Source organism: Klebsiella sp. BIGb0132 (genome assembly GCF_024810075.1).
Lineage (GTDB): Bacteria > Pseudomonadota > Gammaproteobacteria > Enterobacterales > Enterobacteriaceae > Klebsiella > Klebsiella terrigena.
Map to the genome: position 1 here is coordinate 57672 of NZ_JANUDW010000009.1, position 57671 is coordinate 115342.

The window sequence follows — 57671 nt, forward strand, 5'->3', positions numbered from 1 at the left end:
GTTTTATATACCGTTTGGCGATTTGGAAGTAGAAAAGAGAATAAGGGGTTTGAAAATCGCGGCCGGCGGCAGAGTTAGAGAGGGGCGAGTGAGGATAGCAGCCCTCCCCGCCGGGGAGAGGGCGATGGCGCAGGAAGACCTACAGCGCCAGAATACGCTCTACGGACGGCGCGAAGTAATAGCCGCCGGTTACCGGTTTGGTAAAGCGCAGCATGGCGTCGCGCTTGCCGTCGGTATCACCAAACATGCTCAGCAGCTGCTGTTCAATGTTGTAGATACGGGCGCAGTAGGCGCAGAAATAGAGGCCGTGCGTGCCGCTGGCGGTACCGTACGGCAGGCTCTGGCGCACAATCTTCAGCCCTTTGCCGTCCTCTTTCAGGTCAACGCGGCTGAGATGCGAGGTCTCCGGGCGATCGTCGCCGTCAATCTCTTCATTGGCCTCTTTGGTCCGGCCAATCATCATCTCCTGATCCGGAACGCTCATGCGGTTTAGCTGCTTGAGGTTGTGCTCCCAGCGCTGAACAAAGACGTAGCTCCCGCCCGCATCGACGCCATCTTTGATAATGGCGACATCACGACGCGTCTCTTCGCCGGCCGGGTTTTCGGTACCGTCGACAAAGCCGCTGAGGTCACGCTCTTCGATCCAGCGGAAGCCGTGGACTTCCTCTTTGACCTCAACTATGCCGCCAAACGCTGCCATCGCCGCCTGGGCGACGGAGAAGTTCACTTCATGACGAGCGGACAGGATATGAATCAGCAGATCGTACTGAGTCGATGGCGCCAGGCCTTTTCCGTAAACGGGAAACTCTTTTAGCTCTTCGGCACCCACGCCGCCGCTCAGCTCGCACCAGACGTTATTGCCAAAGGCAATGGCCGCCCCCAGCTGCGCGTCCGGGTATTTAGCCTGAAAGGTGGCTAACTTATCGATAAAGTTTTTGCTGGCTTCACGCAGGGCGTTAACGTCCCCTTTTACATTGGCTTCAATCCAAATCGCCGCACGGCAATGTTCCGGCAAAATGCCGCTCTGAACCTGAGACATCGCTCCTCCTGAAATGAGACAACCACAACGCTGTGGCGCTTAAACGCGACTATTGTACGCGTTTTTTGCCGCCGTCGTGTCTCTCCAGATCAAATTAGCGGCGCCAGGTGATTTTACCGATTTTCCAGTTTTTCAGCGTATCGTCTGAAGGCATCAGCTCTTCCGGGCCGCTCCAGTGGCCGGTGAAGGCGTAGCTGATATGCTGGCTGCCCTGCGCCTGACACTCGACCACCGCGCCGTTGTCGCTGCTGGCCTTCTGACAGTTGCCGAACGCTTTGCTGTACAGCTCGCTGAACGGAGTCCCTACCTGCACGCCGCTCTCGGTTTTGATTTCGCTGTCGCGCACGTCGATGCGGCTGATGGTGCCGTTCTCGCCGTTAATCGTCATCACCACCTTGTCGTCCTTCAGCGCCTCAAAGTAGCGCACGATATTGCCGTTGGCGGTTTTCATGCCGCTGCGCAGGCGGTAGCCGCCGCCGAGCGCGTCGCTGATGGCCTGTTCATTTAGCGGCGTGGCGGCCGTCAGATTACCCACCCCCTGCTCGGTGACCTCCATGGAGGAACCAAACCAGTTCCACGGCAGCACCCCGGACCAGTTGACCGCGCTCATCGTCGAGCAGCCGGTTAACGCCAGCGGGAGCGCGCAAAGAAGTAAACGTAGCGATTTCATGAGATCGTCCTTTCCTGTTAATTTGACGCCTGTTGGAGTGCGAGATCGGCAAAAAGTGCCGTTAAACCTGCTCTTCCTGGAAACAGGCTCTCAGCCGACGGCTGCTCAGCAGCCACCACAGCGCATAAATATCCGCCACCAGCAGGCCGATGGTCAGGGCCGAAGGCGACTCGCCGCCCAGCCACAGCAGCGGCTGCCAGATAAGCAGCAGCGTCTGAGAGAGCACCAGCAGCCAGCGTATCAGCGGCCAGAAGCGGGGAAAGCGCTGCCGCTGGCCGCTGACGATAAACGCCAGCACCGCCGGTATTCCGGGCAGCAGCCCAAGCCAGAAGTTGTCATGATCGGGGTAGAACAGATTCAGCAGAACATCGCCCTGCTGCCGCGACGCCCCGGCCATAATAAACAGCACCCAGGTTCGCGCCTGCAGCAGCAGGACGCACCAGAAGAGGAACGGCAGCCTTAGCCGGCCGTGCGCATCAAAATCGGCGGGGATGAGCTCAGTATTCTTCATCTTCAATCAAACGCTTACCCAGGCTGAGCACGTCCGCATATTCGTAGCCAAGCCGTTCATACATGCCCTGCACGACCTCGTTGTCTTCGCGGATCATGATGTTAATTTTTGGGCAGCCGCGGGCGGTGAGCTTTTTTTCCAGCCGGTTAAGCAGCGCGTTGGCGATGCCGCGTCCGCGATACTCCGGATGAACGCCGAGATAGTAGGCCGAACCGCGATGACCGTCGTAGCCGCCCATCACCGTGCCAACGACCTCACCGTTAACCTCGGCAACCAGAAACAGGCTGACATCGTGATTAACCTTACGCTCGATATCCATTTCCGGGTCATTCCACGGGCGCAGAAGCTCGCAGCGCTCCCAGAGAGTTATCACCTCTTCAAAATCCTGCTGGCGAAAAACGCGTATCTCCATGGTATTCCCCATCTTTTAGGCATAAAAAAAGTGATTATGGCGTGATTATGCCCGATAGCCAATATCAGGCGAAATTAACCTCAAAAAATGACATAATATGACCTTGTCACGTATTGAAATGAAAAGTAAAACAATTCTTATTACGAAAGGTCGTAACGGAAAACACGATACGATATAACATTGGGTACCACTTGTTTGTAATTCAGGCCGAATGAGCACTTTTAAACCATTAAAAATACTTGCTTCGCGCCGCCAGGTGCTGAAAGCCGGGCTGGCTGCCGTCACCCTTAGCGGGATTGCCTCGCAGGCCAGCGCAAAAGAACAGCCGTTGACGACTTCCAATGGGCACAGTAAGCCGGCCGCCAAAAAAGCGGGCGCGAAGCGCGTCGTGATGCTCGACCCGGGACACGGCGGTATTGATACCGGCGCTATCGGCCATAACGGCTCCAAAGAGAAACACGTCGTGCTGGCGATTGCCAAAACCGTGCGCAGCATTCTGCGCAGTAACGGCATCGACGCGCGCCTGACGCGCACCAGCGATACCTTTATTCCGCTGTACGACCGCGTGGAAATCGCCCATCAGCACGGCGCCGATCTGTTTATGTCGATTCACGCCGACGGCTTCACTAACCCCAGCGCCGCCGGGGCGTCCGTGTTTGCCCTCTCCAACCGTGGCGCCAGTAGCGCGATGGCGAAATACCTCTCCGATCGCGAAAACCGCGCCGATGAGGTGGCGGGCAAAAAAACCACCGCGAAAGACCATCTGTTACAGCAGGTGCTGTTCGATCTGGTCCAGACGGACACCATCAAAAACAGCCTGACGCTGGGCTCGCATATTCTGAAAAATATTAAGCCGGTGCATAAGCTGCACAGCCGCAACACCGAACAGGCGGCCTTCGTCGTGCTGAAGTCGCCGTCGATTCCATCGGTGCTGGTTGAAACCTCATTTATTACCAACCCGGGCGAGGAAAAGCTGTTAGGTACCACCGCGTTTCGGCAGAAAATCGCCAGCGCCATTGCCTCCGGCATCATCAGCTACTTCCACTGGTTCGATAATCAAAAAGCCCACTCAAAGAGACGTAAATGAAGCCCGACGTGCAACAGGTTAAACGCTATCTCCTCCAGCTGCAGGACGCTATCTGCCAGCAGCTTAGCGCCCTCGACGGTCAGCCGTTTATCGAAGATAGCTGGCAGCGCGAAGGCGGAGGCGGCGGGCGAAGCCGGGTGCTGCGTGAAGGCGCTATCTTTGAGCAGGCCGGGGTCAACTTTTCTCACGTTCACGGCGACGCCATGCCGGCTTCGGCCACGGCGCATCGCCCGGAGCTGGCCGGCCGTAGCTTTGAAGCGCTGGGCGTTTCGCTGGTGGTTCACCCGCGCAGTCCCTACGTGCCGACCAGCCACGCCAACGTGCGCTTTTTCATCGCCGAAAAGCCCGGCGCGGAGCCGGTGTGGTGGTTTGGCGGCGGGTTTGACCTGACCCCCTTTTACGGCTTTGACGAGGATGCCGTGCACTGGCACCGCACCGCGCGCGACCTGTGCCAGCCGTTTGGCGAAGCGATCTATCCGCGCTACAAAAAGTGGTGCGATGACTACTTCTTCCTCAGGCACCGCAACGAGCAGCGCGGCATTGGCGGCCTGTTCTTTGACGATTTAAATACTCCGGACTTTGACCATTGCTTCAGCTTTATGCAGGCGGTGGGCAACGGCTACACCGACGCCTATCTGCCGATCGTTGAGCGGCGCAAAGCGATGCCGTACGGCGAGCGGGAGCGTCAGTTTCAGCTCTATCGCCGCGGGCGCTACGTTGAGTTCAACCTGGTATGGGATCGCGGGACGCTGTTTGGCCTGCAGACCGGCGGACGCACGGAGTCGATTCTGATGTCGATGCCGCCGCTGGTGCGTTGGGAGTATGACTACCAGCCGCAGGAAGGCAGCCCGGAGGCTGCCCTGAGCGACTTTATCAAAGTCAAAGAGTGGATTTAAACCCAGCCCCGGTCATCCGGGGCTGCGTTCATTACAGCGGCTGAGTCTGCGCTTCCACTACCGCCAGCGCCACCATATTGACAATGCGGCGAACGGAGGCAATCGGCGTCAGAATATGCACCGGTTTTGCCACCCCCATCAGCACCGGCCCAACGGTCACCCCTTCCGAGCTTGAGACCCGCAGCAGGTTGTAGCTAATGCGCGCGGCTTCCATATTCGGCATCACCAGAATGTTGGCCGCCCCTTTCAGCGGGCTGTCCGGCATCCGATCGTGACGAATACTTTCGACCAGCGCGGCATCGCCGTGCATTTCGCCGTCGATCATCAGATCCGGCGCGCTCGCCTTCACCAGCTCCAGAGTCTTGCGCATTTTGCTCGCTGACGGGCAGTTCGCGGAGCCGAAGTTAGAGTGCGACAGCAGCGCAACGCGCGGCTCGATACCGAAGCGGCGCACGCTCTCCGCCGCCATCAGGGCGATTTCGGCCAGCTGCTCCGGCGTCGGGTCATGGTTGACGTAGGTATCGGCAATGAAGGTGTTACCGCTCGGCAGCAGCAGCGCGTTCATCGCCCCCGCCGTGTTCACGCCGTCACGATAGCCAAACAGCGGCTGAACCACGGCGTAGTGCTCATGGTAATCACCGATGGTGCCGCAGATCATCGCATCCGCCTCGCCGCGATGGACCATGATCGCGCCAATCACCGTGGTATTACTGATAACCGCCCGCTGCGCCTGCTCCTGGGTAATGCCGCTGCGTTTCATCAGCTGGTAGTATTCACTCCAGTACTCTTTAAAACGCGGATCGGATTCATTGTTGACGATCTCAAAATCAACCCCGGCTTTAATCTGCAGGCCCAGTTTCTGAATGCGCATTTCGATAACGCTCGGGCGCCCCACCAGAATCGGCTTCGCCAGCCCCAGAGAGACCAGCTCCTGAGTCGCGTGCAGGACCCGCGTCTCCTCCCCTTCTGCCAGCACCACGCGCTTCGGCTCTTTGCGCGCCTGGGAGAAAATCGGCTTCATAAACAGGTTGGTTTTGTAAACGAACTCGCTGAGTTTCTCGATGTAGGCATCAAAGTCTTCAATCGGGCGCGTCGCCACGCCGGAGTCCATCGCCGCCTTCGCCACCGCCGGCGCGATCTTCACGATCAGTCGCGGATCGAACGGTTTCGGAATAATGTATTCCGGCCCGAAGCTCAGATCCTGATCGCCGTAGGCGGAGGCCACCACTTCGCTCTGCTCGGCGTGCGCCAGTTCAGCAATCGCGTGCACTGCCGCCAGCTTCATCTCTTCGTTAATCGCCGTGGCGCCAACGTCCAGCGCCCCGCGGAAGATAAACGGGAAGCACAGTACGTTGTTAACCTGGTTCGGATAGTCAGAGCGGCCGGTGCAGATAATCGCGTCTTCGCGGACCTGCTTCGCCAGCGGTGGCAGGATTTCCGGTTCCGGGTTAGCCAGCGCGAGGATCAGCGGCGCGCGGGCCATTTTTTTCACCATCTCCGGTGTCAGCACTTTCGGGCCGGAGCAGCCGAGGAAAATATCCGCCCCGTCGATCACGTCGTCGAGGGTGCGCTTGCCGTCGTCGTCCACCGCGTAGGCCGCTTTGGTCTCCGCCATGTTTGGCTCACGCTCTTTATAAATCACGCCCTTGGAGTCGCAGACCACAATGTTGTGTTTCTGCATGCCCAGCACCACCAGCAGGTTCATACAGGCGATAGCCGCGGCGCCCGCTCCGGAAACCACCATCCGCACGTCGGAGAGGTTTTTCTCAACCACCCGCAGGCCGTTGAGAATGGCGGCGGTGCTGATAATGGCCGTACCGTGCTGATCGTCATGGAATACCGGGATATTCATGCGCTCGCGCAGCTTCTGCTCGATGTAGAAACACTCGGGCGCCTTGATATCTTCCAGGTTGATGCCGCCAAAGGTTGGCTCCAGCGCGGCCACCACGTTGATAAACTTATCCGGGTCCAGCTCGTCAACTTCAATATCAAACACGTCAATGCCGGCGAACTTCTTAAATAAAACGCCCTTACCTTCCATCACCGGCTTACCGGCGAGCGCGCCGATATTGCCGAGACCGAGCACCGCGGTACCGTTGGAGACGACCGCAACCAGGTTGCCGCGCGCTGTGTATTTATAGGCGGCCAGCGGGTCTTTTTCGATCTCCAGGCAAGGCGCTGCTACGCCCGGCGAGTAGGCCAGCGCGAGGTCGCGCTGCGTCGCGAGGGGTTTGGTCGGCACGACCTGAATTTTTCCAGGGACTGGAAATTCATGGAAGTCGAGGGCGCTTTGTTTCAACTGCTCATCCATTTTATTGTTCCTTTCACGTATCGATCGTAGGGGGTGACGGGCAATGTCTATCCTGATGTCCACCCAAGGTGGGGCATAGTATCTCGCCTGACGGCTTTCCAAACTTTGAACACCGCCAAACTCTCGCCATCACAAAGGTATATTTGTTATCGATTTATAACATTTTTGTAACCTAGTTTCGCAGGCAATGATAGCCCTGTCTGCTATGCTTTTTAGTTATTCACCCTAAAACTTCCGCTACCATTCATCACAAAAAACTCATGCAACATATTGTTTCAGGAGTACATTATGTCCCGAAGAGAACTTGCCAACGCGATTCGCGCCCTCAGCATGGACGCAGTTCAGAAAGCCAATTCCGGCCATCCCGGCGCCCCGATGGGCATGGCGGATATCGCCGAAGTCCTGTGGAATGATTTCCTCCAGCACAACCCGGAGAACCCGCACTGGTACGATCGCGACCGCTTTGTGCTGTCCAACGGCCACGCCTCGATGCTGCTCTATAGCCTGCTGCATCTGACCGGCTACGACCTGCCGATGGAAGAGCTCAAAAACTTCCGCCAGCTGCACTCTAAAACCCCCGGCCACCCGGAGCACGGCTACACCCCAGGCGTAGAGACCACCACCGGCCCGCTCGGTCAGGGGCTGGCGAACGCGGTCGGGATGGCGATTGCGGAACGCACGCTGGCGGCGCAGTTCAACCGCCCGGGACATGAGATAGTCGATCACCACACCTGGGTTTTTATGGGCGACGGCTGCCTGATGGAGGGGGTTTCGCACGAGGCCAGCTCGCTGGCGGGCACCCTCGGGCTGGGTAAGCTTATCGGCTTCTATGACCATAACGGTATCTCTATCGACGGTCACGTTGAGGGCTGGTTCACCGACGATACCGCCGCACGCTTCAGGGCCTATCGCTGGCACGTGATCGGCGATATCGACGGCCACGACCCGCAGGCGATTGAGCAGGCAATTCGCGAGGCGCAAAGCGTCAAAGATAAGCCGTCGCTGATTATCTGCCGCACCGTCATCGGCTTCGGTTCCCCCAATAAAGCCGGCTCCGAAGAGGCGCACGGCGCGGCGCTCGGGGAAAAAGAGGTCGCCTTAGCCCGCGAGAAGCTGGGCTGGAAATATCCGCCGTTCGAGATCCCAAAAGAGATCTATCAAAAGTGGGATGCCCGGCCGCGCGGTGAAAAAGCCGAACACGCGTGGAACGACAAATTCGCCGCCTATCGTCAGTCGTACCCAGAGCTGGCGGACGAACTTACGCGGCGGATGAGCGGCGATCTGCCTGAAAGCTGGAGCGAGATCGTCCGCGGCTATATCGCGAAGCTGCAGGCCAGCCCGGAAAAAATCGCCAGCCGCAAGGCCTCACAGAATGCGCTTAACGCCTACGGGCCCGCGCTGCCGGAGCTGCTCGGCGGCTCGGCGGATCTGGCGCCCAGCAACCTGACCATCTGGTCGGGCTCGACCTCTATTAAAGACGATCCTGCCGGCAACTATATCCACTACGGCGTCCGCGAGTTTGGCATGACCGCCATCGCCAACGGCATTGCCCTGCACGGCGGATTCATTCCCTACACCTCAACCTTCCTGATGTTCGTGGAATACGCCCGCAACGCGGCGCGCATGGCCGCGCTGATGAAGGCCAGGCAGATCATGGTTTACACCCATGACTCCATTGGTCTGGGGGAGGATGGCCCCACTCACCAGGCGGTTGAGCAGCTGGCCAGCCTGCGGCTGACGCCCAACTTCAGCACCTGGCGCCCCTGCGATCAGGTAGAAACCGCGGTCGCCTGGCGGGCGGCCATCGAGCGGCAGACCGGCCCAACCGCGCTGATCCTGTCGCGGCAGAATCTGGCGCAGATGGCGCGCACGCCGCAGCAGGTGGACGATATTGCGCGCGGCGGCTACGTGCTGAAAGATGCCGGAGGCAAGCCGGATCTGATCCTGATCGCCACCGGCTCGGAGATAGAAATCACCGCCCTGGCGGCGGAGAAGCTGCTGGCGAAAGGGGTCAATGTGCGGGTGGTGTCGCTGCCGTCAACCGACGTGTTTGATGCCCAGGATGAGGCATACCGGGAATCCGTGCTGCCGTCTGACGTCAGCGCCCGCATTGCCGTTGAGGCCGGGATTGCCGACTACTGGTATAAATACGTCGGCCTGAAGGGGGCCATTGTCGGCATGAGAAGCTACGGCGAATCGGCGCCGGCGGAAAAGCTGTTCCCGTTCTTTGGCTTTACCGTCGAAAATATCGTCAGCACCGCCGAAGGGCTGCTTAACGGGTGATCCACAGCGTAGGCCAGGCATCTGGCCTCTGCCAGTTATCGCACTGCGGCTGCTGAGCAAAGCGCACCAGGCTAAACCGCTGGCCGTCATACCGCCAGCGGGTCTGGGTGCCGCAATCCCCCGGGGCGCGCCCCTTCTCAAGGGTTACCAGCTCGTGGCGCTGTTCATCGATGCTGGCATTCATCAGCTCAATTTCGCGTCCTGCGCCGCCGGGCGGCTGGAAAGGCAGGGTCAGGCGCAGCGGACGCGCGACGTACGGCTGCTGGCGCGAAACCAGCCACGCCAGCCATACGGTGTTGTAGGCCCCCGCTTCACAGCTGAACATCAGCAATACCTTCTCATCGGTCAGCGCGGTAACCCGCACTTCCCGCAGGGAGGGATCCAGCGAGCATGCGCTGTTGCTCATGCGCTCGTTGCCATAGTCCATCAGGTCATTCAGCTCATCGCGGCTCAGCGGCGATTGCGATACGTCGACTTTCGCCACCGTGCGCAGCGCCGGCGCCGGCGGAACGCTGAGCGGCGGCTCTTCGCCTTTGCCAATCCACGCCGTTTCGCTGCCGACCCGCTTCTGGCGGCTGTCGATAAACAGCAGCGCCGCCTTCAGGCCCTGCAGCGAAATGGTCTGCAGGCCGTCCACCAGGCTTATCGCCTGCCCTTCCTGCACCTGCTGGAGAAAAGCATCGATGGTGGCGCTATCGCCGGTTTTGAGCAGCTTGTCGGCAACCTGCCAGCGCTTGTCCACCAGCGCCAGAGGTTTACCGTCAAGCAGCAGACGAGGGCCGATCGGCGCCAGCGCCGCGACCGGGTTGCCGACCCCGCCCAGCTCAATGCGCAGGCTGGCATCGGTTGCCGCGCCGGCGCTGCGGCTGAGGGTCATCACCAGACCATAGTGCAGCCCAACGTTGCGGGTTACGCAAAAGTTTTGATTATTACAGGTCACCAGCCAGTCGCTGAACGTCTGCTGCACCGGCGCCGCCCACGCCAGCGAGGCGGGGAACAGACCGAAAAGCAGAACCAAGATAAGCCGATAAAACATGCGTGGTACAACCCCGGAAGCTAGCGCGAAAAACAGCCGCTATCTTCGCCAGCACCGGGGGTTTACTCAATCGGATTTATCAGATATCCCCGGCCATCAGCCCCGAAGCGTGGAGATACTGCAGGAGGATAACCGCTTTCCCGTCGCGGATCTCGCCGCCGGCCACCATCGCAAGCGCCTGGCTGAATGGCAGCTCCAGGACCTCAATCTCCTCATCATCCACCCCGCCGCCGCCGTTTTTGCGCTGGGCATCGCTGTATTCGGCGATAAAGAAGTGGATAAGCTCGGTGACGCCGCCGGGAGACATATACAGTTCGAACAGCTTGCGAACCTCGCCCACCTCGTAGCCGGTCTCCTCGATCGCCTCTTTGCGAATGCAGGCTTCCGGCTCGTCGTTATCCAGCAGCCCGGCGCAGGTCTCGATGAGCATGCCGTCTTCGTTACCGTTCACCCAGGTGGCGACGCGGAACTGGCGCACCAGCACCACGCTCTGCTTACGCCGGTTGTAGAGCAGAACCGTTGCGCCGTTGCCGCGATCGTAAACCTCGCGCTTGTGGCGCACCACGCTGCCGTCGCCGCGCGTCAGCTCGTAGGTCATGTTGCGCAAAACGAACCAGTTTTCAGAGAGGATTTTATCTTTAATGACGTTGATATTGAGTGGCATACGGCCCCGCAGCAGAGAATGACGCAGTCATACTACGCCGCGGAGCGCGCTTTGTCGTTAGCAGGGCGGAATCGATTTTAGGCCGAGGAAATCGACGATCCCCCGCGCGGCATGGCGGCCTTCCGCCATCGCCGTCACCACCAGGTCGGCTCCGCGAACCGCATCCCCGCCGGCGAAAATCTGCGGATGGCTGGTCTGATAGCGGTAGCGGCTTTCAACGTGCGCGCGGATCCGCCCGCGGCCGTCCAGCTGCACGCCGACGGACTCCAGCCACGGCATGCCGTGCGGGTGAAAGCCAAAGGCCATAATCACCGCATCCGCCGGCATCACGAATTCGCTGCCCGCAATCGGCGACGGCGCGCGGCGCCCCTGGGCGTCCGGTTCACCGAGCCGGGTTCGCAGGAAGCGAACCCCGTTGACCCGGCCGTTAGCATCCAGCTCCAGGGTCACCGGCTGAACGTTGAATTCAAATATCGCCCCCTCTTCGCGGGCATTTTTGACCTCTTTTTTCGACCCCGGCATATTGGCCTCGTCCCGACGATAGGCGCAGGTGACCCGCTTCGCACCGTGACGCAGCGCGGTACGCACGCAGTCCATCGCCGTATCGCCGCCGCCCAGCACCACCACCTCCAGCCCGTGGGTATCGATATAGGGCTCCGTCGCCAGCTCGCTCAGCCCCATCACCTGCTTAGTGTTGGCAATCAGAAACGGCAGCGCGTCGTACACCCCGGGAGCCTCCTCATTCGGCAAATCCGCCTTCATCGAGCGATAGGTCCCGGCGCCGATAAACACCGCGTCGTAGTCGTCCAGCAGCGCGTTGAGGGGAATATCTTTGCCCACCTCGCAGTTCAGCTCAAAGCGCACGCCCATTGCGCTAAAGATCTCCCGCCGCCGGGAGAGCAGCGATTTATCCAGCTTAAAGGCGGGAATACCGAAGGTGAGCAGGCCGCCGATTTCCGGGTGCCGGTCAAACACCACCGGCTGCACGCCGTTGCGTACCAGCAGGTCCGCACAGGCGAGTCCGGCCGGGCCGGCGCCGACAATCGCCACCTTTTTGCCGCTGGCAACCACCTGTGATAGATCCGGCCGCCAGCCGCCCGCCAGCGCCTGGTCCGAAATATAGCGTTCGATATTGCCGATGGTGACCGCGCCATGTTCATCATGCAGCGTGCAGGCCCCCTCGCACAGGCGATCCTGCGGACAGACGCGGCCGGTGATTTCCGGCAGGCAGTTGGTCTGGTGAGAAAGCTCAACGGCGGCGGCGATATCCCCGACCTTCACCTTTTCAATCAACTGCGGGATGTGGTTGTGCAGCGGGCAGGTCCATTCGCAGATGCTGTGCTCACCGCACTTCAGGCAGCGCTGAGCCTCCTGCTGCGCGTGGGCCGCAGCAAGCGGAAGGTAAATTTCAGAAAAATGCGTTTTACGCAGCGCCGGCGCGAGCCTCTCGGCCTCCGCGCGCGGCGGCGTTGCCGCCATCTGCTCGACCTTATCGTTACGCTCTGTTGGCATGAGGTCTGCAGGATGGCTATGCCACGGCTGCGCCTCCATGCGGGCCGCCCGCAGGCGTCGTCGTTTCGCCAGGCCGAGCAGCGTCTCTTCGTCGGCCAGCTGCAGCGCCTGCGCCGGGCAGTTTTGCACGCAGGCCGGACCCGCTTCGCGCTCGCGACACAGATCGCACTTGTGCGCGGTGGCCTTTACTTTTCCCGCCGCCAGCGGCGTAAGCACGATTTGCATTACCCCAAACGGGCAGGCCACCATGCAGGATTTACAGCCGATACATTTTTCCTGGCGCACCTGTACGCTGCCGTCAACCCGGCTTATCGCGCCGTTCGGACAGCTGCGGGCACAGGGCGCGTCTTCACAATGGTGACACGTTATGGGGTTACATTTTTGCTCGCCTTTGATGAGCACAATCCGCGGCAAAAAACGCCGTTCGGTCAGGACGTGCTGCTCATCGTTATGCGCCATGACGCAGGCCACTTCGCAGGCCCGGCATCCGATGCATTGGTGACTATCGCTCAAAATAAAATGGTTCATGGCATCCTTCCGTCTTCCCGGTAAATAACCATGCGGTTAGCATAGCTATTAATTACCCGACAAGATGGGGCGGAAACAATGTTCATTTGCCCAGGATAGCGCTTATCTGGCGATAATCCGTTTTGGATCAAATTCTTTGACTTAAATGAAATGACGTTTTACTTATTAAGGCGATAATCAGGCCCGGCACATAAGCGATAAAACGTGTTTACTTCCGGCAGCAATTGAGAAAGGGTAACGCAATGAAGCGAGCTTCGGTAAAGGGGCAGGACACTTCTTTACCGTGCCGTAAAAGGCACACGATAAATTACACTATCTCCTTAATTTCTCCACGATTGCCTGCGGGCTTACCGCTAGAGTGTCACAGGCTGTGCAATAACAAAAAATGTACAAAATGAGGTCCTAATTCTGATGGCGAATTTCTTTATCGATCGCCCCATTTTTGCGTGGGTACTGGCTATTCTTTTATGCCTGACCGGAACGCTCGCGATTTTATCGCTTCCCGTTGAGCAATATCCCGAGCTGGCGCCGCCGAACGTGCGGATCACCGCCAACTACCCCGGCGCCTCCGCGCAAACGCTGGAGAATACCGTCACCCAGGTTATCGAGCAGAATATGACCGGCCTCGATAACCTGATGTACATGTCATCGCAGAGCAGCGCCACTGGCCAGGCGACGGTCACCCTGAGCTTTACCGCCGGAACCGACCCCGATGAAGCGGTGCAGCAGGTGCAAAACCAGCTGCAGTCGGCGATGCGTAAGCTGCCGCAGGCGGTGCAAAATCAGGGCGTCACGGTGCGTAAAACCGGTGATACCAATATTCTGACCCTCGCTTTTGTCTCCACCGACGGCAGCATGGACAAGCAGGATATTGCCGACTATGTCGCCAGTAACGTCCAGGATCCCTTAAGCCGGGTTAACGGCGTCGGTGATATCGATGCCTATGGCTCTCAGTACTCGATGCGTATCTGGCTCGACCCGACGAAGCTCAACAGCTATCAGATGACGGCGAAAGACGTGACCGACGCCATCGAATCGCAGAACGCCCAGATTGCCGTGGGCCAACTGGGCGGCACCCCGTCGGTTGATAAGCAGGCGCTTAACGCCACCATCAACGCCCAGTCGCTGCTGCAGACGCCGGATCAGTTCCGCGATATTACGCTGCGCGTTAATCAGGATGGCTCGGAAGTGACGCTCGGCGACGTTGCCAGCGTTGAGATGGGAGCCGAAAAGTACGATTACCTCAGCCGCTATAACCGCCAGGCGGCATCAGGGCTGGGTATTAAGCTCGCCTCCGGCGCCAACGAAATGGCCACCGCCGAGCGGGTCATCACCCGCCTGAACGAGCTTTCGCAATATTTCCCCCACGGCCTGGAGTATAAAATCGCCTACGAGACCACCTCCTTCGTTAAGGCGTCGATTACCGACGTGGTGAAAACGCTGATTGAAGCGATCGCCCTGGTGTTCCTGGTGATGTACCTGTTCCTGCAAAACTTCCGCGCCACGCTGATCCCGACCATTGCCGTCCCGGTGGTCTTAATGGGCACCTTCGCGGTGCTCTATACCTGCGGCTACAGCATTAACACCCTGACGATGTTTGCCATGGTGCTGGCGATCGGCCTGCTGGTGGATGACGCCATCGTGGTGGTGGAGAACGTCGAACGTATCATGAGCGAGGAGGGACTTTCGCCCCGGGAGGCGACCCGCAAATCGATGGGTCAAATCCAGGGCGCGCTGGTGGGTATCGCCATGGTGCTGTCGGCGGTGTTTATCCCGATGGCCTTCTTCGGTGGCACCACCGGCGCCATTTACCGTCAGTTCTCAATCACTATTGTGTCCGCGATGGTGCTGTCGGTGCTGGTGGCGATGATCCTCACTCCGGCGCTGTGCGCCACCCTGCTCAAACCGATTCAGAAAGGCGAGCTGCACGGTCAGAAAGGCTTCTTTGGCTGGTTTAACCGCATGTTTGACCGTAACGCCAGCCGCTACGAATCTTCGGTTGGCAAAATTCTGCACCGTTCGCTGCGCTGGATAGCGATCTACGTCCTGCTGCTGGGCGGGATGGTGTTCCTGTTTATGCACCTGCCGACCTCGTTCCTGCCGCAGGAAGATCGCGGGATGTTCACCACCTCGGTGCAGCTGCCCGCCGGCTCTACGCAGCAGCAGACGCTGAAGGTGGTGCAGGAGGCCGAAGACTACTTCCTTAAGAACGAGAAGACCAACGTCGAATCGGTGTTCGCCACCATCGGCTCCGGCCCGGGCGGCAACGGCCAGAACGTGGCGCGAATGTTCGTGCGCCTGAAGGACTGGGACCAGCGGGACCCCACCAGCGGCTCCGCCTTTGCCATTATCGAACGGGCGACCAAAGCCTTTAACAAGATTAAAGAGGCGCGCGTCTTCGCCAGCAGCCCGCCGGCTATCAGCGGGCTGGGCAGCTCCGCCGGCTTCGATATGGAGCTTGAGGACCACGCCGGCAACGGCCATGACGCGCTGATGGCCGCCCGCGACTCCCTGCTGGAGCTGGCCGCCAACAATCCTCAGTTGACCCGCGTGCGCCACAACGGCCTTGACGATAGCCCGCAGCTGCAGGTGGATATCGATCAGCGCAAGGCGCAGGCGCTGGGGATATCGATTGATGACATCAACGATACGCTGCAAACCGCCTGGGGCTCGAGCTACGTGAACGACTTTATGGATCGCGGCCGCGTGAAAAAAGTCTACGTCCAGGCGGCGGCAAAATATCGTATGCTGCCGGACGATATTAATCAGTGGTACGTGCGCAACAGCAGCGGCACGATGGTTCCCTTCTCGGCCTTTGCCAGCTCGCGCTGGGAAACCGGCTCGCCGCGCCTGGAACGCTATAACGGCTACTCGGCGGTCGAAATCGTCGGCGAAGCCGCGCCGGGCGTCAGTACCGGTACGGCGATGACGATTATGGAAGAGCTGGCGCAGCAGCTGCCGAACGGCTTCGGCCTCGAATGGACGGCGATGTCCTATCAGGAGCGCTTATCCGGCGCCCAGGCCCCGGCGCTGTACGCGATCTCCCTGCTGGTGGTCTTCCTGTGCCTGGCGGCGCTGTATGAGAGCTGGTCGGTTCCGTTCTCCGTGATGCTGGTGGTGCCTCTGGGGGTCATCGGCGCCCTGCTGGCAACCTGGATGCGCGGTCTTGAGAACGATGTTTACTTCCAGGTCGGGCTGCTGACGGTTATCGGCCTGTCGGCAAAGAACGCCATCCTGATCGTCGAATTTGCCAACGAGCTCAATGAAAAAGGCGAGGATCTGCTGGTTGCGACGCTTTCGGCCTGCCGTCAGCGCCTGCGGCCGATTTTGATGACCTCGCTGGCCTTTATTTTCGGCGTGCTGCCGATGGCGACCAGCACCGGCGCGGGTTCGGGCAGCCAACACGCGGTCGGCACCGGGGTGATGGGCGGCATGATCTCCGCCACCGTGCTGGCCATCTTCTTCGTGCCGCTGTTCTTTGTGCTGGTACGCCGCCGCTTCCCGCTGAAAGAGCGGCCGCAATAAACCGCGGCCAGCGCGAAGGGTTATCGTCGCGCGGGAATAACAAAAAGGCGACCACAAGGGTCGCCTTTTTTATGTGTTCAGATCCACTGCAGCATTATTTTCGCCGTCAGATTACCCTGCTCACATTGCGGAATTTATTTACGAAGCATGCCTTCGATAAAATCTTTCCAGTTCCCTAGTTCATGATCAATCATAATAGCCTCTCTTATTATTATGGGTGATTTTATGTAAATTCATCGGTGATGGGAAGTTGCCTGCCCCTATTGTTTTGATAACCTGATGGCCACTGTCAGGATAGCTATCGCTGATTTACCGCTACTATGGCCCTGCCACCGTCAATTTAATGTGATAGACAGCAACATTTTGCAACATTAGGGTCGTTCTTATGGGTTGACCGTCTATGGCAGAAAGGGCCAGGATTTCAGCACGCGAGCGCCGTCACAATCCTGTGGCGAAAGATGAATATTTAACCAACATATAAGCATGGTTATATATTCCCGGCAAAAAATTACATTTATTAAACCGATTAACGTATTATTCCCTATCGGCTTATATATCCCCGAAATAACTCAAGTTTCAGGATGCTCACGGACAGGCCGCCGGGCGCGTCGCGAGTATATTCGGAAAAATCTGCGTTCCGCGCTTAATTCAATGAAAAAGGTTTCATTATGCTGACCATGTACGGGATAAAAAACTGCGACACCGTTAAAAAGGCCCGCCGCTGGCTGGAAGCTAACCAGATTGAATACCGCTTCCATGATTATCGCGTCGATGGGCTGGAGCGTGAATTATTAGATACGTTTATTGCTGAGCTGGGCTGGGAAGCCCTGCTCAACACCCGCGGCACCACCTGGCGTAAGCTGGATGAAGCGGTCCGCGCCCGCATCGATAACGCCGATGCCGCCGCCGGGCTGATGCTCGAAATGCCGGCAATCATCAAACGCCCATTGCTCTGCGCGCCCGGTCAGCCTATGCTGCTGGGCTTCAGTGAACTCACTTATAAGAAGCTTGTTAACGAGGTATAGTCTATGTCTTGCCCGGTCATTGAGCTGGCTCAGCAGCTTATTCGCCGCCCTTCCCTCAGCCCCGATGATGCGGGATGTCAGGCGTTAATGATTGAACGTCTGCGGGCGATTGGTTTTACCGTTGAACCGATGGATTTCGGCGATACCCAAAATTTCTGGGCCTGGCGCGGACGCGGTGAAACCCTGGCCTTCGCCGGTCATACCGACGTTGTCCCGGCGGGCGACGCGGACCGGTGGATTAACCCACCGTTTGAACCCACTATTCGCGACGGCATGCTGTTTGGCCGCGGCGCGGCAGACATGAAAGGCTCGCTGGCGGCGATGGTCGTGGCCGCCGAGCGCTTCGTCGCCCAGTATCCGAACCATAAAGGTCGCCTGGCCTTTTTGATCACCTCCGATGAAGAAGCCAGCGCCCACAACGGCACGGTGAAAGTCGTCGAAGCCCTGATGGCCCGCAAGGAGCGTCTCGACTACTGCCTGGTGGGCGAGCCCTCCAGCACCGAAGTTGTCGGGGACGTGGTGAAGAACGGCCGCCGCGGCTCGTTAACCTGCAATTTAACCATCCACGGCGTGCAGGGCCACGTCGCCTATCCTCATCTGGCGGATAACCCGGTACACCGCGCCGCGCCGATGCTCACCGAACTGGTGGGAATCGAATGGGACAAAGGCAACGAATTCTTCCCGCCGACCAGCATGCAGATTGCCAACGTTAAGGCGGGCACCGGCAGCAATAACGTCATTCCGGGCGACATGTTCGTGCAGTTCAATTTCCGCTTCAGCACCGAGCTGACCGACGAGATGATCAAAGCCCGGGTTGTCGCGCTGCTGGAGAAATATCAGCTGCGCTACTCCCTTGACTGGTGGCTCTCCGGCCAGCCGTTCCTGACCGGCCGCGGTAAGCTGGTTGAAGCGGTGGTGAATGCCATTGAGCACTATAATGAGATCAAACCGCAGCTGTTGACCAACGGCGGTACCTCCGACGGGCGGTTTATCGCTCGCATGGGAGCACAGGTGGTTGAGCTGGGACCGGTGAATGCCACGATCCACAAAATTAACGAGTGCGTGAACGCCGCCGACCTGCAGCTGCTGGCGCGGATGTATCAACGGATCATGGAACAACTGGTCGCCTGACAACATCGACAGATACCCTGAACGATGACGGGTATGAAAGAGGAAGCAGCATGGAATGGCTAAGTAAATACTGGTGGATTCTGGTGTTAGTCTTTTTAGTGGGCGTCATGATTAACGTGATTAAGGACCTTAATCGCGTCGACCACAAAAAATTTCTCGCCAATAAGCCGGACCTTCCCCCTCATCGTGATTGCAACGATAAGTGGGATGATGAAGACGACTGGCCGAAGAACGACCAGTCGAAGAAGTAGGATTTATGCCCCCTCTCCCCGGTGAACATCACGTCGCCGGGGGATCTCCCGGATAACGCCTGATTACAGCAGTTCGATAATATCGTCATCTTTCGGCGTGCTGCCGCTTAGCGCTTCATCAAAATAGTGCTTCGGCACGGTATAGCGCAGGCGTTCGAGCGCAAACTGCATGCTGCGATCGTCAATCGCGTGCCCCAACCCCTCAACGATATCCAGCGTCACGTCGCCGCCGGCCTGCACCAGCGCCTCCTGGGCGGAGACGGCCCACGCCAGATCGATAACCCGATCGTCGCCGCCATGGATCAGGTGCACGGTGGTCGCCGTGGTCGCCGACTGCGGCAGCGTGGCGTATCGTCCGTTAAAGGCGATAACCCGCGAGGCCAGTCCCGGCTCGGCCTTGATGCTTTCCAGCGACATAATAGCCCCCTGCGAGAAGCCAATCAGCGCCGTTGCCAGTGCGGACACGCCGCTGCGCTTCTGCCAGTAGCGCACCGTCTCAATAAAGGTCGGCATAATGGCGTCAATGCGCGCCTGCCGGTTCTCCTCGGTCACTCCCTGCACGGAGAACCACTGACGGCCGGGTGCCGGTCCGCACGGTTCGACGCCGCCGATGCTGACGATTAGCGCATCCGGAAACTGCGGCGCGAACAGGCTGCCGATTTGCCCCATTGAAACCGGATTATCACCGACGCCATGAAACAGCAACAGCAGCTGTTGGGCAGGTGTCACGGGGCTTTGAACAATAAAGTGATCGTGTTTCATGGCTTTCTCCTTAGTCTACGCGGGCAGTGTACGCCGCAGATAAAATATGACCATGACATTTAACTGAATGAGTTAGTTAAAAAAATTGCAGTTGCTCAACCTGCTGGCGCAGCGCATCGGCACGGGCCGCATCCAGGCTGAGCAGCGCCTGTCCCGCCTCCTCGCGTAACCTTGCCAGCAGCGCTTTGCGCCCGGCCAGCCGCAGCGAAGCGCAAAGCTCGGCCTCATCCTGCTGATGAAGGCGGGCGCGCAGGGCCGGAAGCGCCAGCTCAACCCGCAGCAGCAGGCGGTTCAGGCAGCCAATCGTTGCCAGCAGCGGGCGGTGGGCAAAGGCGAATCCGGCGGCCTCGAGCCAGTCCTCTTCCGTCAGCATAGCAGCCTCGACAGCCGGCAGCGGCAGCGCCTCTTCCCGCCATTCGCGCAGCCAATACTCGTCGCGCTGCAGCCGCGCCAGCTCCTGCTGGCGTAAGCGGTCGCCCGCGGGCGTTAACGGATAGAGCGCCATCGCCGTATAGCAGCCGCTGCTCGCTTCACGGTGGGTACCAAGGCGCACCAGCGTAAAGCCGCAGCGCTGCCAGAAGCGCCAGAGCTCGGCGGTATAGCCGAAGCTCACGGAGAGGTAATCAAGCCCCTCCGCCTCGGCCACGGCCTTCGCCACCAGCGCCTGGCCGGCCCCCTCACGCTGGCACGACGGATGCACGGCAATGCGGCCAATCCGTCGGGCCACCAGCGTAGCGGCCAGCGGAGTGCCGCCGTGCGCCGCCAGCGACTGGGCCACCAGATTGCCGCGCGGGCGGCGGTATCCCGCCCACACCGCCTGACTGAGGGCGGGGGCAAGACCGCCCTCCTCCACCAGCCACAGCGCTCCGGCAACGTGGCTCCCGGCGCGCGCGCAGATAAACCGCTGCCCGGGAGCGTCCATCATTCGGCGGAGATCCAGCGGGGAGGTGCGATAGTGGGCGCCCGAGAGGAGCTGATACATCGCCTCCGGCAGGGCCGGCTGCCGCTGCCAGCTGGACTGATGTACCGTTTCCAGCGTCACCTGACCCAGCGGTGGATGCCTGAAGGCCTCATCCCCAAACAGCAGCAGCTCGCTCACCAGCGCCTCCAGCGGGCAGCCCGGCGCCCAGCGAACGGGCGCAGAGAGGCTAAACTGGCGCAGCTGTGCGAAGCCTGAGCAAAACTTAAGCAGAAAGCCGCGGCCGGTTCCTTCATATCCCTGCACGGTCGTGGTCAGCAGCGTGCGCGGGAAGCGCGCCACCAGCCGACGCAGCAGCGGCCCGGGAATGGCGGCCGCTTCGTCAACGATCAGCCACGAGGCGTTGACCCCGGACGCCAGCAGCGCGTCGGGGGCCATAAAGCGAAAATCTTCCCCGGCAAACGCGGCGATAACGTCCGTGGCGCCGCGGGCGGGGGCGGTAACGATCGCCTCGCCCCTTAGCTCTCGGATCAGCATCCCCGCCAGCGCCGATTTCCCCCGCCCGCGCTCGGCGGTTACCGCGGCAATACCGGGAGGGAAAGCGGTCAGCTCGGCAAGGATAGCCGCCTGTTCCGCCTGCGGGCGGCCGTCAGCGGGATACCACAGGGGCCGGGGCGCGGCATCCGGCAGGCGCGGCGCCTCACCCTGCTGCCAGACCAGCGCCTCTTTAGCCGCTGCGATCCGCTGGCAAAAGTGCTGCACAAAGTTGGGGGTAGGGATAGGGTCCGGGGCATCGCTCCAGCGCAGCGAATCCGCGTCCGGCTGCGTCGGCCAGCGTGCAAAAGGAGGGGTCAGCAGCACCAGCCAGCTTCCGGCGCGCAGCGTGCCGCAGAGGGCGGCAAACGCCGCCACGTCGAAGCCGCTGCGGGCGTCAAAAAAGGCGTGCTGGTATTCGCGCCCGAGCAGAGACTTCAGGGCGCCGGGAGAGCCAGAGGGCGCCGGCATCGGCTGGGGAGAGATCCACAGACCATCCCCGGCCAGCCGTTCACGCAGCGCCAGCGCCTGCTGCAGGCACCACGCCTCATCGCCGCTGAGCACCAGCAGGCGACGAATGCCCTGCTGCGCCATCCGGGCCGTCAGGTTAAGGATTTCATCCATCTACAATAGCGGTCAGAGCGCATTACCAAACGTATTGCACTGCGCCGGATCTCCGCTGTCAAAACCGCGTTTAAACCAGGTATAGCGCTGCTGGGAGGTGCCGTGGGTAAAGCTGTCCGGGACAACGCGCCCCTGGCTTTGCTGCTGGAGGCGGTCGTCGCCAATGGCCTCTGCGGCATTCAGCGCTTCCTGCAGATCCCCGGTTTCCATCACGTCCTGATTCTGCATGCTGTGACCCCAGACGCCGGCAAAACAGTCGGCCTGGAGCTCCATTTTCACCGACAGGCGGTTAACTTCAGCCTGCGACGCGTTCTGCTGCAGCTGGCGCACTTTGGATTCAATGCCCAGCAGCTTCTGTATGTGATGCCCAACCTCGTGCGCAATCACGTAGGCCTGAGCAAAATCGCCGTCCGCGCCGAGCTTGCTTTTCATCTCATCGTAAAACGAGAGGTCGATGTAGACTGTACTATCGGCCGGGCAGTAGAACGGCCCCATCACGGACTGGCCGGTACCGCAGCCGGTCCGCGTCGCGCCACGATAGAGCACCAGCTTCGGCTGCGGGTATTGACGGCCCATCTTTTGGAAGATGGCGCCCCAGGTGTCTTCGGTATCCGCAAGGATCACCTTAGTGAACTTCGCGGCCTGCTCTTCCTGCGGGCTGATGGAGCGTTGGGTGGTGGTTTGCTGCTGTGAAACCGGCTCTCCGGTCAGCATGCCGGTCAAATCCACGCCGTAATAGCCGGCAACCAGCACGATAATTAGCAGAACGATACCGCCTTTCCCGCTGGGAAGACGGAAACCGCCACCGCCGCCGAGGGGGGAACCGGAATCATTACGTCGATCTTCTACATTGTCGCTTTCGCGACGCCCTTGCCAGCGCATAGGCACCTCAATTGATCAAGTTCTCGAATATGAGAGATCGTAGGCGGTTCGGCGCAGGATTACCACTGGAAACAACAAGAAGAGCGCCAGAAGATAGAGCTACCTTCTGGCGAAAGGAGGATTAGTCGAGCTTAACGCCAAGACGATGGGCCACTTCTTCGTAGGCCTCGATCAGGCCGCCGAGGCTCTGACGGAAGCGGTCTTTGTCCATTTTGTCGAGGGTATTTTTATCCCACAGGCGGCTGCCGTCCGGCGAGAACTCATCGCCCAGCACCACTTCGCCGTTAAACAGACCAAACTCCAGCTTGAAGTCGACGAGGATCAGGCCCGCGTCGTCAAACAGCTTTTTCAGCACGTCGTTCGCTTTGAAGGTCAGCTCCTGCATGCGGGCCAGATTCTTTTTATTCACCCAGCCGAAGGTTTCGCAGTAGGACTCGTTGACCATCGGGTCATGCATCGCATCATTTTTCAGGAACAGGTCAAACAGCGGCGGATTCAGCTCAATACCTTCTTCGATGCCCAGACGCTTAACCAGAGAGCCGGCCGCACGGTTGCGGACTACGCACTCAACCGGAACCATCTCCAGCTTTTTCACCAGACACTCGGTGTCAGAAAGTAGCGCTTCCATCTGGGTCGGAATGCCGGCTTCTTCCAGCTTGCTCATAATGAAATGGTTGAACTTGTTATTCACCATCCCCTTACGGTCGAACTGTTCGATGCGCGCGCCATCCCCTGCTGAAGTATCGTTACGGAACTCGAGTATCAGCAGGTCCGGGTTCTCGGTGCTGTAAACGGTTTTCGCTTTACCACGATACAACTCAGCTTGCTTGTTCATCTTTGTCACTCCAGTGAAGATATAGACGATAAAAAAGGCGTTTCTGTGCCGACGCACACGTTTGCGTCACTATACAGAAAAAAGGGCTGGATTGCTCCAGCCCTGTTTATTACTTACCGAATGCGGCCTGGAATACGGCAACCAGCGCGTCGTTCTGCGACTGGGTCAGCGTATGACCTTTCGGGTCAATGAACTGCAGGCTGCTGCGGTTATCAAGGTCGCCGACCTGCAGCTTGTAGTCACCTGAGACCAGCTGCGGATCGTGGGCACCCAGCGCCTGCCAGCTGCTGTCAGACAGCGGCTTGTAGGTCAGCGCCATGCTGCCCTGAGAACGCGTGCTGTCGGTCACCTTCATGCCCGCTTTTTCCAGCGCGCCAGGCAGACGTTGCCACACGAGGTTAAACGGCGCGCGAACAACCAGCATCGGCAGACCGGTATCGTCGGCGGCGCTCTGCACGTCGAAGGTCGCGCCGGCGTTTTTCTGCGCCGCGTTCTGCGCGCTGGTGGCGTTCATATCCAGACCTTCGGAAATGACGTTCAGCATAGAGGTGCTGTAGCGCTGCAGCGATGCCGGATCGGATACCGGTTTCCCGGCCTGCTCGAGGTTAACCAGCTTCACCACAACCGCCTGCTGATAGCCCTGCGGTTTAACTGAGATTTGATAGCGACCACGGTACTGCTGGTCTTCATCGAGGCGATTCCACTCCACCCAGTCGGTGCTCAGCGTCTGGCTGGCATCGTCACGTTTGGTGATGACGTAGTTTTTTGACTGCAGAATGGTGGTGACCTGCGCCCACAGCGAACCGCTGCGGCCGTTCTCCACCATCAGCGTCGAAGTGTCACCATTAAACTGAGTGCGTGCGCCGTTTACCAGGGCCAAAGGCTGGGCCGGTGGACGAATGTCCAGAGCTTTACCCACCGCGCCGGTGCTGGTCGCAACCGGAATATTATAATCGCCAACCTGAACCGGCAGGATCATCCCCGCAGGCGCGTGAAGCTCGCTGAGCGGCGTAGCTTGCAGGTAAACCTCGTCACCGCCAACCTGACGCTTGTAGCGCGAATCCGAACTACAGGCCGCAAGAAGCAGGACCAATGAAACACCCGCAACCTTCGCCAGGCGCGACTTCTGTACTGAGTAAGCCATCAAATCTCCCTAAACTTTACAGCAAACCGGCATGCTTCAGCGCTGCGGTTACCGCCTTCTTACCGTCTTCGGTAATCGGCGTCATCGGCAGGCGCAGCGTATCGGTCGCCACAAGACCCAACGCCTTGCATGCCCATTTCACAGGGATAGGGTTGGGTTCGACAAATAATTTTGTATGCAATGGCATCAGACGCTGGTTAATCGCCCGCGCTTCGGCAAATTGACCGGCCAGAGCCAGTCGGCACATATCCGCCATTTCACGAGCCGCAGCGTTTGCGGTAACGGAAATTACGCCATGACCGCCCAGCTGCATAAAGTCCATTCCGGTGGCGTCATCGCCGCTCAGCAGAATAAAGTCGTCTGAAACCAGCTCTTTGATCTGATGAACGCGACTTAAGTTCCCCGTCGCTTCCTTAATACCGATAATATTTTTTACTTCCGCCAGACGACCGACGGTTTCCGGCAGCATATCGCAGCCGGTACGGGACGGCACATTATACAGGATTTGCGGCAGGTCGGTGTGTTCTGCGATGGCTTTAAAGTGTTGGAACAGGCCTTCCTGGGTCGGGCGGTTGTAATAAGGGGTTACCGTCAGACAGCCAACGATGCCGCTGTCGTTGAAGCGCTGGGTCAGGCTGATCGCCTCTGCGGTTGCATTTGCACCGGTCCCTGCGATAACGGGGATACGCCCGTCAGCCAGCTCAAGCGTCATCATCACAACGTCGCCATGCTCTTCATGGCTCAACGTCGCGGACTCACCGGTAGTCCCTACCGAAACGATCGCCGAGGTTCCGCTGGCGACATGGTAATCAATCAGTTTTTTCAGGCTTGTCCGGCAGACGTTACCGTTTTCATCCATCGGCGTGACAAGCGCTACAATACTTCCCGTGAACATGGGCCATCCTCAGAGCAGAAGTGCGACAAGATTCTCAATGTTACGTTTGGTGCCGTAATAAAAGCAAGAGACCCGATGCCTTCAGGGATGTTGTATGCCGGTTTTTTTTATGCTTTCCTAATGTTACCTCACCTTTTTAAAGGAAGAACAGGTTTGACCGCCTCATTACAACACTATCTGGTTATTACCGCTTTGGGCGCTGACCGTCCCGGCATCGTGAATACGATCACCCGCCACGTCAGCAGCTGCGGCTGTAATATCGAAGACAGCCGGCTGGCCATGCTCGGTGACGAATTTACGTTTATCATGCTGCTTTCTGGTACGTGGAACGCGATTAACCTGATTGAATCGACTCTACCGCTGAAAGGTGCCGAGCTGGATCTGCTGATCGTGATGAAACGGACAACCGCTCGCCCGCCTCAGGCCATGCCCAATACGGTCTGGGTCCAGGTTGAGGTACCGGACTCGCCGCATATTATCGAGCGCTTCACCGCCCTGTTTGACGCGTGGAATATGAATATCGCCGAGCTGGTTTCTCGTACCCAGGTCGGCAGCGATGACGATTCAGCTCAACTGTTCATCCAGATAACGGCGCACAGTCCCGCTACGCAAAATGCATCAAATATCGAACAAGCGTTCAAAGCCCTATGTACAGAACTCAATGCACAAGGCAGTATTAACATCGTTAATTATTCACAGCATGATGAACAGGATGGAGTTTGAGTAATGAATCCACTGAAAGCCGGTGATATTGCACCGAAATTTAGCTTACCAGACCAGGACGGCGAGGAAGTAAATTTGACCGACTTCCAGGGACAGCGTGTTCTGGTTTATTTTTACCCGAAAGCCATGACCCCCGGTTGTACCGTCCAGGCCTGCGGCCTGCGCGATAATATGGATGACTTAAAAAAAGCGGGCGTTGAGGTACTGGGCATCAGTACGGATAAACCAGAAAAACTCTCCCGTTTCGCCGAAAAAGAGCTGCTGAACTTCACGCTGCTGTCTGATGAAAACCATCAGGTCTGCGAGCAGTTTGGTATCTGGGGCGAAAAATCGTTTATGGGGAAAACCTACGACGGTATTCACCGTATTAGTTTCCTGATTGATACAGATGGCAAAGTTGAACACGTGTTTGATAACTTCAAAACCAGCAATCACCACGACGTGGTGCTGAACTGGCTGAAAGAAAACGGCTAACGCTTTATCGAACGCAGGACGCCGGGGCATTTCACCGCCCCGGCGTCCGTTTTAGCGCCTGGTTCGTCAAGCCGTCGCGCTATTTATCCTCTTCAACCACCAGTCCGTCCGGCCAGGCGTGCACCACCGCCTTGATTAACGTCGCCAGCGGGATAGCAAAGAATACGCCCCAGAATCCCCACAGCCCGCCAAAGATAACCACCGACAGAATAATCACCAGCGGATGCAGGTTAACCGCTTCCGAGAACAGCACCGGCACCAGCAGGTTACCGTCCAGCCCTTGAATAATCAGGTAGACCGCAAACAGGCTCCAGAACTCGGTGCCCGCGCCGAACTGAAACAGCGCCACGCCCACCACCGGAATGGTGACCACGAAGGCGCCAATGTAGGGGATCAGCACCGAGAAGCCGACCAGCACCGCCAGCAGCAGCGAATAGTTGAGCCCGAAGAGGATAAAGCCGACCCACGTCGCTACGCCGACGACGATCATCTCCAGCACCTTTCCGCGAATGTAGTTGGTGATTTGCTGATTCATCTCCTTCCACACCTGCCCTGCCAGCCCGCGGTTACGCGGCAGCACGCGGCGTACGGCGTTGAGCATCTGCTCTTTGTCTTTCAGCAGGAAGAAAACCATCAGCGGCACCAGTACCAGATAGACCGCCAGCGTCAACAGGCCCACCAGCGAGGCCAGGGAGTACTTCACCACCGAATCGCCAACGGTCAGCATGCGGTTGCGCATATTGTCCGCCATCGCGTCGATGATCCCGGCGTCCATCAGCGCCGGATAGCGGCGCGGCACGGTGGCGGCAAAATCGGAGAGCTTATTCAGCATCCCCGGCATATCGCGGATCAGATAGATACCCTGCTGCCAGGCGACGGGCATTACCACGAAGGCCATCAGCAGCAAAATACCGACAAACAGTATCAGAACGAACGACGTCGCCCAGGTACGAGACAGCCCCACGCGCTCAAGCCGGACGGTCGGCCACTCCAGCAGATAGGCCAGTACGATAGCCACCAGCAGCGGCGCCAGCAGACCGCTGAAAAAGAACATAATGCCGAACCCAGCCAGCAAAATAACCAGCAGCGCTATCGCCTCCGGATCGCTGAACCGACGGCGGTACCACTGTATTAACATCTCAAGCATAAACCCTTCCCTGAAGCGCAAAACCGCAACAACCCGAGGAAGTGTATCTAAATGTCACAAAAAAGACTTCGCTTTTTATTAGCAAAACCACAAACATGACCTCCCGCAGCAAGATCATATTTTCAACGGCGTCAACGACAGCTAAACTCGCAGGACGCGCGGAAATGGAACATTACGCCGCCCTACCGGTCAAACTGGCACACCCACATACACAGGACAGAGGTTATGTTCAGGCAGTTAAAGAAAACGCTGGTGGCAACCGTGATAGCGTCGCTGACGCTGGGTTCGATTTTACCTGCTTTTGCTGACTCCGCAGATACCCTGCCGGATATGGGTACCTCTGCAGGAAGCACGCTTTCCATCGGTCAGGAAATGCAGATGGGGGATTACTACGTTCGCCAGCTCCGCGGCAGCGCTCCGCTGATCAACGACCCGCTGCTGGTGCAGTACATTAACGGATTAGGCATGCGCCTGGTTGCGCACGCCAACTCGGTGCGAACGCCCTTCCACTTCTACCTGATTAACAACGACCAGATTAACGCCTTTGCCTTCTTTGGCGGCAACGTCGTGCTGCACTCGGCCCTGTTCCGCTACTCGGATACGGAGAGCGAGCTGGCGTCGGTCATGGCGCACGAAATTTCGCACGTCACCCAGCGCCACCTCGCGCGCGCGATGGAAGACCAAAAGCGCAACGCCCCGCTGACCTGGGTCGGCGCGCTGGGCTCGATTCTGCTGGCGATGGCCAGCCCGCAGGCCGGTATGGCCGCGCTCACCGGCACGCTGGCCGGTACCCAGCAGGGATTAATCAGCTTTACCCGCCAGAATGAAGAAGAGGCCGACCGCATCGGGATTCAGGTGCTGCAGCGCTCCGGGTTCGATCCGCAGGCGATGCCGGCGTTTATGAGCAAGCTGCTTGACCAGTCGCGCTACTCCACCCGGCCGCCGGAAATGCTGCTCACCCACCCGCTGCCGGAAAGCCGCCTGTCCGACGCCCGCAACCGTGCGAATCAGATGCGTCCGGTGGTGGTGCAATCGTCGGCCGATTTTTATATGGCCAAGGCGCGAACGCTGGGGATGTATAACTCCGGGGACAATAAGCTCGGCGACGATTTGCTGAACGCATGGGCGAAAGGCAATATCCGCGAGCAGCACGCCGCGCAGTACGGCCGCGCCCTGCTGGCGATGGGCAACAATAGCTACGATCTGGCGCGTAAAACCCTGCAGCCCCTGCTGAGCGCCGATCCGCAAAATGCCTGGTATCTCGATCTGGCAACCGATATTGACCTTGGCCAGAAGAAAACGGCCGATGCGATTAACCGCCTGAAGAACGCCCGCGAGATCCGCACCAACCCGGTGCTGCAGCTGAACCTCGCCAACGCTTACCTGCAGGGCGGGCAGCCGGCAGAGGCGGCGAATATCCTTAACCGCTACACCTTCAATAATAAAGACGATGGCAACGGCTGGGACCTGCTGGCGCAGGCGGAAGCGGCCCTCGGCCATCGCGATCAGGAGCTGGCGGCCCGTGCGGAAGGGATGGCGCTGGTCGGCCAGCTTGCACAGTCTATTTCGCTGCTCAGCAGCGCCAGTTCACAGGTGAAGTTGGGCAGCCTGCAGCAGGCTCGCTACGATGCGCGTATCGATCAGCTGCGCCAGCTGCAGGAACGCTTCCGCCCCTATCAAAAAATGTAAGGAGACCCCATGTCTGACGCGGTAAAAATCTACCATAACCCTCGCTGCTCCAAGAGCCGCGACACCCTGAGCCTGCTGAAGGCGAACGGTATCGACCCTGAAGTGGTGCTCTATCTGGAGACGCCGCCGGATGCGGCGACGCTGCGCCAGCTGCTGAAAATGCTGGGTATGGTGAGCGCCCGCGAGCTGATGCGCCAGAAGGAGGATCTGTATAAGTCACTGGAACTTGCCGATCCTCAGCTCAGCGAAGATGTGCTGATTCAGGCGATGATCGACAATCCGAAGCTAATTGAACGCCCTATCGTCGTCAGCCACGGCGAGGCGCGGATCGGCCGACCGCCGGAGCAGGTGCTGGATATCGTGAATTAAGCAGGATGCGCCATCGTCATGATGGCGCCGATCCCAACGGCTCGCTAGAGCTTAAGGATCTCTTTAACGAAGGGAATGGTCAGCTTACGTTGGGCGGTAATAGAAGCGCGATCGAGCTGATCGAGCGTCATAAACAGCGAGCGCATTTCGCGATCGAGGCGCTTGAGCAGGAAGCGACAGACGTCTTCCGGCATCTCAAACCCGCGCAGCCGCGCGCGCAGCTGCAGCGCCTGCAGCTTGTCTTCATCGGACAACGGCTGCAGCTTGTAGATTTGTCCCCAGTCGAGGCGCGATGCCAAATCCGCGAGGCCAAGATTGAGCTGGCGCGGAGGGCTATCGCCGGTGATCAGCAGGCGGGTTTTACCCGACTCCAGGATGCGGTTGTAAAGGTTGAAGATCGCCATCTCCCACGGCTCGTCGCCGGCCGCGCATTCGATATTATCGATACAAACCAGCGAAAGCTGTTCCATCCCCTCCAGCACTTCCGGAACAAACCACGTACGCTTATCCAGCGGCACGTAGCCCACCGCATCGCCGCGCTGGGAAAGCTCCGCACAGGCGGCATGTAGCAGGTGACTGCGCCCCGCGCCTTCACGCGACCAGATATAGATGTACCCGCTATGCTCCTGCCGCAGAACGTTCTGTAAGGCAGCGAGAAGAGAAGGATTACCACCCGGCCAAAAACTCGCAAAAGTTTCATCGTCAGGAAGGTACAGTGGCAAGGAGAGCTGTGCCGGTGCGTTCAGATGGACCTCATCATAGACTGACAGAAAAACGCGAAGAGTTTATCACGAAGTCTGCCGTGAGAGAACCGGGCGGGATCGCCGCCCGGCTGGAGGATCAGCGTTTTGCCTCGGCGTCATCAGCCGTATCAGCCGCGTCGAGAACCACCTCTTCCGGACGCAGGACGCTAATTAATTTGAAGATCAGGCTCAGGGCAACGCCAACGATCGTGGCCAGCGCCATGCCTTTCAGCTCCGCAGCGCCGATGTGCACCTTCGCGCCGCTGACGCCAATGATCAAAATCACCGAGGTCAGGATCAGGTTCTGCGCCTTGTTGTAATCGACCTTCGATTCAATCAGCACGCGGATACCCGATGCGCCGATCACCCCGTACAGCAGCAGCGATACGCCGCCCATTACCGGCAGCGGAATGATCTGAATGGCCGCCGCCAGCTTGCCGACGCAGGAGAGCAGAATGGCGATAATCGCCGCCCCGCCGATAACCCAGGTACTGTAGACGCGGGTAATCGCCATCACGCCGATGTTTTCACCGTAGGTGGTGTTGGGCGTCGAGCCAAAGAAGCCGGAGATCATCGTCGACAGGCCGTTGGCAAACATCGAGCGGTGCAGGCCGGGATCGCGAATCAGATCCTTTTTAACAATATTCGCCGTCACCACCAGGTGCCCGACGTGTTCGGCAATCACCACCAGCGCGGCGGGCAGGATGGTGAAAATCGCAAACCACTCAAAGCGCGGGGTGTAGAAGGTCGGCAGCGCAAACCAGTGCGCCTCGACGATAGGAGTGGTATCGACAACGCCCATCACAAAGGAGAGCGCGTAGCCCACCAGCACGCCGATAAGAATCGGGATGATGGCCATGAAACCGCGGAACAGCACCGAACCGAAGACGGTCACCGCCAGCGTCACCATTGAGATAATAATGGTTTTGCTATCGGGCGACTGCCCGTCAGCGGGCAGCAGGCCGGCCATATTCGCCGCGACGCCGGCCAGCTCAAGGCCGATAACCGCGACGATAGCCCCCATGGCCGCCGGCGGGAACATCACGTCCAGCCAGCCGGTGCCGGCCTTTTTAACAATAAAGGAGACGATGCAGAACAGCACGCCGCACATAATAAAGCCGCCCAGCGCGACCTCATAGCCCAGCGGCAGCAGCAGCAGAACCGGGGAGATAAACGCAAAGCTCGACCCCAGATAGGCCGGGATTTTGCCCTTACATATGAACAGGTACAGCAGCGTGCCGATCCCGTTAAACAGCAGAACGGTAGCCGGGTTGATGTGAAACAGGACTGGCACCAACACCGTTGCGCCAAACATAGCGAACAGATGTTGCAAACTTAGCGGGATTGTCTGTAAAAGCGGCGGTCTTTCACTCACCCCGATTGCGCGGCGCGTCATAGTGTTTTCCTCTGAGTGTCGTTATTAGTTGCTGTTGGCGTGTTTTATTCAAAAAAAAGCCGACTCTTAAAGTCGGCTTCTTATTAATGCTGCAATTATTTAGTACCAAAAATCTTATCGCCGGCGTCGCCGAGCCCGGGAATAATATATCCATGCTCGTTGAGGCCCTGGTCAATGGACGCGGTGTACATCTCGACGTCCGGGTGCGCTTTCTCCAGCGCGGCAATCCCTTCCGGAGCGGCAACCAGCACCAGCACCTTGATGCTTGAGCAGCCCGCTTTTTTCAGCAGGTCGATAGTGGCGATCATCGAACCGCCGGTTGCCAGCATCGGGTCAACCACCAGCGCCATACGTTCGTCGATATTGGAGACCAGCTTCTGGAAGTAAGGCACCGGCTCGAGGGTTTCTTCATCACGGTAGATGCCAACGACGCTGATGCGCGCGCTCGGGACGTGTTCCAGAACGCCTTCCATCATGCCGAGGCCGGCGCGCAGAATAGGCACGACGGTAATTTTCTTACCTTTGATCTGCTCAACTTCAACCGGGCCATTCCAGCCTTCGATGGTGACCCTTTCGGTCGCCAGGTCGGCGGTGGCTTCATAAGTTAGTAAGCTACCAACCTCTGAGGCGAGTTCACGGAAGCGTTTGGTGCTGATGTCGTGCTCGCGCATCAGGCCCAGCTTGTGTTTGACGAGTGGGTGTTTCACTTCCACAATCTTCATTCTCTTTCTCCTCTGAGGGGCAGCCACAAAAAAAATCGCGGGATTATACCGCTTTTTCCCATTTGCGCCATAGCCGATATGTTTGACCGGGATCAACCAAAATGCTTTGCGCTGCCTGAGCCAGTATAAATCAAAATAAAAAAACCCCGCGCAGGCGGGGTTTCACGGGGCTTTCGGGCGGTTTAGAGGGTTTCGCCGTTACTGCCGATAACCTGCTGATACCACGCAAAAGATTTCTTGCGGCTGCGGGCAAGGGTGCCGTTACCTTCGTTGTCTTTATCGACGTAGATAAAGCCGTAACGCTTTTTCATCTCGCCGGTTCCGGCAGAGACGAGGTCGATACAGCCCCACGGGGTGTAGCCCATCAGGTCAACGCCGTCTTCCACCACCGCTTTTTTCATTTCGGCGATATGGGCGGAGAGATAATCAATGCGGTACTGGTCGTCTACCGTGCCGTCAGCTTCGCGCACGTCGATAGCGCCAAAGCCATTTTCGACAATAAACAGCGGCAGCTGGTAATGATCCCAGAACCAGTTCAGGGAGTAACGCAGCCCAACCGGGTCAATCTGCCAGCCCCAGTCCGATTTCTGCACGTACGGGTTGGAGACGAGGCTTTTCGTCTCATCATAATCCAACTGCGGATTATCTTCGGTAGCCTTGGTGGCGAACGACATATAGTAGCTGAAGCCAATATAGTCGACGCAGCCTTCGCTCAACGCCACGCGATCTTCTTCGGTGATATCCAGCGCAAAGCCGCGGCGCTCAAAGTAGTTGAGCAGGTGCTGAGGGTACTTACCGCGCACGTGAACGTCGGTGAACCAGTAGCGGCGGTGCATGGCGTTCATCGCCATCATCATATCGTCCGGCGCGCAGGAGAGCGGGTAAATGGGGCACATCGCAATCATGCAGCCGACCTGCAGCGCCGGGTTAATCTCCCGCGCGGCTTTCACCGCCAGGGCGCTGGCAACCAGCTCGTAGTGCGCGGCCTGATACATCACCGGCTCGCGATCCTCACCCGGCAGGAACTTCAGCCCCGAGTTGGTGAACGGCGCAAAGTCTTCGTGGAAGTTTGCCTGGTTGTTGATCTCGTTAAAGGTCATCCAGTACTTCACCTTATGCTGATAGCGCTTCAACACCACCTGCGCAAAGCGCACGAAGAAATCAATCAGCTTACGGTTACGCCAGCCGCCGTATTCGCGCACGAGGTGATAAGGCATCTCGAAGTGGGAGAGCGTAATAACCGGCTCAATCCCGTGCTTCAGGCACTCGTCGAACAGATCGTCATAGAACTGCAGCCCGGCTTCATTCGGCTCCTGCTCGTCGCCCAGCGGGAAAATACGCGTCCAGGCAATAGAGGTACGAAAGCATTTGAAGCCCATTTCCGCAAACAGCTGAATGTCATCTTTATAGCGGTGATAAAAATCAATCGCCTCATGGTTAGGGTAATTTTTACCCGCCACCACGCCGTCGGTAATTTCACGCGCCACGCCGTGGGCGCCTGCGGTCATCACGTCGGCAACGCTCGCGCCCTTGCCGCCCTCCTGCCAACCACCTTCCAGCTGATGCGCCGCAACCGCGCCGCCCCACAGAAAACCTTCTTTAAATCCAGACATGTTCTCTTCCTTATGAGCGATCGCCAGTCGGCGACCGGTATTGCTGATTGAAATGGTAAACGGCGCCAATCAGCCCGGCGTCGTTGCCGTGGCTAACGGTGTCGATATAGTCTGCAATGCCAAACCAGGCCAGATGTTCACGCAGCAGCGTCAAAAAGCCCGGACGTTCCACGATGCCGCCGCCGATGAGGATAGTCTGCGGATCGAACACGTTGACGAGGTTATAAAGGCCGGTGCCAAGGCCGTTAAAGAATTCGGCTACCAGCCGATGACAGGTCGCATCGCCCCTGTCGTAGCGATCGAATATCTCTTCCCCGGTCACCTCTTCCAGCGTTTTCCCGAAATGCGCGGCGTAGCGCTGGCGCAAGACGCGCAGGGTACAGTTCTCATTCATTGAATAGCGGCGAACGTCGCGGGTGCCCGGGCGCTGGGTCTGCATATAGCCAAATTCGCCGGCGCGAAAGCTCGCGCCGTGCACCAGCCGGTCATTACAGAAGATAGCCCCGCCGATCCCGGTGCCAATCGTCAGAACCAGAAAATCACTTATATTGGCGGCTTTGCCCTGCCAGCGCTCGGCCAGCAGCACGCAGTTAGCGTCGTTTTCAATGGCGACGGGAAGTCGGGTCCGTTGTTCAAGCCAGGTTTTGATAGCGAAATTATCGAATCTGCGGATAGCGCCGCCCATTTCGATATAGCCGGTGTGCGGATTAACGTAGCCGGGCGCGCTGATCGCCACCCCTTCACACTCCGGGTGCGCGGCGATCCACGCCAGCATGGCCTGCAAAATTTGCTCGCCGTCGCTGTCGCGAATCGGCTGCTTTCCTTTCTCCAGCAGCTCGCCGGTGCTGGTCATCGTGCCCATTTTTAGCGCCGTGCCACCAATATCAAATGCGGCAATTACCATCCTTCCCCCCTCCTGAATCCCCTTGGTACCGTCGTTCGGCTCGCTTAAATAAAAAGAGAAACCGGTTTCAGTGGCATGATGATCATTCTGGCGCGCCGAGGCAAGCACAAGACTGTACCCGGTTTCATTTTCGTGAACAGTATCAAATTTGTTCATCTCACCGCCGTTTAACGCCGACTGTAAAGCAGGCTCGCAAACGTTTGCTATCCCTGTTAGAATTGCGCCGATTTTTCTTGCTACCGCAAATGTGTGGAGACTTCGCAGTGACCGATAAAACCTCTCTCAGCTATAAAGATGCCGGCGTAGATATTGATGCAGGCAACGCGCTCGTCGACCGTATTAAGGGTGTGGTGAAGAAAACCCGCCGCCCTGAAGTGATGGGTGGACTGGGCGGATTCGGCGCACTGTGCGCATTGCCGCAGAAATACCGCGAGCCGGTACTGGTCTCCGGCACTGACGGCGTCGGCACCAAGCTGCGTCTGGCGATGGACCTCAAGCGTCACGACACTATCGGTATCGACCTGGTAGCCATGTGCGTCAACGACCTCGTGGTTCAGGGCGCTGAGCCGCTCTTCTTCCTCGACTACTATGCGACCGGCAAACTGGACGTCGATACGGCGGCCAGCGTTATCAGCGGCATCGCCGAAGGCTGCCTGCAGTCAGGCTGCGCGCTGGTTGGCGGCGAAACCGCAGAAATGCCCGGCATGTACCATGGCGATGATTATGACGTCGCGGGCTTCTGCGTCGGGGTTGTAGAAAAATCAGAAATTATCGACGGCAGCAAAGTTGCCGACGGCGACGTGCTGGTCGCACTGGGCTCCAGCGGCCCGCACTCCAACGGCTACTCGCTGGTGCGTAAAATTATTGAAGTCAGCGGCGTCGACCCGCAGACCACCGACCTGAACGGTGCGTCACTGGCCGACCATCTGCTGGCGCCGACCCGCATCTACGTAAAATCGGTGCTGGACCTGATCGCAAACGTTGAAGTTCACGCTATTGCGCACCTGACCGGCGGCGGCTTCTGGGAAAATATCCCGCGCGTTCTGCCGGATAACACCCAGGCGACGATCGACGAGTCCTCCTGGCAGTGGCCGGAAGTTTTCAAATGGCTGCAAACTGCCGGCAACGTCAGCAGCCATGAAATGTATCGGACCTTCAACTGCGGCGTCGGCATGGTCATCGCGCTGCCGCCGGAAGCCGTCGATAGCGCCCTTGCTCTGCTGAACGAAAAAGGTGAAAACGCGTGGAAAATAGGCTATATCAAAGCCTCTGATTCCGAACAGCGTGTGGTCATTGAATGAAAAACATCGTGGTGCTGATTTCCGGTAGCGGCAGTAACCTGCAGGCAATGATTGACGCCTGCGCGCGGAAACAGATCGGCGGCACCCTGCGAGCGGTATTTAGCAACAAGGCCGATGCCTTCGGCCTTGAACGCGCGCGTGAGGCCGGTATCCCGACCCATGCGCTCACCGCCAGCCAGTTCGCCAATCGTGAAGCGTTCGATCGCGAGCTGATGCACGAGATCGACGCCTACGCGCCGGATGTGGTGGTGCTTGCGGGCTACATGCGCATTCTGAGTCCGGCCTTTGTTGCCCACTATCAGGGGCGGCTGCTGAATATCCACCCTTCCCTGCTGCCTAAATATCCCGGGCTGCATACCCACCGCCAGGTGCTGGAAAACGGCGATGAGGAGCACGGAACCTCGGTGCATTTCGTCACCGATGAGCTGGACGGCGGCCCGGTTATTCTGCAGGCCAAAGTTCCGGTTTTCGCCGGCGATAGCGAAGATGACGTTACCGCCCGCGTACAGGCTCAGGAACACGCTATTTACCCGCTCGTCGTCAGCTGGTTTGTCGACGGTCGTCTGCGCATGGAGGGCGGTCAGGCCTGGCTTGACGATGCGCCTCTGCCGCCGCAGGGATATGCGGCAGAAGAGTAATAGATAGCGCCTCTCACATCCGTCAGAGGCGTTTTTTTTGCCACCGTAGTCACCGCTCATCTGCGCCAGAACCCCGGGCGACGGAGGCCTTTTTGCGTCCGGCTTACGACAGCAAGCATCAGAATCAGCGTTTTTTGCACACAGAATGAGCAAAGGAAAGCGACCGCCTTTTCTTCGCAGCGCGTTGAAAGAAAACTGTCATACTTCTTTGACATAGTTGGACATTCAATGGCAAAGCTCGCCATAATGAAAAAGCAACATCAATCAACCGGAGTGTGAGTTGTAATGGGCCAGGAAAAGCTATACATCGAGAAAGAACTCAGCTGGTTATCCTTTAACGAACGCGTACTTCAGGAAGCGGCGGACAAGAGCAACCCGCTGATTGAGCGCATGCGTTTTTTGGGCATTTACTCCAACAACCTCGATGAATTTTATAAAGTGCGCTTCGCTGAACTTAAGCGCCGCATCATCATCAGTGAAGAGCAAGGTAGTACCGCCCATTCTCGCCACTTATTAGGTAAAATCCAGGCTCGGGTGCTGAAGGCCGACCAGGAGTTTGACAGCCTCTACAATGAGCTGCTGCTGGAGATGGCGCGAAATCAGATCTTCCTGATTAACGAACGCCAGCTGTCGGTCAACCAGCAGTCCTGGCTGCGCAACTACTTTAAGCAGTACCTGCGCCAGCACATAACCCCTATTTTGATTAACCGCGAAACGGACCTGATCCAGTTTTTGAAAGATGATTACACCTATCTGGCGGTGGAAATCATTCGCGGCGACACCATTAACTACGCCCTGCTGGAAATTCCGTCAGATAAAGTTCCGCGCTTTGTTAACCTGCCGCCGGAAGCTCCGCGCCGCCGCAAGCCAATGATCCTGCTCGATAACATTCTGCGCTACTGCCTGGATGATATCTTTAAAGGCTTCTTCGATTACGATGCGCTGAACGCCTACTCGATGAAAATGACCCGTGATGCCGAGTACGATCTGGTGCACGAGATGGAATCGAGCCTGATGGAGCTGATGTCCTCCAGCCTGAAACAGCGCCTCACCGCCGAGCCGGTGCGCTTTGTTTATCAGCGCGACATGCCGGACACCATGGTTGAAATGCTGCGGGCCATGTTCTCGATTTCACGCTATGACTCGATGCTGCCGGGCGGCCGTTACCACAACTTTAAAGACTTTATCGGCTTCCCGAACGTCGGCAAAGCCAACCTGGTCAACAAGCCGCTGCCGCGCCTGCGCCACACGTGGTTTGATAAGTTCCGCAACGGTTTCGACGCCATTCGCGAACGCGACGTGCTGCTCTACTACCCGTACCATACCTTTGAGCACGTGCTGGAACTGCTGCGCCAGGCCTCCTTCGACCCCAGCGTGCTGGCGATCAAAATCAATATTTACCGCGTGGCCAAAGATTCGCGGATCATTGACTCCATGATCCACGCCGCCCACAACGGTAAAAAAGTCACCGTGGTGGTCGAGCTGCAGGCGCGCTTTGACGAAGAGGCCAACATTCATTGGGCGAAGCGCCTGACTGAGGCCGGCGTGCACGTTATCTTCTCCGCCCCTGGGCTGAAGATCCACGCCAAGCTGTTCCTGATTTCGCGTAAAGAGGGCGATGAGGTTGTGCGCTACGCCCATATCGGCACCGGTAACTTCAACGAAAAAACCGCGCGCCTGTATACCGACTACTCCCTGATCACCGCGGATGCGCGAATTACCAATGAAGTTCGTCGCGTGTTCAACTTTATCGAAAACCCGTACCGTCCGGTTAGCTTTGACTATCTGCTGGTGTCGCCGCAGAACTCGCGCCGCCTGCTGTATGAGATGATCGATCGCGAAATTGCTAACGCCCAGAACGGCCAGCCTTCCGGGATCACCCTTAAGCTGAACAACCTGGTCGACAAGGGCCTCGTTGACCGCCTCTACGCGGCCTCCAGCTCCGGCGTTGCCGTTAACCTGTTAATCCGCGGTATGTGCTCCCTGATCGCGGGTCTTGAAGGGATTAGCGACAACATTCGCGTTACCAGCATCGTCGACCGCTTCCTTGAGCACGATCGCGTCTATGTCTTTGAAAATGGCGGCGATAAGCAGGTCTGGCTCTCTTCCGCTGACTGGATGACGCGCAATATCGACTACCGTATTGAAGTCGCCGCGCCGCTGCTTGACCCGCGTCTGAAACAGCGGGTGCTGGATATTTTTGACATCTTGTTCAACGACACGGTGAAAGCACGCTATCTTGATAAAGAACTGAGTAATAGCTACGTGCCGCGCGGCAACCGCCGTAAAGTTCGCGCTCAGATGGCGATCTATGACTATCTCAAATCACTCGAACAGCCCGATTAACCTATGCCTATAAACGAAAAAGCCCCTCGTCCCCAGGAGTTTGCTGCGGTCGACCTTGGTTCAAACAGTTTTCATATGGTGATCGCCCGTGTCGTCGACGGGGCAATGCAGATCATCGGCCGCCTTAAACAGCGGGTTCATCTGGCCGATGGTCTGGATGAAAACTCCGTGCTCAGCGAAGAGGCGATCGCGCGCGGGCTTAGTTGCCTGTCGCTGTTTGCCGAACGCCTGCAGGGCTTTGCGCCCTCCAGCGTCTGCATCGTTGGCACGCATACGCTACGCCAGGCGACGAACGCGGCCGAGTTTCTCAAGCGCGCGGAGCAGGTTATCCCCTATCCGATTGAGATAATCTCCGGTAACGAAGAGGCGCGCCTGATTTTTATGGGCGTTGAGCATACTCAGCCCGAGCGCGGCCGCAAGCTGGTGATTGATATCGGCGGCGGCTCAACCGAGCTGGTCATCGGCGAAGATTTCGAGCCGCGGCTGGTCGAAAGCCGCAGAATGGGCTGCGTCAGCTTCTCGCAGATTTATTTCGCTGGCGGCATTATCAACAAAGAGAATTTCCAGCGCGCGCGCCTGTCGGCGGTGCAAAAGCTGGAAACCCTGGCGTGGCAGTTCCGCATCCAGGGCTGGACCGTGGCGCTGGGCGCCTCCGGGACCATTAAGGCCGCTCAGGAAGTGCTGATCGCCATGGGCGAGAAGGACGGCTTTATCACCCCTGAACGCCTTGAAATGCTGGTCGCTGAGCTGCTGAAGTATAAAAACTTCGACTCGCTTAGCCTGCCGGGCCTTTCTGAAGAGCGCAAAGCGGTATTTGCTCCGGGGCTGGCGATTCTGTGCGGCGTGTTCGATGCGCTGGCCATCAAAGAGCTGCGCCTGTCGGACGGGGCGCTGCGCGAAGGCGTGCTGTACGAGATGGAGGGTCGTTTCCGCCATCAGGATATCCGCAGCCGCACCGCGCAAAGCCTGGCCAACCAGTACAATATCGACCGCGAACAGGCGCGTCGGGTGCTGGAGACCACCACCCATATCTTTGAGCAGTGGCAGGTTCAGAACCCTAAGCTGGATAACCCGAACCTTTCGGCGCTATTGAAATGGGCGGTCATGCTGCACGAAGTGGGGCTGAATATTAACCACAGCGGTATGCATCGCCACTCCGCGTATATTCTGCAGAACAGCGATTTGCCGGGCTTCAATCAGGAGCAGCAGATGCTGATGGCCACGCTGGTGCGCTATCACCGCAAGGCCATCAAGCTCGACGATTTGCCGCGCTTTACGCTGTTTAAGAAAAAGCAGTTCCTGCCGCTTATTCAGCTCTTACGCCTCGGCATTCTGCTGAACAACCAGCGCCAGGCGACGACAACGCCGCCGACGCTGACGCTGAAGACCGAAGCCAATCACTGGACGCTGGTATTCCCGCACGACTGGTTTAGCCAAAATGCGCTGGTGCTGCTCGATCTGGAAAAAGAGCAGCAGTACTGGGAAGGCGTACCCGACTGGCTGCTGAAGATTGCCGAAGAAGAGCCTGATAGCTAGCAGACCGGCCGGGCGCTCTGCGTCCGGCCTGTTTTACCCCTCAACCCGCCTTCGGCACGTCCAGGTTAGCCAGCGTCTCCAGCGGCACGGGCTCGCCAATCTCATAGCCCTGCATGTAGTCGATACCCAGCGACATCACCGCCTGACGAATCTCCTCCGTTTCAACGTACTCCGCCACTACCTGCATATTCTTCATCCGCGCCAGATGGCAAATCGAGGCCACCACCTGATAGTCGAGGCTGCTGGTGACCAGATTGCGGATAAAGCTGCCGTCAATTTTCAGCAGGTCAACGTTGAGGCTTTTTAGCCGCGCGTAGCTGGCATAGCCGGTGCCGAAATCATCGATCGCCACCCGGCAGCCCAGCGCCTGTAAATGGGCCAGCGTTTGTCGCGCCTGCTCCGGATTGGTCAACGAGTGATTTTCGGTCAGCTCGAATATCAGCTGCCAGGGCTCAACCCCGTAGCGCGCCAGCCGCTGCTCCACCTCCTGCGGGAACTGGCTGCGGCTCACCGACACCGGCGACAGATTCACCGCCAGCCGCAGGCCCGGAAGAGTGTGCCGATGCTGGTTCATAAAGGAGAGCGTATTTTCCAGCACCCACAGATCGATCCGCGAAGCGAGGCCAAACTCGTGGGCTACCGGGAGGAAGCTATCCGGATTGATGATTTCGCCATTCTCGCCCACCATCCTCAGCAGCACTTCATGGTAGCTATCGCCGCGGATCCCGACTATCGGCTGCGCCATCAGGCGAAAGCGGTCCAGCTCCAGCGCCTGCAGGATCTGATTCATCATCGCCACCTTATCCTTTAGCCCATGCTGGACGTGGATCGCGCCCCGACGCTGCATATTTTCCGGGTGACCGCTGGTTAACGACATATCGGCAATGGTATTCAGCTCGCCTAAGAGCAAATACAGATGCTTCACCGGCGAGCGCACGCTGCAGTAGCTCAGGCCCACCGCGGGCTGCAGCGGCATCCCGTCCCAGACAAAGCGAAACTGCTTCAGGTGCTTATCCAGCGCGTCGATTCGCGCCTTGTGATCGTCGCAGTTCATACGGATAACCAGGTCGTGGCCCGAGAGGTGGTGAACGGCCTCATTCGGCTGCAGCAAGGCGCTAAGGTGTTCTGCCAGATTTTGCTTGTACTGAATGCGCAGCATCACCCCATAGTGCCGTCCCAGCAGCTCCAGCTCAGGGATGCGCAAAAAGCACAGCACCGACCACGGCGAGCTTTCGAGGGCCCGGCTTAGCGCGCGTAAATTCGGCATATGCACCACCGGGTCGAGAAACGCCATTCGCCGCACGCGCGCGTGGATCAGCCGCTGCTGCGTCGCCAGCATGGCCATATAGGCGATAATAAACGAGAACACCAGGTAGCTGGATGAGGTGATAGCCAGCTGATTATTGTAGCCCATCGAGAACGGCAAATAGCGGTAATGAAAATGGATAATAAGAATTAATACCGGCGTCCAGACCATCGCGATAAAACGATAGCCAAAGCGCATCGCTCCCCACAGCATCACCGGCATAAGTAATGATAATGTATAATTTGTGCTAAATATCGTACTGGTACTACTCAAGGGTATTAATAATAGTACTAATAACATTAACAGCGTAAGTGCCCAGAAAATAAACTCAACCCGCTTTATTTTGGGGTCAATTTGCAGGCGAATTTGCGAAATAAATCCGCGTATATGTAATGGATTACGAATAATGCGCAGCAGGAAATAGCACAGCGGTACGCCGGTTAAACACCCGACCATCAGCGCCTGGAAAGTGATTAGCGATCGTAAACTAAAGGGGTCAATGCCGATCAGGCCCGTGGCGCGAGGATGCAGGCCAAGGTACTCGGCAAACTGGGAAAGCACGAGGAATATTGCCGACGGCAGCAGCATTTGCCAGAACAGCCTCTGCGGCATCAGGCCGACGTTACCGTGCGAGATCTGCTGCCTGCGCGGGACAAAAATACGGTAGCCGCCCCAGCACAATACCACCGGGATCAGAAAGTGGAAGATAACGCCGACCGCCTCTTCCGGAGCCATGCGACGGGCCACCGTGCACCACAGCCCGATGATAATGCCGGGCAGCGCGCTCCAGCCAAAAAACAGCATCAGGCTCAATACCAGCGCCAGCGGTAAATAGTAAAGAGAAACTTCATTGCCGTTCAGCTCAGCGTAGGTATTTGTCCATCTCGCCAGAGGAAGTAAGAGAGTAGGTAACACCAGCGGCAGCGCCCACCACTTGTCCCGATATTGTCTGTACAGATTAATTATGCTCATAGATGCTCTACGGATAACCCAAACTCCAGCAGGGTATATTCAGGCAGGCATCCAACCCAACCATCTCAACCGCGTAAGGAATAATGACGCGGAACTGGCTGGAGATTCTAGTTACCAGCGAAAACAGACAGTTGATATAAATCAAGAAACCATTTAGCTAATATTAATAATGCTTATTTTTTTGCCATTGGCCGCTGGAAAAAGAAACCATGTAAATGCATTGATTATGTTATATAACACTAAGTAATGCTTTTGGCTGAGGCACTTTTACATCCTCATCAATTGACCCCGCCCCTTTCCTGTGCCTTAATACGCCTAACGCCCATGTTATGGGTATACTTTAAGGAACCTTTTGTGAGTCAGGCACCCAGTATGCGTAAACGACATCGATTTAACCGTCGCATGACCCGTATCGTACTGCTTATCAGCTTTATCTTTTTCTTTGGACGTTTCGTCTACTCCTCTATCGGTGCCTGGTACCATCATCAGGACAAAAAAGAGTCGCAGCAATCCACCGCCCCTGTGGTCACGCCGACCCGAGAATAGCCTCGCCGTCACCAGCCGTTCGCCGTATTCGATGTCCGTTCAGCTTCCGAGTTGCCGCAGCAGGCGCAACATTTCGGCGATCCCTTTACTGAGGATTTTATCCTGACGCATCACCACGCCAAGCCGGCGATGAAGGTATGGCGTCAGCGAGTGAACGCTTAGCCCGCGACGATCCTCGGCGTCCTGCACCGCCATACGCGGCACAATGCTGTAGCCCAGCCCGGCGCGCACCATGCGCTTGATCGCCTCGATACTCCCAAGCTGCATCACCGGCGCAATCGTCAGGCCTGCGGCATGAAACCAGCCGTCAATCAGCGCCCGGGTGCCGCTTCCCGCCTCAAAGGCAATCAGCGGCAGGACCTGCAGAACGTCCGGCGTAAGCCGCGGCGGCGCCAGGCCGTCGCTGGCAAAAATAAACACAAACTCCTCATCGATAACCGGGGTGACCGCCAGGCAACGCCCGTTTGCCGGCAGCGTCACCAGCCCAAGATCGAGCCGGTTTTCTTCCACCGCCCGGACGATATCGAGGGTATTTCCGGTGGTCACGCCCACCGTCAACAGCGGGTGGCCCTCGCGCAGCTGCTGCAGAATCGGGGGTAAAAGATGAATACAGGCCGTCGCCCCGGTACCGAGGGCAATCGCGCCGCTGACCTCATGGCTAAACTCGCCGACCGACCGCAGCGCCGCGCTGACCGCCTGCTCAATATGTTCGCCGTGGGCCAGCAGCGTCAGGCCGGCCGCCGTCGCCTTCACGCCCCGACCGGTGCGCTCCACCAGCCGGGCCTGAAGAAACTGCTCCAGCTGGCGCACCTGCAGGCTGACGGCCGGTTGCGATAGCCCCAGCACGTCGGCGGCGGCGGAAAAGCTCCCCCGCTGCACCACCAGCCGGAAGGTCGCCAGGTTTGCCAGATTCAGCGTCATCATCGCAAAGTTTCTCTTATAAGGGTCATAAACGGACGGGTCTGCCAGCACAATAGCCTGCGGGATATGCTGTCGACAACCGTATCACTGAACAGAAGACCATGAAAGCAACCGCAAAATCGCCCTCAGCCCCCGCCCTGCTCACCTTTGCCGCCGGATGCAACCAGCTTATCAACTGGGGTATCTCATTTTATATGCCCGGCACCTTTGCCCGAGCCATCGCCCAGGATACCGGCTGGTCTGCAGCGCAAATCTATCTCGGCCTGACCCTTGCAATGCTGATGATGGCAATAGTCTCCCCCTTCGTTGCCCGCCTGCTGGCCCGCCTCGGCGGCCAGCGCGTGGTGATGTCCGGGACGCTGATCGTCGCCGGCGGATGCTTAATCATGGCGAACGCCCATACTCTGCCGGTCTGGTTTTGCGCCTGGCTGCTGACCGGCATTGGTATGCGCCTGGCGCTGTATGACGCGCTGTTCGCCGCGTTGGTCAACCTTTACGGACAGCGTGCAAGAGTGACTATCTCGCGGGTGACGCTGGCGGGTGGCCTGGCCTCCGCCGTTTTCTGGCCGCTTGGCGCCTGGCTGCTGACGACGATCGGCTGGCGTCACGCGCTGCTGGTCTACGCGCTGTTCGGCGTGCTCAGCGCACTGCTGCTGTGCAAAATGCCGAATATCCGGCTGCCGACGCCGCCGCAGCGCAAAGCGCGCCCGCCAGCCTCGCGCCACGACCGACGCGTTGGCCTGCTGTATGCGGCGCTGATCGCGCTGGTGACCTTTGTCTCTAACGGAACCTCAACCCATCTGCCCGAGTTTATCGCCAGCTACGGCCTGCCGGTGGCGGCAGGCATGCTGTGGGGAGTCGGACAAACCGGCGCCCGTTTTCTGGAAGTGGCTTCCGGCTGCGCATTAACGCCGCTAAAGCTCACGCTGCTCACGACCCTGCTGATGCCGCTGTGCTTTGCGCTCGGCCTGAGCGGCCCCTATTTCGCATGGGCCGCCGCCGGGTTTGTGTTGGGATATGGCGCGATTAATGGCTTAACCACGGTATTCAAGGCCACGCTGCCGCTGCAGCTGTTTGCCGCACAGGATTACGCCCGGCGCACCGGAGTTTTGCTGATCCCCGCCCAGCTGCTGGCCGCCGCCTCGCCGTTTGCCTACGCCTGGCTTAACCAGCGCCTGGGCATCGAGGGAGGTTTGGCGGTGTCTGCGCTGCTCGCGCTGGTCGTTGCCGCGCTGGCGCTGGCGATTGCCCTGCATCAGCGTCAGCTCCCAGCGGCAGCGGTTAGCGAGCCTGCCTGACCCCGTCCGTCGAGCTCTTCCTCCCGCCCTTTGTCCTGCACCGGGGAGTAGCCGAACTTACGTGAAAACGCGCGGGAGAAGGCGGCGGCGCTGCCAAAGCCAACCGCGGCGGCGGCGGATTTGACGCTGGCTCCGCTGCGCAGTTTGCTACGCCCAAGGGCCAGCCGCCAGCCGTTGAGGTAGGCGGCGGGCGGCTGGCCAACGGTTTTGCGAAAGAGGGCGATAAACGGCCCACGCGACATGTCCGCGAGGGCCATCAGCTCGGCAATCTGCCACTTCCGCCGCGGTTCGTCGTGCATGGCAACAAGACAGACGTGAAGCCTGGGGTGGGCCAACCCCGCTAACAGCCCGGCATCAACGGTCCCCGCCGCAATAGCTTTACGGATAGCCAGCACCACGATGACCTCGCACAGACGGTTGCGAATGGTCCCGCCGCCGCAGCGCGCCACCTCAACCTCAGAGACAATTAAGTCTGCCAGACCATACAGTGCCGGTTGTTCCGCCAGCGAAAAGCTCAGCTCATCGGGCAAGGCGCCAACCAGCGGATTTTCACTGCCGCCAAAATCAACACTGGCCGCGGCGCAGAGCGTCACCCCGGTCGGCAGCTTTGCCGTCGTTCTGGCGCGGTACAGCAGATGCGTCGGCCTACCGGCACCGTCGGCATCGACGATTAAAAGATTCGCCGGCGCGGCTGAATCGCACAGCGTGGCGCTGAGGCCAAAGGCTTTCAGGAAAGCCGATAATCGATCATGCCTTAGCGGGATATTCGTACTTTCAATCATGCCTTACCCCAACTTCGTGATTGTAAATCTTTTACCATAGTGTAAAGGGGGCGCGTCGCCTGCCGCCAGAACAATTAACAGGAGCTTGTATGACCCAAAATAGCGCCAGCAAATTCGATGCCTCCCGCGCGGGAGAATATGCCAGGCAGAGCCGAATCGCGCTCGCTGGCTACGATGCCTGCCACGAACTCTCCGCATGTATGCTCTCTGCCGCGCTGGGTGAAGACGTCCCGGCGCGCGTTCTGGTCGTCGGTGCGGGTGGCACGGCAGGTGAAATCATTGCCGCCGCGGCGCTGGAGCCGCAGTGGTCCTTCGTCGCGGTGGATCCGTCGCCGCCGATGCTGGAACTTGCCCGCTCCGCTATCACCGAGGCGGATCTCACGGATCGGGTAGAAACGGTTTCCGGCGGCGTCATCGATCTGGCGGCCGCCCCGCTCTTTGATGCAGGGATCATGATTGGAGTGCTGCACCACCTGGCCGGCGATGCGGAGAAACTGAATATCCTGCAGCAAATCGCCGCGCGGCTGAAGCCCGGCGCGCCGCTGGTCGTGGCGGGTAATTATCGGCCCTACGCTTCGCAACCCTTATTGATGAAGGCCTGGGAGAATCGCTGGAAAATGAGCGGAGCGGGAGTCGAGGAGCGGCGGGCAAAGATGGACAAAATTCTGCAAGGCGCGCAGCCGCCGCGGTCAGAGGAAGCCGTGATATCCCTGCTCGCAGGAGCCGGTTTTGACCAGCCGGTGAGGTTCTTTTCCAGCCTGTTCTGGGGAGCATGGCTGGCCCGACGGCTGCCGGAGACAACATGAACGACGCGCCGCCGTAATAACAAATAGCGCCCTGCTAAACCCCCGCGCGGCAAAAAACCTGCCAGGGCCGCGCATCCGGACAGGTTTTGCTGCCAGCGTATAATTAGCCATCTGACCGCCGCTGTGCGGCTGAAAGACGGCTCCTTGCGGGCGTTAATATCGCGATGACAGACCCGCCTCATTCATCCAAAGCTCTGCATCTTCCCCGGCGGGAATACGTAGCGGAGCGGCGGGATCGGTCGCTGCCCGCCAAACCGCTTGCGCCACATCGGACGCATGGGTGACCGGGCCGGCGTCTTCCTGCACGCTGCGGATGAACTGCTGCAGCATCGGGGCATAGTCCGCATCGTCCATGCCGCGCACGTGCGGACGGGCATTAGCGCCGAAGCGAGTTTCCGGCGAACGGCCGGGCAAGACGATGTGCGCGCGCACGCCAAAGGGCGCCATCTCCACCGCCAGCGACTCGGTGAAGGCGTTTACCGCCGCCTTGCTTGCCCGATAAATCCCGACGATCGGCAATGGTTTGAGCGTAACCGTCGAGGTGACGTTGATGACCACGCCGGCCCGGCGCTGGCGCATTTGCGGCACGACGGCCTGAACCATTGCCAGCGTGCCAACGGCGTTGGTCTGAAACAGGGCGTGGACGGTTTCCGGCGCCGTAAGCTCAACCGGAGACGGCGCCCCGAAACCGGCATTATTGACCAGAACGTCGATTGGACCTGCCGCCGCCACGACCCGGGCGACGCTGGCGGGATCGGTGATATCCAGCGCCAGCACCCGCAGTCGTTCAGAGGCCGGGAGCAGACCTTCCGTCGGCGTGCGCATTGTGGCAATCACCTCCCAGCCCCTGGCAAGGAATAGCTTTGCGGTTTGCAGGCCGAAGCCGGACGAGCAGCCGGTAATCAATATCGTAGACATAGGCATCTCCATTAAAAATGAACATCCTCATGGTAGCGACGCCGCGGAGGACTTAATATAGCCTTTAGTCGCCAAAACTTTAGAGATAGTCCTGTTTATGCTCATAGATCCGCTTGCCGATATCGTCACCCTGCTGCAGCCGGCCGCCCGCTTTTCAAAGCTGGTGGAGTGTGCCGGTTCATGGCGCATTGAGCGTGCGGCGACGGGTGAGCCCTTCTACTGCGCAATACTAGAGGGAAGCTGTCGCATCACCTTCGACGGAAATCAGCGGTTTACTCTGCAGGCCGGCGACTTTGTTCTTGCTCCTGCGATGCGGGATCTGGTCAACGACAGCCTTGATGCGCCGGACGACATGCCCGCCACGCTGCCTGTCCAGGTCGCCGAGGGGCATTTTCACGCTGGGCGCCAAGACGGCCCGGCCGATCTGCGCATGCTGATCGGCCATTGCAGCTTCGGCACGCCCGACGCCGCCCTGCTGGTTTCGCTCCTGCCGGATATCGTTCTGGTGCGCGACCGGCCCCGCCTTGCCACGCTGATACAGCTGATCGGCGAGGAAACCCGTGAACGCCGCGCGGCCCGCGGGCTGGTGCTGGAGCGGCTGCTTGAGGTGCTGCTGATCGAGGCGTTGCGCTCGGCAACGGAAACGGCATCCGCGCCGGGTTTAAGCCGCGGCCTGGCTGACGAACGTCTCGCCGTCGCCCTGCGCGCGATCCACGCCCGGCCCGAACATCCCTGGAACGTCAGCGAGCTGGCGACCGCCGCGGCAATGTCGCGCTCAGCCTTCTTTGCACGCTTCAATCGTATCGTTGGCCAGCCGCCTATGGCGTATCTGCTGGCCTGGCGGATGGCGCTGGCAAAGCAGCTATTGCGCGATCGAGAGAGCGGAGTCGAGCAGATTGCGGCACGCGTGGGCTACGGATCGGCAAGCAGCTTCAGCGCTGCGTTTACCCGCTATGTCGGCATGCCCCCGGCCCGCTACGCGCGAGCGCTCAGCGCAGGCTAGTTTAGCCAACGGGGACAGATCAGAATTTAGATTAGTATGATTGCCGGACAGCACGTATTTAGGGTTATCAGACCATTATCAGACGCTTAAACAGCAGCTGCTGAACGTCCTGCCGATGTGCCAGGATCGCATGCGCGGTCACTAAGGTTCCGTCTACGGAATACAAAACCCGGTAGCCTTCAGCGTGATTAAACTCCCGGTATTTGGCGCAGCCAATTTTTAGCAGCTCAGGGCAAATCTGGCATCCCAGTGGAAACTGACCAACGGTACGTTCGAACTGGGTGAGTATATCTGCGATAACCGGGCGCGGCTCAACGTCAACACGGCGCAGGAAACCCGCTATTGTGTCGATGCAATGCTTTACCGTCAGCGTGTACTCAAAGGTCACCTGCTGTTCCATGGAAATCCCTTAACGTTGAGCGCGCTGCGTTTAATCCGCAAGTCCATCCAGCAACTGGTCTTTCGAGAAGATGCGCCCTTCCGCTTTATCTTTCTCTGACAGGGTAAGCAACTTCAGCAAAGCAATGGCGTTTTCCCGCTCCTGCTGCTGCTCATAGGACTCTATAACATAAGCAGGCACACCATTTTGGGTGACCAGGATCGGTTCTGACAGATCAAGCGTTGCTGCGTTTTTTTTAACGTAGCTGATTGTCTCTACTTTCATAGTGCGTTCACCTAATGGTCATCGATCATGCATCGGTTTTAATATAGACCATATTTAGACCACCAACAAGATGCATGAGGGCTGATATCTGCCTGGCGAATGCCCTGGCCTATCGAGAACTTATCTCAGCACCGTCCTGTTCGATCAAAAGTAACTCAACGTGCTCAAGAACAAACATTAATGCACCTTCTTTACCTGTATGCTTCGATCGCCATTCATCTTCTGGTCTAAATACAACCAGCCTATACGCCTCTTGTGATAAATGCTCCAACTCGGTATTAACAAAGAAAAACCCTCTGTATTAACAGAGGGCTAGATAAGTATTTGAGTAGTTGCGATTAGCTATGAACTAGCTGTAAATCATTCCCGCTCAGTCATCAACAAGGCAATTAAACCTTTTTTTACAAGTGATTAACGTAATTACACGGAGCAATATCATGCTTAGTACCATGAACCTCTTCTCTGACAGAAATACTTCCAATCGTCGCTCCGCGAAGCACTGAGTCACGCCGAGTTTGGTTGACCCTGGTCAGGTGACGAACAGACATCAGCCTGCCGTGGTTAAAGCAATATCTCCCTTGCAACGTGAAGAGCATCCGGTTGCTGCGCCTTAGTCGGTGAAGTCGGTTGCATCGGAGGCACCTCGCCATGCGTCCAGATCCTTGCTGACCGTCTGCATTTTCTGCTCGGCCAACGTGGTGGCGATCTTGCCGGCGAACAAATGGATAGGGGGCTCGGCGACGCGGGACGCCTGCAGGATCAGCGTGGCGACTTTTTCGGGGTCACCTGCTTGCTTTCCATGAAGTCCGTTCAAGTGCAAATTCAGAGAAGCCTGGGCTTCGGTATAGTCAGCAATCGAGCGCTGGGCCACGCCCAGCACGCCTTGTGCCAGGAAGTCCGTGCGTACCGGTCCAGGATAGACAACGGTGGCCTTTATGCCCAACTCCGCCACTTCAGCCGCCAGCGATTCGGTCAACCCGGCGATCGCAAACTTACTGGCGGTATAGCTACCCCAGCCCGCATAGCCCCCCTGGAAGCCAACAATGGAGGCCACGTTGAAGATGTGGCCACTGCGCTGCGTGCGCAGATGCGGCAGAGCATGCCGCAGCACGTGCAGAGACGCGAACAGATTGACTTCGAAGTTGCGGCGTAACTCGGCATCGGTGAGTGCCTCGACCGTGCCCTGCTGGGCGTAACCAGCGTTGTTCACCACACGGTCGATGCGACCGAACCTGACAATCGTTTTATCAATGGCGGCCTGCACGCTCGCCTCGCTGGTCAGGTCGACCTCCAGCGACAACAAACGTGTGTTGCCCTGCCCGAAGGCCTGCTGCAGGCTGTCGAGGGAGCGTGAGGTGACCGCTACGGCATCGCCATGAGCCAGCGCCTGGCGTGCCAGAGAAAACCCGATGCCGCGAGCAGCGCCGGTAATGAACCAGACTTTGGAATCTTTAGGTACTTGCATGGTGTGATACTCCTAGTGAATTGAACTACGCAACGGAGACGCTCATGCCGCCGTCGGCCATGACCACCGCGCCGACAATGTTCTGGCGCGGTTTGGACGGCCAACGTGACGCTGGCTTTCCTGTGCCACGTCCGCGACCAGCGGCACGATGCCTTCTCGTGCCAAAGCATTGACGCTGTTGCCACGTCCTGCCGCGACCACACATGCCCCCTGACTATGCAGCAGTTCAGTCATCGCCAGACCAATGTCACTGGCTGCTCCAGTGACGATGGCGACACGCCCGGCGAGCGGCTTGTCGTGAAAAATAGCAGTTGAGTGAGGCATGAGATTTCCTTGAAGAGAAAAGGTGTAGTTCAGTAAGGGCTCGCGGTGTGCCGCACGATAATTTCACTGACATCCACGTCATCTGGTTGCGAGATCGCATAGCCAATAGCCTGCGCTACAGCCTGCGGGGGCAACGCGATGCGGCGGAACGCACGCATTTCCGCGCGCGCTGTCTCGTCGCTGATGGAGTCAGCCAGCTCCGACTCCACGACACCGGGACTGACAACGGTCACTCGCAAGGCGTCCATCTCCTGACGCAACCCTTCGGAGATCGCGCGAACAGCGTATTTGCTGGCACAATAGACGGCAGCGGTTGGCGTAACCACATGCGCTCCGATTGACGCCACATTGATGATGTGCCCGTAGCCCTGCGCCTGCATGACAGGCAACACAGCTGCGATACCATGCAAAACGCCACGCACATTGACATCGATCATGCGGTTCCATTCATCGACTTTGAGTGCCGCCAACGGGGATAGCGGCATGACGCCCGCGTTGTTAATCTGCACGTCAATACGGCCATAGCGCTGTTGTGCAAAAGCAGCGATGCGCTGCACGTCTGCCAATTGGGTGACGTCGAGCACAAACGCATCGACATGGACGCCCTGCACGCTCAGTTCCTCTTGCAATGCCGTAAGGCGGTCGATGCGACGCGCCCCGATGATCAGGTGGTGCCCCATTTGCGCCAGGTGTCGGGCCGTAGCCTCGCCTATGCCGCTGCTGGCGCCGGTCAGCACAATGACCTTGGGGTTATTCGTGTGGGTGGATTCCATCATTTCTCCTTGTTGCCTTAGGTTGAAGAAACTCGACCAATGGAGGCGGTTTGAACAAGGTGAAATCGTAGGCGAGTCACTGGGATCGGACGAGGTGCAGAACTATTGCGTAATTGCCTATTTCTATTTTTATATGTTTAATTCAGGAAAATTATTGCATAAATATATCTTATTCATAAAACGCTCCCAGGAATCACCGTGAACAGATCGAACTCAGATATAACCCGGCATACCGAAATGGGGACGCTGATCCAGCAGCTTGCCCCACATGAGGGATACACGCGATCCCTGCTGGATGGCGTGCGTCTGATGCGAGCAGATCGTCCGCTGGGGCGCATTCCCGTGCTGTACGAACCCAGCATCGTGATCGTCTGCCAGGGCCACAAGCGCGGTTATCTGGCCGATCAGGTCTATCACTACGATGCCCTGCACTATTTGGTCCTGTCGGTGCCATTACCGTTCTCAACGGAAACGGATGCGTGCCCTGACGAGCCCATGCTGGCGGTATCCGTAAGGCTGGATATGACCGCCGTCGCCGATCTGGTCATCGAAGTAGAGCATCACGCTTGTGCTTCGGCGAGCACGCCCGTGGGCATTCTTTCTACCCCGCTAGATGCGCCACTGGTCGACACGACCGTGCGCTTGCTCCAGACGTTGACCTCACCGCTTGAAGCCAGAATACTGGGGCCGGCTATCGTGAGAGAGCTGATCTTTCGCGTCCTGATGGGGCCACAGGGCGGTGCGATACGGGCAGCGCTGGCACATCAGGGAAACTTCGGCCGGATCTCGCGAGTTCTGCGTCTCATCCATAACGACTACGCCCAACGTCTGGACGTTGAGTCGCTGGCCAGCGAAGCTGGCATGAGCATTCCTGCTTTCCATGTTCATTTCAAGGCTGTAACTACCACCTCACCGATCCAGTACATCAAATCGGTACGCCTTCATCAGGCCCGGCTAATGATGATCCGGGACAATCTGACTGCCGCAGCCGCCAGCACACGAGTCGGATATGAAAGCCCGTCACAGTTCAATCGCGAATTCAAGCGATTCTTTGGGCGCAGCCCAGGAGAGGAGGCACGTGAAATGCGCTCGGCCTTCGCACTTATGGCCCCCACTCAACTGGATGCAATCGCGTTAGCGCATTAAGCTTGCCCCTGCCATCAAGTTCTCCTTGGCAGGGCGTTCTTGCTCCCATAAGCTGCCAGATACAAAAACAAAAAAGCCCGCAGTTACGCGGGCTTAGAGGTACTTTACTGCTTTTACGTGCAGGCTGTTGCCAGACGCGAAATCATTCCCACTCGATCGTCGCTGGCGGCTTACCGCTGATGTCATACACCACGCGGGAGATACCGTTCACTTCGTTGATGATGCGGTTGGAGACGCGGCCGAGGAAGTCGTACGGCAGGTGTGCCCAGTGGGCGGTCATAAAGTCGATGGTTTCTACCGCACGCAGGGAAACAACCCAGTCGTATTTGCGGCCATCGCCCATCACGCCGACGGAACGAACCGGCAGGAACACGGTGAACGCCTGGCTGACCTTGTTGTAGAGGTCGGCTTTGTGCAGCTCTTCGATGAAGATAGCGTCTGCGCGACGCAGCAGGTCGCAGTACTCTTTCTTCACTTCGCCCAGCACGCGAACGCCGAGGCCCGGACCCGGGAACGGGTGACGGTACAGCATGTCGTACGGCAGACCCAGCTCGAGACCGATTTTACGCACTTCGTCTTTGAACAGCTCTTTCAGCGGTTCAACGAGGCCCATCTTCATCTCTTTCGGCAGGCCGCCCACGTTGTGGTGAGATTTGATAACGTGCGCTTTACCGGTCGCGGAGGCCGCGGACTCGATCACGTCAGGGTAGATAGTTCCCTGCGCCAGCCACTTCACGTCTTCCAGCTTCAGCGCTTCTTCGTCAAATAGCTCAACGAACACGCGGCCGATAATTTTACGTTTTGCTTCCGGGTCGTTCTCACCGGCCAGCGCGGCGAGGAAACGATCTTCCGCGGAAACGTGGATGATGTTCAGGCCAAAGCGGTCGCCAAACATGTCCATCACCTGCTCGGCTTCGTTCAGGCGCAGCAGGCCGTTATCAACGAACACGCAGGTCAGGTTTTTGCCGATCGCGCGATGCAGCAGCATAGCGGTGACGGAAGAGTCGACGCCGCCGGACAGGCCGAGGATCACCTTATCGTCGCCAACCTGCTGACGGATGCGCTCAATGGCATCATCAATAATCTTAGCCGGCGTCCACAGCGCTTCACACTGGCAGATATCGCGCACGAAGCGGTCCAGCATACGCAGGCCCTGACGGGTGTGGGTCACTTCCGGGTGGAACTGCACGCCGTAGAAGCGTTTTTCTTCGTTAGCCATAATGGCGAACGGACAGGTCTCGGTGCTGGCAACGGTCACGAAGTCAGACGGGATGGCGGTCACTTTATCGCCATGGCTCATCCAGACGTCGAGCAGCGGCTTGCCGTCGGCGCTCAGCGAATCTTCAATCCCGTGGATCAGCGCGCTGTCGGTTTGTACTTCAACCTGCGCGTAGCCGAACTCACGCTCGCTGGAAGCCTCAACGTGGCCGCCGAGCTGCATTGCCATGGTCTGCATGCCGTAGCACACGCCAAATACCGGCACGCCCGCTTCAAAAACGTATTCCGGCGCGCGCGGGCTGTTATCTTCAGTGGTGCTTTCCGGGCCGCCGGAGAGAATGATGCCGCTTGGGTTGAATTCACGGATTTGAGCTTCAGTCACGTCCCAGGCCCACAGTTCGCAGTAAACGCCTAATTCACGTACGCGACGCGCAACCAGCTGGGTGTACTGAGAACCGAAGTCGAGGATAAGAATGCGATGTTTATGAATGTTGTCCGTCATTGACGTTTATTCCAGAGCAGTAGCAATTAAATAAAATCGCCCGGCGCATGGCCGGGCGATGAAAATCAGGAGCCCATGCGGTAGTTCGGGGATTCCTTGGTGATCGTCACGTCGTGAACGTGGCTTTCCTGGATGCCAGCACCGCTGATACGCACGAATTCCGCTTTGGTACGCAGGGTGTCGATGGTACCACAGCCGGTCAGACCCATACAGGAACGCAGGCCGCCCATCTGCTGGTGAATGATCTCTTTCAGGCGGCCTTTGTAGGCTACGCGGCCTTCGATACCTTCCGGTACCAGTTTGTCAGCTGCGTTATCGCTCTGGAAGTAGCGGTCGGAGGAGCCTTTGGACATCGCGCCCAGGGAGCCCATACCGCGATAGGATTTGTATGAACGGCCCTGGTAAAGCTCAATTTCGCCCGGGGACTCTTCGGTACCCGCCAGCATCGAACCAACCATCACCGCCGCTGCGCCCGCGGCAATCGCTTTCGCGATATCGCCGGAGAAGCGGATACCGCCGTCGGCGATAACCGGGATCCCGGTGCCTTCCAGCGCTTCGACGGCGTCAGAAACGGCGGTAATCTGCGGAACGCCTACGCCGGTAACGATACGCGTGGTGCAGATAGAGCCAGGACCAATCCCGACCTTCACCGCGCTCACGCCGGCTTCAGCCAGCGCACGCGCGCCGGCACCGGTCGCCACGTTGCCGCCGATGATTTGCAGGTTCGGATATTTTGCCCGCGTTTCGCGAATGCGCTGCAGAACGCCTTCAGAATGGCCATGGGAGGAGTCGATCAGCAGAACGTCAACGCCTGCGGCAACCAGCGCATCAACGCGATCTTCGTTACCGGCGCCGGCGCCAACCGCCGCGCCTACGCGCAGACGACCGTGCTCATCTTTACAGGCGTTCGGTTTACGTTCTGCTTTCTGGAAATCTTTAACGGTAATCATGCCGATCAGGTGGAAGCTCTCGTCCACTACCAGCGCTTTCTCAACGCGCTTCTCGTGCATTTTAGCAAACACGACTTCACGGGTTTCGCCTTCACGCACGGTCACCAGACGCTCTTTCGGCGTCATATAAACGCTAACGGCCTGGTTCATGTCGGTAACGAAGCGCACGTCGCGGCCGGTGATGATCCCGACCAGCTCGTTATCTTCGGTAACCACCGGATAGCCGGCGAAACCGTTGCGCGCGGTCAGCTCTTTCACTTCGCGAAGGGTGGTGGTTGGCAGTACGGTCTGCGGGTCAGACACCACGCCGGACTCATGTTTCTTCACGCGGCGAACTTCTTCCGCCTGGCGCTCGATGGACATGTTTTTATGAATAAAGCCGATGCCGCCTTCCTGGGCGAGGGCAATTGCCAGACGCGCTTCCGTCACGGTATCCATAGCCGCAGAGAGCATAGGAATATTCAGACGAATTGTTTTCGTCAGCTGAGTGCTGAGATCGGCGGTATTCGGCAGAACGGTAGAATGAGCGGGAACGAGGAGAACGTCGTCAAACGTCAGAGCTTCTTTAGCGATACGTAGCATGGGCAATATCTCGACCAGGGTGGATAAATATTGCCGTGGCATTATACAGAGCGTAACCGATTGCATCTACCCTTTTTTGCAAATAATACTTGCGATCGCCTCCCAGCAGGTTACTATCGACTGATTAACCTGCTGATTTAAAATTTGATCTTGCTCACATGTTACCATCTCAATCCCCCGCAATTTTTACGGTCAGCCGCCTAAACCAGACGGTTCGCCTGCTGCTGGAACAGGAAATGGGCCAGGTCTGGATCAGCGGCGAGATCTCTAATTTCAGCCAGCCCTCTTCCGGCCACTGGTACTTCACCTTAAAAGACGATAACGCCCAGGTGCGCTGTGCGATGTTCCGCAACAGCAACCGCCGCGTCAACTTCCGCCCGCAGCACGGGCAGCAGGTGCTGGTACGCGCCAATATCAC

General features: G+C 58.3%; 52 protein-coding genes and 1 pseudogene (1 of these 53 only partly in view). 21 read left to right on the forward strand and 32 right to left on the reverse strand.

Features of this window, described 5'->3' with window-relative positions; all coding sequences use genetic code 11:
* Positions 1–139: 139 nt before the first annotated feature.
* The 4 genes from M2416_RS21305 to M2416_RS21320 form a co-directional block, all read right to left on the reverse strand.
* Positions 140–1039, reverse strand: coding sequence for a Dyp-type peroxidase (locus M2416_RS21305; protein WP_259226570.1), 900 nt, complete (start codon positions 1037–1039; stop codon positions 140–142).
* A gap of 94 nt (positions 1040–1133) precedes the next feature.
* Positions 1134–1709: an RpoE-regulated lipoprotein gene (locus M2416_RS21310; protein WP_259226572.1), complete on the reverse strand. Its 576-nt coding sequence runs from the start codon at positions 1707–1709 to the stop codon at positions 1134–1136.
* A gap of 61 nt (positions 1710–1770) precedes the next feature.
* Entirely contained in the window at positions 1771–2220 is a 450-nt protein-coding gene (locus M2416_RS21315) for a DUF2919 domain-containing protein (RefSeq protein WP_076947709.1), read from the reverse strand.
* Positions 2207–2632 (reverse strand): GNAT family acetyltransferase, encoded by a 426-nt coding sequence (locus M2416_RS21320; protein ID WP_041146662.1) that lies wholly within the window; start codon positions 2630–2632, stop codon positions 2207–2209. The genes M2416_RS21315 and M2416_RS21320 overlap by 14 nt, the downstream gene beginning before the upstream one ends.
* 211 nt (positions 2633–2843) lie before the next feature.
* Between M2416_RS21320 and amiA the strand changes: the two genes are divergently transcribed.
* Together amiA and hemF are read left to right on the forward strand one after the other, a co-directional pair.
* Positions 2844–3719: an N-acetylmuramoyl-L-alanine amidase AmiA gene (gene amiA, locus M2416_RS21325; RefSeq protein ID WP_076947710.1), complete on the forward strand. Its 876-nt coding sequence runs from the start codon at positions 2844–2846 to the stop codon at positions 3717–3719.
* The gene (gene hemF / locus M2416_RS21330; RefSeq protein WP_259226576.1) at positions 3716–4615 is read left to right on the forward strand and encodes an oxygen-dependent coproporphyrinogen oxidase; all 900 of its coding nucleotides are present in this window, start codon (positions 3716–3718) and stop codon (positions 4613–4615) included. Before amiA ends, hemF begins: the two co-directional genes overlap by 4 nt.
* 31 nt (positions 4616–4646) lie before the next feature.
* On the opposite strand, the gene maeB is transcribed toward hemF, so the two are convergent.
* Positions 4647–6926, reverse strand: coding sequence for an NADP-dependent oxaloacetate-decarboxylating malate dehydrogenase (gene maeB / locus M2416_RS21335; RefSeq protein ID WP_259226578.1), 2280 nt, complete (start codon positions 6924–6926; stop codon positions 4647–4649).
* Between the two features lie 288 nt (positions 6927–7214).
* On the opposite strand from maeB, the gene tkt reads away from it, so the two are divergent.
* Positions 7215–9209, forward strand: a complete 1995-nt coding sequence (gene tkt / locus M2416_RS21340; RefSeq protein ID WP_259226580.1) for a transketolase — start codon at positions 7215–7217, stop codon at positions 9207–9209.
* Here the strand turns inward: tkt and M2416_RS21345 are convergent.
* From M2416_RS21345 to aegA, 3 genes and pseudogenes are all read right to left on the reverse strand, one after another.
* Entirely contained in the window at positions 9199–10245 is a 1047-nt protein-coding gene (locus M2416_RS21345) for a DUF1176 domain-containing protein (RefSeq protein ID WP_076947714.1), read from the reverse strand. The genes tkt and M2416_RS21345 overlap by 11 nt on opposite strands.
* 66 nt (positions 10246–10311) lie before the next feature.
* A pseudogene (gene nudK, locus M2416_RS21350) lies at positions 10312–10909 on the reverse strand (GDP-mannose pyrophosphatase NudK).
* A 57-nt stretch (positions 10910–10966) separates the two neighbouring features.
* The gene (gene aegA, locus M2416_RS21355) at positions 10967–12949 is read right to left on the reverse strand and encodes a formate-dependent uric acid utilization protein AegA (RefSeq protein WP_259226583.1); all 1983 of its coding nucleotides are present in this window, start codon (positions 12947–12949) and stop codon (positions 10967–10969) included.
* Positions 12950–13360: 411 nt separating this feature from the next.
* On the opposite strand from aegA, the gene acrD reads away from it, so the two are divergent.
* On the forward strand, positions 13361–16474 hold the full coding sequence (acrD, locus tag M2416_RS21360; RefSeq protein WP_259226585.1) for a multidrug efflux RND transporter permease AcrD: 3114 nt from the start codon (positions 13361–13363) through the stop codon (positions 16472–16474).
* Between the two features lie 134 nt (positions 16475–16608).
* Here acrD and ypfM read toward each other — a convergent pair whose 3' ends face one another.
* Complete coding sequence (gene ypfM, locus M2416_RS21365; protein WP_115193902.1) at positions 16609–16668, reverse strand: protein YpfM; 60 nt, start codon at positions 16666–16668, stop codon at positions 16609–16611.
* 474 nt (positions 16669–17142) lie between these two features.
* Between ypfM and M2416_RS21370 the strand changes: the two genes are divergently transcribed.
* Genes M2416_RS21370 through M2416_RS21380 form a run of 3 tightly spaced genes read left to right on the forward strand, consistent with a single transcriptional unit; the run spans position 17143 to position 18881 of the window.
* Positions 17143–17499: an ArsC family reductase gene (locus tag M2416_RS21370; RefSeq protein WP_041146671.1), complete on the forward strand. Its 357-nt coding sequence runs from the start codon at positions 17143–17145 to the stop codon at positions 17497–17499.
* Positions 17500–17502: 3 nt separating this feature from the next.
* On the forward strand, positions 17503–18630 hold the full coding sequence (gene dapE, locus M2416_RS21375; RefSeq protein ID WP_041146672.1) for a succinyl-diaminopimelate desuccinylase: 1128 nt from the start codon (positions 17503–17505) through the stop codon (positions 18628–18630).
* A 50-nt stretch (positions 18631–18680) separates the two neighbouring features.
* A complete protein-coding gene (locus tag M2416_RS21380; RefSeq protein ID WP_041146673.1) occupies positions 18681–18881 on the forward strand; it encodes a YpfN family protein in 201 nt (66 codons plus the stop codon).
* 63 nt (positions 18882–18944) lie between these two features.
* Here M2416_RS21380 and ypfH read toward each other — a convergent pair whose 3' ends face one another.
* The 6 genes from ypfH to dapA form a co-directional block, all read right to left on the reverse strand.
* Positions 18945–19643 carry an esterase gene (gene ypfH, locus M2416_RS21385; RefSeq protein ID WP_076947717.1) on the reverse strand — a complete coding sequence of 233 codons (699 nt, stop codon included), beginning with the start codon at positions 19641–19643 and terminating at the stop codon, positions 18945–18947.
* A 76-nt stretch (positions 19644–19719) separates the two neighbouring features.
* Positions 19720–21720, reverse strand: coding sequence for a tRNA(Met) cytidine acetyltransferase TmcA (locus M2416_RS21390; protein WP_259226590.1), 2001 nt, complete (start codon positions 21718–21720; stop codon positions 19720–19722).
* Between the two features lie 12 nt (positions 21721–21732).
* Complete coding sequence (ypfJ, locus tag M2416_RS21395) at positions 21733–22602, reverse strand: KPN_02809 family neutral zinc metallopeptidase (protein ID WP_259226593.1); 870 nt, start codon at positions 22600–22602, stop codon at positions 21733–21735.
* A gap of 121 nt (positions 22603–22723) precedes the next feature.
* A complete protein-coding gene (purC, locus tag M2416_RS21400; RefSeq protein ID WP_041146677.1) occupies positions 22724–23437 on the reverse strand; it encodes a phosphoribosylaminoimidazolesuccinocarboxamide synthase in 714 nt (237 codons plus the stop codon).
* 109 nt (positions 23438–23546) lie between these two features.
* Positions 23547–24581, reverse strand: a complete 1035-nt coding sequence (bamC, locus tag M2416_RS21405) for an outer membrane protein assembly factor BamC (RefSeq protein ID WP_076947719.1) — start codon at positions 24579–24581, stop codon at positions 23547–23549.
* Between the two features lie 16 nt (positions 24582–24597).
* Entirely contained in the window at positions 24598–25476 is an 879-nt protein-coding gene (gene dapA, locus M2416_RS21410; RefSeq protein WP_041146679.1) for a 4-hydroxy-tetrahydrodipicolinate synthase, read from the reverse strand.
* Between the two features lie 153 nt (positions 25477–25629).
* On the opposite strand from dapA, the gene M2416_RS21415 reads away from it, so the two are divergent.
* Both M2416_RS21415 and bcp read left to right on the forward strand, forming a co-directional pair.
* Complete coding sequence (locus tag M2416_RS21415; RefSeq protein WP_041146680.1) at positions 25630–26199, forward strand: glycine cleavage system transcriptional repressor; 570 nt, start codon at positions 25630–25632, stop codon at positions 26197–26199.
* A gap of 3 nt (positions 26200–26202) precedes the next feature.
* A complete protein-coding gene (gene bcp, locus M2416_RS21420) occupies positions 26203–26673 on the forward strand; it encodes a thioredoxin-dependent thiol peroxidase (protein WP_041146681.1) in 471 nt (156 codons plus the stop codon).
* A 79-nt stretch (positions 26674–26752) separates the two neighbouring features.
* On the opposite strand, the gene M2416_RS21425 is transcribed toward bcp, so the two are convergent.
* A complete protein-coding gene (locus M2416_RS21425; protein ID WP_259226597.1) occupies positions 26753–27820 on the reverse strand; it encodes an AI-2E family transporter in 1068 nt (355 codons plus the stop codon).
* Between the two features lie 225 nt (positions 27821–28045).
* Between M2416_RS21425 and bepA the strand changes: the two genes are divergently transcribed.
* Both bepA and arsC read left to right on the forward strand, forming a co-directional pair.
* Complete coding sequence (bepA, locus tag M2416_RS21430; protein WP_041146683.1) at positions 28046–29509, forward strand: beta-barrel assembly-enhancing protease; 1464 nt, start codon at positions 28046–28048, stop codon at positions 29507–29509.
* 9 nt (positions 29510–29518) lie between these two features.
* Entirely contained in the window at positions 29519–29878 is a 360-nt protein-coding gene (arsC, locus tag M2416_RS21435) for an arsenate reductase (glutaredoxin) (protein ID WP_259226599.1), read from the forward strand.
* A 44-nt stretch (positions 29879–29922) separates the two neighbouring features.
* On the opposite strand, the gene M2416_RS21440 is transcribed toward arsC, so the two are convergent.
* From M2416_RS21440 to bglK, 5 genes are all read right to left on the reverse strand, one after another.
* Entirely contained in the window at positions 29923–30624 is a 702-nt protein-coding gene (locus M2416_RS21440) for a DnaA inactivator Hda (RefSeq protein ID WP_217698328.1), read from the reverse strand.
* A gap of 94 nt (positions 30625–30718) precedes the next feature.
* Positions 30719–32017: a uracil permease gene (gene uraA, locus M2416_RS21445; protein WP_259226601.1), complete on the reverse strand. Its 1299-nt coding sequence runs from the start codon at positions 32015–32017 to the stop codon at positions 30719–30721.
* A gap of 95 nt (positions 32018–32112) precedes the next feature.
* Positions 32113–32739 carry a uracil phosphoribosyltransferase gene (upp, locus tag M2416_RS21450; protein WP_041146687.1) on the reverse strand — a complete coding sequence of 209 codons (627 nt, stop codon included), beginning with the start codon at positions 32737–32739 and terminating at the stop codon, positions 32113–32115.
* Between the two features lie 182 nt (positions 32740–32921).
* The gene (locus M2416_RS21455; protein ID WP_259226604.1) at positions 32922–34352 is read right to left on the reverse strand and encodes a 6-phospho-beta-glucosidase; all 1431 of its coding nucleotides are present in this window, start codon (positions 34350–34352) and stop codon (positions 32922–32924) included.
* A gap of 10 nt (positions 34353–34362) precedes the next feature.
* A complete protein-coding gene (gene bglK, locus M2416_RS21460; RefSeq protein ID WP_076947761.1) occupies positions 34363–35256 on the reverse strand; it encodes a beta-glucoside kinase BglK in 894 nt (297 codons plus the stop codon).
* Between the two features lie 263 nt (positions 35257–35519).
* Here bglK and purM point away from each other — a divergent pair, with 263 nt between their 5' ends.
* The 4 genes from purM (at position 35520) to ppx (ending at position 41077) form a co-directional block, all read left to right on the forward strand.
* On the forward strand, positions 35520–36557 hold the full coding sequence (gene purM / locus M2416_RS21465) for a phosphoribosylformylglycinamidine cyclo-ligase (RefSeq protein ID WP_076947724.1): 1038 nt from the start codon (positions 35520–35522) through the stop codon (positions 36555–36557).
* A complete protein-coding gene (gene purN, locus M2416_RS21470) occupies positions 36554–37195 on the forward strand; it encodes a phosphoribosylglycinamide formyltransferase (protein WP_041146691.1) in 642 nt (213 codons plus the stop codon). Before purM ends, purN begins: the two co-directional genes overlap by 4 nt.
* Before the next feature lie 285 nt (positions 37196–37480).
* Entirely contained in the window at positions 37481–39541 is a 2061-nt protein-coding gene (ppk1, locus tag M2416_RS21475) for a polyphosphate kinase 1 (RefSeq protein WP_076947725.1), read from the forward strand.
* 3 nt (positions 39542–39544) lie between these two features.
* Positions 39545–41077, forward strand: coding sequence for an exopolyphosphatase (gene ppx, locus M2416_RS21480; protein WP_076947726.1), 1533 nt, complete (start codon positions 39545–39547; stop codon positions 41075–41077).
* 40 nt (positions 41078–41117) lie between these two features.
* On the opposite strand, the gene M2416_RS21485 is transcribed toward ppx, so the two are convergent.
* Entirely contained in the window at positions 41118–43355 is a 2238-nt protein-coding gene (locus M2416_RS21485; RefSeq protein ID WP_259226610.1) for a sensor domain-containing phosphodiesterase, read from the reverse strand.
* Positions 43356–43709: 354 nt separating this feature from the next.
* On the opposite strand from M2416_RS21485, the gene M2416_RS21490 reads away from it, so the two are divergent.
* Positions 43710–43901, forward strand: coding sequence for a YfgG family protein (locus M2416_RS21490; protein ID WP_071844960.1), 192 nt, complete (start codon positions 43710–43712; stop codon positions 43899–43901).
* Positions 43902–43940: 39 nt separating this feature from the next.
* Here M2416_RS21490 and M2416_RS21495 read toward each other — a convergent pair whose 3' ends face one another.
* The gene (locus M2416_RS21495; protein WP_041146696.1) at positions 43941–44825 is read right to left on the reverse strand and encodes a LysR family transcriptional regulator; all 885 of its coding nucleotides are present in this window, start codon (positions 44823–44825) and stop codon (positions 43941–43943) included.
* Between the two features lie 98 nt (positions 44826–44923).
* On the opposite strand from M2416_RS21495, the gene M2416_RS21500 reads away from it, so the two are divergent.
* Positions 44924–46120 carry an MFS transporter gene (locus tag M2416_RS21500; RefSeq protein ID WP_135184160.1) on the forward strand — a complete coding sequence of 399 codons (1197 nt, stop codon included), beginning with the start codon at positions 44924–44926 and terminating at the stop codon, positions 46118–46120.
* Here M2416_RS21500 and M2416_RS21505 read toward each other — a convergent pair.
* A complete protein-coding gene (locus tag M2416_RS21505; protein ID WP_259226613.1) occupies positions 46084–46902 on the reverse strand; it encodes a helix-turn-helix domain-containing protein in 819 nt (272 codons plus the stop codon). The two genes, M2416_RS21500 and M2416_RS21505, sit on opposite strands and share 37 nt — an antisense overlap.
* An 89-nt stretch (positions 46903–46991) precedes the next feature.
* Here M2416_RS21505 and M2416_RS21510 point away from each other — a divergent pair, with 89 nt between their 5' ends.
* Positions 46992–47708: a class I SAM-dependent methyltransferase gene (locus tag M2416_RS21510; RefSeq protein WP_259226615.1), complete on the forward strand. Its 717-nt coding sequence runs from the start codon at positions 46992–46994 to the stop codon at positions 47706–47708.
* A gap of 153 nt (positions 47709–47861) precedes the next feature.
* Here M2416_RS21510 and M2416_RS21515 read toward each other — a convergent pair whose 3' ends face one another.
* Positions 47862–48626, reverse strand: coding sequence for an SDR family oxidoreductase (locus M2416_RS21515; protein WP_259226617.1), 765 nt, complete (start codon positions 48624–48626; stop codon positions 47862–47864).
* A gap of 97 nt (positions 48627–48723) precedes the next feature.
* Here M2416_RS21515 and M2416_RS21520 point away from each other — a divergent pair, with 97 nt between their 5' ends.
* Positions 48724–49629, forward strand: a complete 906-nt coding sequence (locus M2416_RS21520) for an AraC family transcriptional regulator (protein WP_259226619.1) — start codon at positions 48724–48726, stop codon at positions 49627–49629.
* 67 nt (positions 49630–49696) lie between these two features.
* Here the strand turns inward: M2416_RS21520 and M2416_RS21525 are convergent, their stop codons facing one another.
* The 5 genes from M2416_RS21525 to M2416_RS21545 form a co-directional block, all read right to left on the reverse strand.
* Complete coding sequence (locus M2416_RS21525; protein ID WP_259226620.1) at positions 49697–50029, reverse strand: type II toxin-antitoxin system RelE/ParE family toxin; 333 nt, start codon at positions 50027–50029, stop codon at positions 49697–49699.
* A gap of 30 nt (positions 50030–50059) precedes the next feature.
* Positions 50060–50293: a type II toxin-antitoxin system Phd/YefM family antitoxin gene (locus M2416_RS21530; protein WP_076947746.1), complete on the reverse strand. Its 234-nt coding sequence runs from the start codon at positions 50291–50293 to the stop codon at positions 50060–50062.
* A 610-nt stretch (positions 50294–50903) separates the two neighbouring features.
* Positions 50904–51758, reverse strand: a complete 855-nt coding sequence (locus tag M2416_RS21535) for an SDR family oxidoreductase (RefSeq protein ID WP_076947747.1) — start codon at positions 51756–51758, stop codon at positions 50904–50906.
* A 42-nt stretch (positions 51759–51800) separates the two neighbouring features.
* Positions 51801–52082, reverse strand: coding sequence for a hypothetical protein (locus tag M2416_RS21540; protein ID WP_217698327.1), 282 nt, complete (start codon positions 52080–52082; stop codon positions 51801–51803).
* A gap of 29 nt (positions 52083–52111) precedes the next feature.
* The gene (locus M2416_RS21545; RefSeq protein ID WP_076947748.1) at positions 52112–52855 is read right to left on the reverse strand and encodes an SDR family oxidoreductase; all 744 of its coding nucleotides are present in this window, start codon (positions 52853–52855) and stop codon (positions 52112–52114) included.
* A gap of 237 nt (positions 52856–53092) precedes the next feature.
* On the opposite strand from M2416_RS21545, the gene M2416_RS21550 reads away from it, so the two are divergent.
* Positions 53093–54001: an AraC family transcriptional regulator gene (locus M2416_RS21550; protein ID WP_076947749.1), complete on the forward strand. Its 909-nt coding sequence runs from the start codon at positions 53093–53095 to the stop codon at positions 53999–54001.
* 142 nt (positions 54002–54143) lie between these two features.
* Here the strand turns inward: M2416_RS21550 and guaA are convergent, their stop codons facing one another.
* The gene (gene guaA, locus M2416_RS21555) at positions 54144–55721 is read right to left on the reverse strand and encodes a glutamine-hydrolyzing GMP synthase (protein WP_041146701.1); all 1578 of its coding nucleotides are present in this window, start codon (positions 55719–55721) and stop codon (positions 54144–54146) included.
* 65 nt (positions 55722–55786) lie between these two features.
* A complete protein-coding gene (gene guaB / locus M2416_RS21560; protein ID WP_041146702.1) occupies positions 55787–57253 on the reverse strand; it encodes an IMP dehydrogenase in 1467 nt (488 codons plus the stop codon).
* 158 nt (positions 57254–57411) lie between these two features.
* Between guaB and xseA the strand changes: the two genes are divergently transcribed.
* Positions 57412–57671: the start of an exodeoxyribonuclease VII large subunit gene (xseA, locus tag M2416_RS21565; RefSeq protein WP_259226624.1), read on the forward strand. The gene runs 1111 nt beyond the window's last position; 260 of the gene's 1371 nt are visible here — the first part of the coding sequence; the start codon lies at positions 57412–57414; its stop codon lies beyond the right edge, outside the window.

Excerpts from the sequence above, each read along its gene's own strand:
- M2416_RS21520 (WP_259226619.1), top strand. The coding sequence starts at position 48,724 with ATGCTCATAGATCCGCTTGCCGATATCGTCACCCTGCTGCAGCCGGCC.
- M2416_RS21540 (WP_217698327.1), bottom strand. The coding sequence starts at position 52,082 with ATGCCTCACTCAACTGCTATTTTTCACGACAAGCCGCTCGCCGGGCGT.
- M2416_RS21550 (WP_076947749.1), top strand. The coding sequence starts at position 53,093 with ATGGGGACGCTGATCCAGCAGCTTGCCCCACATGAGGGATACACGCGA.
- M2416_RS21305 (WP_259226570.1), bottom strand. The coding sequence starts at position 1,039 with ATGTCTCAGGTTCAGAGCGGCATTTTGCCGGAACATTGCCGTGCGGCG.
- upp (WP_041146687.1), bottom strand. The coding sequence starts at position 32,739 with ATGAAGATTGTGGAAGTGAAACACCCACTCGTCAAACACAAGCTGGGC.
- M2416_RS21535 (WP_076947747.1), bottom strand. The coding sequence starts at position 51,758 with ATGCAAGTACCTAAAGATTCCAAAGTCTGGTTCATTACCGGCGCTGCT.
- amiA (WP_076947710.1), top strand. The coding sequence starts at position 2,844 with ATGAGCACTTTTAAACCATTAAAAATACTTGCTTCGCGCCGCCAGGTG.
- M2416_RS21510 (WP_259226615.1), top strand. The coding sequence starts at position 46,992 with ATGACCCAAAATAGCGCCAGCAAATTCGATGCCTCCCGCGCGGGAGAA.
- M2416_RS21515 (WP_259226617.1), bottom strand. The coding sequence starts at position 48,626 with ATGTCTACGATATTGATTACCGGCTGCTCGTCCGGCTTCGGCCTGCAA.
- M2416_RS21380 (WP_041146673.1), top strand. The coding sequence starts at position 18,681 with ATGGAATGGCTAAGTAAATACTGGTGGATTCTGGTGTTAGTCTTTTTA.
- M2416_RS21505 (WP_259226613.1), bottom strand. The coding sequence starts at position 46,902 with ATGATTGAAAGTACGAATATCCCGCTAAGGCATGATCGATTATCGGCT.
- M2416_RS21530 (WP_076947746.1), bottom strand. The coding sequence starts at position 50,293 with ATGAAAGTAGAGACAATCAGCTACGTTAAAAAAAACGCAGCAACGCTT.
- M2416_RS21370 (WP_041146671.1), top strand. The coding sequence starts at position 17,143 with ATGCTGACCATGTACGGGATAAAAAACTGCGACACCGTTAAAAAGGCC.
- ppx (WP_076947726.1), top strand. The coding sequence starts at position 39,545 with ATGCCTATAAACGAAAAAGCCCCTCGTCCCCAGGAGTTTGCTGCGGTC.
- M2416_RS21315 (WP_076947709.1), bottom strand. The coding sequence starts at position 2,220 with ATGAAGAATACTGAGCTCATCCCCGCCGATTTTGATGCGCACGGCCGG.
- arsC (WP_259226599.1), top strand. The coding sequence starts at position 29,519 with ATGTCTGACGCGGTAAAAATCTACCATAACCCTCGCTGCTCCAAGAGC.
- M2416_RS21345 (WP_076947714.1), bottom strand. The coding sequence starts at position 10,245 with ATGTTTTATCGGCTTATCTTGGTTCTGCTTTTCGGTCTGTTCCCCGCC.
- M2416_RS21545 (WP_076947748.1), bottom strand. The coding sequence starts at position 52,855 with ATGGAATCCACCCACACGAATAACCCCAAGGTCATTGTGCTGACCGGC.
- M2416_RS21500 (WP_135184160.1), top strand. The coding sequence starts at position 44,924 with ATGAAAGCAACCGCAAAATCGCCCTCAGCCCCCGCCCTGCTCACCTTT.
- bglK (WP_076947761.1), bottom strand. The coding sequence starts at position 35,256 with ATGGTAATTGCCGCATTTGATATTGGTGGCACGGCGCTAAAAATGGGC.
- dapE (WP_041146672.1), top strand. The coding sequence starts at position 17,503 with ATGTCTTGCCCGGTCATTGAGCTGGCTCAGCAGCTTATTCGCCGCCCT.
- purC (WP_041146677.1), bottom strand. The coding sequence starts at position 23,437 with ATGAACAAGCAAGCTGAGTTGTATCGTGGTAAAGCGAAAACCGTTTAC.
- ypfH (WP_076947717.1), bottom strand. The coding sequence starts at position 19,643 with ATGAAACACGATCACTTTATTGTTCAAAGCCCCGTGACACCTGCCCAA.
- acrD (WP_259226585.1), top strand. The coding sequence starts at position 13,361 with ATGGCGAATTTCTTTATCGATCGCCCCATTTTTGCGTGGGTACTGGCT.
- bcp (WP_041146681.1), top strand. The coding sequence starts at position 26,203 with ATGAATCCACTGAAAGCCGGTGATATTGCACCGAAATTTAGCTTACCA.
- M2416_RS21525 (WP_259226620.1), bottom strand. The coding sequence starts at position 50,029 with ATGGAACAGCAGGTGACCTTTGAGTACACGCTGACGGTAAAGCATTGC.
- purN (WP_041146691.1), top strand. The coding sequence starts at position 36,554 with ATGAAAAACATCGTGGTGCTGATTTCCGGTAGCGGCAGTAACCTGCAG.
- M2416_RS21485 (WP_259226610.1), bottom strand. The coding sequence starts at position 43,355 with ATGAGCATAATTAATCTGTACAGACAATATCGGGACAAGTGGTGGGCG.
- M2416_RS21390 (WP_259226590.1), bottom strand. The coding sequence starts at position 21,720 with ATGGATGAAATCCTTAACCTGACGGCCCGGATGGCGCAGCAGGGCATT.
- M2416_RS21310 (WP_259226572.1), bottom strand. The coding sequence starts at position 1,709 with ATGAAATCGCTACGTTTACTTCTTTGCGCGCTCCCGCTGGCGTTAACC.
- M2416_RS21425 (WP_259226597.1), bottom strand. The coding sequence starts at position 27,820 with ATGCTTGAGATGTTAATACAGTGGTACCGCCGTCGGTTCAGCGATCCG.
- uraA (WP_259226601.1), bottom strand. The coding sequence starts at position 32,017 with ATGACGCGCCGCGCAATCGGGGTGAGTGAAAGACCGCCGCTTTTACAG.
- guaA (WP_041146701.1), bottom strand. The coding sequence starts at position 55,721 with ATGACGGACAACATTCATAAACATCGCATTCTTATCCTCGACTTCGGT.
- tkt (WP_259226580.1), top strand. The coding sequence starts at position 7,215 with ATGTCCCGAAGAGAACTTGCCAACGCGATTCGCGCCCTCAGCATGGAC.
- hemF (WP_259226576.1), top strand. The coding sequence starts at position 3,716 with ATGAAGCCCGACGTGCAACAGGTTAAACGCTATCTCCTCCAGCTGCAG.
- dapA (WP_041146679.1), bottom strand. The coding sequence starts at position 25,476 with ATGTTCACGGGAAGTATTGTAGCGCTTGTCACGCCGATGGATGAAAAC.
- ypfJ (WP_259226593.1), bottom strand. The coding sequence starts at position 22,602 with ATGCGCTGGCAAGGGCGTCGCGAAAGCGACAATGTAGAAGATCGACGT.
- M2416_RS21495 (WP_041146696.1), bottom strand. The coding sequence starts at position 44,825 with ATGATGACGCTGAATCTGGCAAACCTGGCGACCTTCCGGCTGGTGGTG.
- ppk1 (WP_076947725.1), top strand. The coding sequence starts at position 37,481 with ATGGGCCAGGAAAAGCTATACATCGAGAAAGAACTCAGCTGGTTATCC.
- M2416_RS21455 (WP_259226604.1), bottom strand. The coding sequence starts at position 34,352 with ATGTCTGGATTTAAAGAAGGTTTTCTGTGGGGCGGCGCGGTTGCGGCG.
- bepA (WP_041146683.1), top strand. The coding sequence starts at position 28,046 with ATGTTCAGGCAGTTAAAGAAAACGCTGGTGGCAACCGTGATAGCGTCG.
- bamC (WP_076947719.1), bottom strand. The coding sequence starts at position 24,581 with ATGGCTTACTCAGTACAGAAGTCGCGCCTGGCGAAGGTTGCGGGTGTT.
- maeB (WP_259226578.1), bottom strand. The coding sequence starts at position 6,926 with ATGGATGAGCAGTTGAAACAAAGCGCCCTCGACTTCCATGAATTTCCA.
- guaB (WP_041146702.1), bottom strand. The coding sequence starts at position 57,253 with ATGCTACGTATCGCTAAAGAAGCTCTGACGTTTGACGACGTTCTCCTC.
- aegA (WP_259226583.1), bottom strand. The coding sequence starts at position 12,949 with ATGAACCATTTTATTTTGAGCGATAGTCACCAATGCATCGGATGCCGG.
- M2416_RS21320 (WP_041146662.1), bottom strand. The coding sequence starts at position 2,632 with ATGGAGATACGCGTTTTTCGCCAGCAGGATTTTGAAGAGGTGATAACT.